Source organism: Pseudomonas sp. PDM05 (assembly GCF_014851685.1).
Taxonomy (GTDB): domain Bacteria; phylum Pseudomonadota; class Gammaproteobacteria; order Pseudomonadales; family Pseudomonadaceae; genus Aquipseudomonas.
This window is the reverse complement of sequence record NZ_JACVAC010000018.1, coordinates 1-57,671: the sequence shown is the minus strand read 5'-3', so window position 1 is coordinate 57,671 and position 57,671 is coordinate 1. Positions and strand designations below refer to the sequence as shown.

The 57,671-nt window shown below is 62.3% G+C and carries 47 protein-coding genes and 1 pseudogene (1 of these 48 running past the window's edge); 20 read left to right on the top strand and 28 right to left on the bottom strand.

Going from position 1 to position 57,671, the window contains the following annotated elements; all coding sequences use genetic code 11:
- The 7 genes in view from IB241_RS24970 to tssA are tightly spaced (at most 31 nt apart) and all read right to left on the bottom strand, a layout consistent with a single transcriptional unit that may run on beyond the window.
- Positions 1 to 728: the 5' end (the start) of an AAA family ATPase gene (locus IB241_RS24970; RefSeq protein ID WP_192300846.1), read on the bottom strand. Its footprint begins 1,696 nt before the window's first position; only the first 728 of its 2,424 coding nucleotides appear in the window; its start codon is at positions 726 to 728; the stop codon falls past the left edge of the window.
- Positions 729 to 740: 12 nt separating this feature from the next.
- Positions 741 to 1,748: a type VI secretion system baseplate subunit TssG gene (tssG, locus tag IB241_RS24965; RefSeq protein ID WP_192300845.1), complete on the bottom strand. Its 1,008-nt coding sequence runs from the start codon at positions 1,746 to 1,748 to the stop codon at positions 741 to 743.
- Positions 1,712 to 3,481, bottom strand: coding sequence for a type VI secretion system baseplate subunit TssF (tssF, locus tag IB241_RS24960; protein ID WP_192300844.1), 1,770 nt, complete (start codon positions 3,479 to 3,481; stop codon positions 1,712 to 1,714). Before tssF ends, tssG begins: the two co-directional genes overlap by 37 nt.
- Entirely contained in the window at positions 3,471 to 3,890 is a 420-nt protein-coding gene (tssE, locus tag IB241_RS24955) for a type VI secretion system baseplate subunit TssE (protein WP_225595715.1), read from the bottom strand. The genes tssF and tssE overlap by 11 nt, the downstream gene beginning before the upstream one ends.
- Entirely contained in the window at positions 3,887 to 5,362 is a 1,476-nt protein-coding gene (tssC, locus tag IB241_RS24950; protein ID WP_192300843.1) for a type VI secretion system contractile sheath large subunit, read from the bottom strand. Before tssC ends, tssE begins: the two co-directional genes overlap by 4 nt.
- Positions 5,363 to 5,387: 25 nt before the next feature.
- The gene (gene tssB, locus IB241_RS24945) at positions 5,388 to 5,885 is read right to left on the bottom strand and encodes a type VI secretion system contractile sheath small subunit (protein WP_192300842.1); all 498 of its coding nucleotides are present in this window, start codon (positions 5,883 to 5,885) and stop codon (positions 5,388 to 5,390) included.
- 31 nt (positions 5,886 to 5,916) lie between these two features.
- Entirely contained in the window at positions 5,917 to 7,470 is a 1,554-nt protein-coding gene (gene tssA / locus IB241_RS24940; protein WP_192300841.1) for a type VI secretion system protein TssA, read from the bottom strand.
- 468 nt (positions 7,471 to 7,938) lie between these two features.
- Between tssA and IB241_RS24935 the strand changes: the two genes are divergently transcribed.
- Positions 7,939 to 8,454, top strand: coding sequence for an Hcp family type VI secretion system effector (locus IB241_RS24935; protein WP_192300840.1), 516 nt, complete (start codon positions 7,939 to 7,941; stop codon positions 8,452 to 8,454).
- A gap of 37 nt (positions 8,455 to 8,491) precedes the next feature.
- Here IB241_RS24935 and IB241_RS24930 read toward each other — a convergent pair whose 3' ends face one another.
- Positions 8,492 to 9,313: an aldo/keto reductase gene (locus IB241_RS24930; protein WP_192300839.1), complete on the bottom strand. Its 822-nt coding sequence runs from the start codon at positions 9,311 to 9,313 to the stop codon at positions 8,492 to 8,494.
- A 106-nt stretch (positions 9,314 to 9,419) separates the two neighbouring features.
- On the opposite strand from IB241_RS24930, the gene IB241_RS24925 reads away from it, so the two are divergent.
- From IB241_RS24925 to IB241_RS24870, 12 genes are all read left to right on the top strand, one after another.
- On the top strand, positions 9,420 to 9,914 hold the full coding sequence (locus IB241_RS24925; RefSeq protein WP_192300838.1) for a DUF1543 domain-containing protein: 495 nt from the start codon (positions 9,420 to 9,422) through the stop codon (positions 9,912 to 9,914).
- Positions 9,915 to 10,135: 221 nt separating this feature from the next.
- A complete protein-coding gene (locus tag IB241_RS24920; RefSeq protein ID WP_010210937.1) occupies positions 10,136 to 10,417 on the top strand; it encodes a peptidylprolyl isomerase in 282 nt (93 codons plus the stop codon).
- Positions 10,418 to 10,547: 130 nt separating this feature from the next.
- A complete protein-coding gene (locus tag IB241_RS24915) occupies positions 10,548 to 12,395 on the top strand; it encodes an extracellular solute-binding protein (RefSeq protein WP_192300837.1) in 1,848 nt (615 codons plus the stop codon).
- Positions 12,395 to 13,456, top strand: coding sequence for a microcin C ABC transporter permease YejB (locus IB241_RS24910; protein ID WP_192300836.1), 1,062 nt, complete (start codon positions 12,395 to 12,397; stop codon positions 13,454 to 13,456). Before IB241_RS24915 ends, IB241_RS24910 begins: the two co-directional genes overlap by 1 nt.
- Positions 13,456 to 14,478, top strand: coding sequence for an ABC transporter permease (locus tag IB241_RS24905; RefSeq protein WP_192300835.1), 1,023 nt, complete (start codon positions 13,456 to 13,458; stop codon positions 14,476 to 14,478). The genes IB241_RS24910 and IB241_RS24905 overlap by 1 nt, the downstream gene beginning before the upstream one ends.
- Positions 14,479 to 14,488: 10 nt before the next feature.
- Positions 14,489 to 16,060, top strand: coding sequence for an ABC transporter ATP-binding protein (locus IB241_RS24900; RefSeq protein ID WP_192300834.1), 1,572 nt, complete (start codon positions 14,489 to 14,491; stop codon positions 16,058 to 16,060).
- Between the two features lie 80 nt (positions 16,061 to 16,140).
- Positions 16,141 to 17,538 carry a sigma-54 interaction domain-containing protein gene (locus IB241_RS24895; RefSeq protein WP_192300833.1) on the top strand — a complete coding sequence of 466 codons (1,398 nt, stop codon included), beginning with the start codon at positions 16,141 to 16,143 and terminating at the stop codon, positions 17,536 to 17,538.
- 296 nt (positions 17,539 to 17,834) lie between these two features.
- The gene (locus IB241_RS24890) at positions 17,835 to 19,226 is read left to right on the top strand and encodes a GntP family permease (protein ID WP_192300832.1); all 1,392 of its coding nucleotides are present in this window, start codon (positions 17,835 to 17,837) and stop codon (positions 19,224 to 19,226) included.
- Between the two features lie 7 nt (positions 19,227 to 19,233).
- A complete protein-coding gene (locus IB241_RS24885) occupies positions 19,234 to 20,007 on the top strand; it encodes a 3-hydroxybutyrate dehydrogenase (protein WP_192300831.1) in 774 nt (257 codons plus the stop codon).
- A 185-nt stretch (positions 20,008 to 20,192) separates the two neighbouring features.
- Positions 20,193 to 22,145: an acetoacetate--CoA ligase gene (locus IB241_RS24880; protein WP_192300830.1), complete on the top strand. Its 1,953-nt coding sequence runs from the start codon at positions 20,193 to 20,195 to the stop codon at positions 22,143 to 22,145.
- Between the two features lie 144 nt (positions 22,146 to 22,289).
- Positions 22,290 to 24,785: a PAS domain-containing sensor histidine kinase gene (locus IB241_RS24875; protein ID WP_192300829.1), complete on the top strand. Its 2,496-nt coding sequence runs from the start codon at positions 22,290 to 22,292 to the stop codon at positions 24,783 to 24,785.
- 45 nt (positions 24,786 to 24,830) lie between these two features.
- Entirely contained in the window at positions 24,831 to 25,106 is a 276-nt protein-coding gene (locus IB241_RS24870) for a peptidylprolyl isomerase (RefSeq protein ID WP_046383114.1), read from the top strand.
- 120 nt (positions 25,107 to 25,226) lie between these two features.
- Here IB241_RS24870 and IB241_RS24865 read toward each other — a convergent pair whose 3' ends face one another.
- The 8 genes from IB241_RS24865 to IB241_RS24830 form a co-directional block, all read right to left on the bottom strand.
- Positions 25,227 to 26,132, bottom strand: coding sequence for a sugar kinase (locus IB241_RS24865; RefSeq protein WP_192300828.1), 906 nt, complete (start codon positions 26,130 to 26,132; stop codon positions 25,227 to 25,229).
- Between the two features lie 132 nt (positions 26,133 to 26,264).
- Positions 26,265 to 27,473: an amino acid deaminase gene (locus IB241_RS24860; protein ID WP_192300827.1), complete on the bottom strand. Its 1,209-nt coding sequence runs from the start codon at positions 27,471 to 27,473 to the stop codon at positions 26,265 to 26,267.
- Positions 27,474 to 27,482: 9 nt separating this feature from the next.
- Complete coding sequence (locus IB241_RS24855; RefSeq protein WP_192300826.1) at positions 27,483 to 28,247, bottom strand: IclR family transcriptional regulator; 765 nt, start codon at positions 28,245 to 28,247, stop codon at positions 27,483 to 27,485.
- A gap of 168 nt (positions 28,248 to 28,415) precedes the next feature.
- The gene (locus tag IB241_RS24850) at positions 28,416 to 28,805 is read right to left on the bottom strand and encodes a RidA family protein (protein ID WP_078742925.1); all 390 of its coding nucleotides are present in this window, start codon (positions 28,803 to 28,805) and stop codon (positions 28,416 to 28,418) included.
- Positions 28,806 to 28,821: 16 nt separating this feature from the next.
- Positions 28,822 to 29,604, bottom strand: a complete 783-nt coding sequence (locus IB241_RS24845; RefSeq protein WP_192300825.1) for an amino acid ABC transporter ATP-binding protein — start codon at positions 29,602 to 29,604, stop codon at positions 28,822 to 28,824.
- Positions 29,601 to 30,263 (bottom strand): amino acid ABC transporter permease, encoded by a 663-nt coding sequence (locus IB241_RS24840; RefSeq protein ID WP_017737241.1) that lies wholly within the window; start codon positions 30,261 to 30,263, stop codon positions 29,601 to 29,603. Before IB241_RS24840 ends, IB241_RS24845 begins: the two co-directional genes overlap by 4 nt.
- An 11-nt stretch (positions 30,264 to 30,274) precedes the next feature.
- Positions 30,275 to 30,937: an amino acid ABC transporter permease gene (locus tag IB241_RS24835; protein WP_192300824.1), complete on the bottom strand. Its 663-nt coding sequence runs from the start codon at positions 30,935 to 30,937 to the stop codon at positions 30,275 to 30,277.
- 52 nt (positions 30,938 to 30,989) lie between these two features.
- On the bottom strand, positions 30,990 to 31,838 hold the full coding sequence (locus IB241_RS24830) for a transporter substrate-binding domain-containing protein (protein ID WP_192300823.1): 849 nt from the start codon (positions 31,836 to 31,838) through the stop codon (positions 30,990 to 30,992).
- Positions 31,839 to 32,171: 333 nt separating this feature from the next.
- On the opposite strand from IB241_RS24830, the gene IB241_RS24825 reads away from it, so the two are divergent.
- Together IB241_RS24825 and IB241_RS24820 are read left to right on the top strand one after the other, a co-directional pair.
- Positions 32,172 to 32,420 (top strand): hypothetical protein, encoded by a 249-nt coding sequence (locus IB241_RS24825; RefSeq protein ID WP_192300822.1) that lies wholly within the window; start codon positions 32,172 to 32,174, stop codon positions 32,418 to 32,420.
- A gap of 75 nt (positions 32,421 to 32,495) precedes the next feature.
- A complete protein-coding gene (locus tag IB241_RS24820; RefSeq protein WP_192300821.1) occupies positions 32,496 to 32,825 on the top strand; it encodes a thioredoxin family protein in 330 nt (109 codons plus the stop codon).
- A gap of 123 nt (positions 32,826 to 32,948) precedes the next feature.
- Here the strand turns inward: IB241_RS24820 and IB241_RS24815 are convergent, their stop codons facing one another.
- Both IB241_RS24815 and IB241_RS24810 read right to left on the bottom strand, forming a co-directional pair.
- On the bottom strand, positions 32,949 to 34,505 hold the full coding sequence (locus IB241_RS24815) for a TerC family protein (RefSeq protein WP_192300820.1): 1,557 nt from the start codon (positions 34,503 to 34,505) through the stop codon (positions 32,949 to 32,951).
- Positions 34,506 to 34,752: 247 nt separating this feature from the next.
- The gene (locus IB241_RS24810) at positions 34,753 to 35,628 is read right to left on the bottom strand and encodes a LysR family transcriptional regulator (RefSeq protein WP_192300819.1); all 876 of its coding nucleotides are present in this window, start codon (positions 35,626 to 35,628) and stop codon (positions 34,753 to 34,755) included.
- Positions 35,629 to 35,778: 150 nt separating this feature from the next.
- Between IB241_RS24810 and IB241_RS24805 the strand changes: the two genes are divergently transcribed.
- Positions 35,779 to 37,317: an MFS transporter gene (locus IB241_RS24805; protein ID WP_192300818.1), complete on the top strand. Its 1,539-nt coding sequence runs from the start codon at positions 35,779 to 35,781 to the stop codon at positions 37,315 to 37,317.
- 107 nt (positions 37,318 to 37,424) lie between these two features.
- Here IB241_RS24805 and sohB read toward each other — a convergent pair whose 3' ends face one another.
- On the bottom strand, positions 37,425 to 38,462 hold the full coding sequence (gene sohB, locus IB241_RS24800) for a protease SohB (protein WP_192300817.1): 1,038 nt from the start codon (positions 38,460 to 38,462) through the stop codon (positions 37,425 to 37,427).
- Positions 38,463 to 38,657: 195 nt separating this feature from the next.
- Here sohB and IB241_RS24795 point away from each other — a divergent pair, with 195 nt between their 5' ends.
- Entirely contained in the window at positions 38,658 to 39,368 is a 711-nt protein-coding gene (locus IB241_RS24795; RefSeq protein WP_192300816.1) for a histidine phosphatase family protein, read from the top strand.
- Positions 39,369 to 39,424: 56 nt separating this feature from the next.
- A complete protein-coding gene (locus IB241_RS24790; protein ID WP_192300815.1) occupies positions 39,425 to 39,739 on the top strand; it encodes an SCP2 sterol-binding domain-containing protein in 315 nt (104 codons plus the stop codon).
- Between the two features lie 146 nt (positions 39,740 to 39,885).
- Here the strand turns inward: IB241_RS24790 and IB241_RS24785 are convergent, their stop codons facing one another.
- Complete coding sequence (locus IB241_RS24785; protein ID WP_192300814.1) at positions 39,886 to 42,522, bottom strand: MGH1-like glycoside hydrolase domain-containing protein; 2,637 nt, start codon at positions 42,520 to 42,522, stop codon at positions 39,886 to 39,888.
- A 69-nt stretch (positions 42,523 to 42,591) separates the two neighbouring features.
- Positions 42,592 to 44,001, bottom strand: a complete 1,410-nt coding sequence (locus IB241_RS24780; protein ID WP_192300813.1) for an OprD family outer membrane porin — start codon at positions 43,999 to 44,001, stop codon at positions 42,592 to 42,594.
- Positions 44,002 to 44,290: 289 nt separating this feature from the next.
- Here IB241_RS24780 and IB241_RS24775 point away from each other — a divergent pair, with 289 nt between their 5' ends.
- Complete coding sequence (locus tag IB241_RS24775) at positions 44,291 to 45,667, top strand: VOC family protein (protein ID WP_192300812.1); 1,377 nt, start codon at positions 44,291 to 44,293, stop codon at positions 45,665 to 45,667.
- A 166-nt stretch (positions 45,668 to 45,833) separates the two neighbouring features.
- Here IB241_RS24775 and IB241_RS24770 read toward each other — a convergent pair whose 3' ends face one another.
- From IB241_RS24770 to lexA, 7 genes are all read right to left on the bottom strand, one after another.
- On the bottom strand, positions 45,834 to 46,058 hold the full coding sequence (locus IB241_RS24770) for a DUF465 domain-containing protein (RefSeq protein ID WP_192300811.1): 225 nt from the start codon (positions 46,056 to 46,058) through the stop codon (positions 45,834 to 45,836).
- Between the two features lie 143 nt (positions 46,059 to 46,201).
- Positions 46,202 to 48,709: an excinuclease ABC subunit UvrA gene (gene uvrA / locus IB241_RS24765; protein ID WP_192300810.1), complete on the bottom strand. Its 2,508-nt coding sequence runs from the start codon at positions 48,707 to 48,709 to the stop codon at positions 46,202 to 46,204.
- Positions 48,710 to 48,717: 8 nt separating this feature from the next.
- Complete coding sequence (locus IB241_RS24760; protein ID WP_192300809.1) at positions 48,718 to 50,418, bottom strand: ATP-binding protein; 1,701 nt, start codon at positions 50,416 to 50,418, stop codon at positions 48,718 to 48,720.
- A gap of 109 nt (positions 50,419 to 50,527) precedes the next feature.
- Positions 50,528 to 53,599 carry an error-prone DNA polymerase gene (locus IB241_RS24755; protein ID WP_192300808.1) on the bottom strand — a complete coding sequence of 1,024 codons (3,072 nt, stop codon included), beginning with the start codon at positions 53,597 to 53,599 and terminating at the stop codon, positions 50,528 to 50,530.
- Complete coding sequence (locus tag IB241_RS24750) at positions 53,596 to 55,011, bottom strand: Y-family DNA polymerase (RefSeq protein ID WP_192300807.1); 1,416 nt, start codon at positions 55,009 to 55,011, stop codon at positions 53,596 to 53,598. The genes IB241_RS24755 and IB241_RS24750 overlap by 4 nt, the downstream gene beginning before the upstream one ends.
- Before the next feature lie 7 nt (positions 55,012 to 55,018).
- Positions 55,019 to 55,633 carry a translesion DNA synthesis-associated protein ImuA gene (gene imuA, locus IB241_RS24745; RefSeq protein WP_192300806.1) on the bottom strand — a complete coding sequence of 205 codons (615 nt, stop codon included), beginning with the start codon at positions 55,631 to 55,633 and terminating at the stop codon, positions 55,019 to 55,021.
- Entirely contained in the window at positions 55,633 to 56,250 is a 618-nt protein-coding gene (gene lexA, locus IB241_RS24740) for a transcriptional repressor LexA (RefSeq protein ID WP_192300805.1), read from the bottom strand. The genes imuA and lexA overlap by 1 nt, the downstream gene beginning before the upstream one ends.
- A gap of 202 nt (positions 56,251 to 56,452) precedes the next feature.
- Between lexA and IB241_RS24735 the strand changes: the two are divergent.
- Positions 56,453 to 57,671: pseudogene (locus IB241_RS24735) on the top strand (type IV secretion protein Rhs); the annotation flags it as partial.

The following is a 57,671-nucleotide window of genomic DNA, read 5'->3' as shown; positions in this document are numbered from 1 at the left end:
ATGTCCAGGCTCAGCAGGCGCACGTCCTTGAGCGGCTCCGGCACCTGCGTCGCGACCACGCGCAGGGCCAGCCCTTCCACCACGGCGGTTTTACCGACGCCAGCCTCGCCCACCAGGATCGGGTTGTTTTTGCGCCGACGCATCAGGATGTCGATCAACTGGCGGATTTCAACATCGCGACACAGCACCGGGTCGATTTGCCCTTCACGGGCCTGCTGCGTCAGGTCATGGGTAAACCGTTGCAACATCGACTCCGCCACCGGCTGCCCGGCTGGGCTGCTGTGGCTCAGAACAAAATCGCGCACACGCTCGGCGTCCAAACCTGCCAACACCCGCTGATAGCCGTTGCCCGCGTGCTCCAGCGGATGACGCAGCAGCGCCAGCAACAGTGCGCCGTGATCCACCTCGTGCTGACCGAGCTCCACATGCGCAAGCATTGACGCCTGTTGCAACCAGCGCACCAACGGTGGGGCAAAGACCGGATTGCGCGTGGCATGTTGTTCGCTCTTGGGTTGCAGCAGCGCATGCAGTTCGCTCACTGCCACACCGGCGTCCGCCAGGGCCTTGCCGACTAGCCCGTCGGCATGCTCCAGCAGCACCAGCAGCAGGTCTTCCACCAGCACTTCGCGGCCACCGCGGTTGACACAACGCTCGGCGGCACGCTCCAGGTCGCCACGCGTGCGGGCGGTCAACGTCTGGATAAGTTGTTGCAAGTCGATATTCATCATCACCCTTGATCCTTAATGAAGGTTGCCGGCCAGCGTGACCACGCCGTCGGCGCGCTCGTGCCCCAGCCAAGTGGTCCAGCCCAGACGACACACATTGCGTTCGCCGATATGCAACGCGCGGATTTCGCCCTCGGCCAGCCCCAGCCTCAGGTCGTAGGCCAACGGGTCGCGCACGGTCAGCCGCACCAGCGCACACAGCGGCTGGTAGCCCGCACCGAACGGCAGGAACTCATGGAAGCGCTGCCAATCGAGCCCGACGATATGCACCCTGAACTTGCCGCTACGGTCGGCAACCCGTTCGCCCAATACCGAGTCCAGGCCAAGTCCATGATTGGCCTGGCCCAACCGGGTGAGCTGACACGGCGCGATCAGCACGCTGCGCGCCACCCACTGCTCGATAAACAAGCGCTGGTGCTTGAAGTAGTACCGCAGCACGGTCTCGATCAACGCCGCCGAATGCGCGCGCAGGCTCAACAGCCCGAGATACGGCAGCAATCGCTTGCAATCGAGTGGCGCGGCTTCGCGGATCGCCGGACCGCCCAAGCCCACCAACGCAAACATCTGCTCGGAGAAGGCATCACCGGCGCCACTGCGAAACCGAGCCTGGTAGCGATACTTGCGCCAGATCGGCAGCAACAGCCGGTGCAGGCGATGTTGAAACAGGTTGAGAAAATCCCGCGTGGTGTTGCCTCCCGACTGCTCGGCGTAGGCCTGATCGCCGTAGAACGCCGGCAGTGGCGAGCCCGCACCAAACAGCCCGAGCACATTCAGGCGCAGACGTGCGCGCAACTGGCCGTGCTCGGTGAAAAACTCCACGCGGTCAATGTCGTGCCCGGCAAACCCCAGGCCCGGGTTGGCGACAAATTCCAACTGGTCGTACAGCGCGTCCTCATCCAGCAAAGGATGGGCTTCACGCAAATGCTCAATCACCTGCAACACCGCCTGGTACAGCGAGTACTCGCGGATGCAGCGCGACAGCGGGGTTAAAGCACGGGCTGCTGGCCCATCCTGGGTGGCCATAGGTACACATCTCCTTGTGTGCTGATGACGCGAAGTTCGTGGTACGAATTGAGGCTGGCGTACAACGCGAAAAACTCATTGAGGACCGAGGCGAATACAAACACTTCGCCTTGGCCGAGAAAGCCCTGGGGGTCGATGCCCAGGTCGACGCGCAGACCGCGAACGGGCAAGCCGCGATGCAAGCGGTCGACGGCGGAGTGACTGATGGAGCGCAAGGCGTCCAGGCGTCGACGGCTGACCTTCTGTGCCTGGCGGTCGTGGTAACGCGGCAGGTCGTAGGTTTCGAGGATGACCTTCAGTGCGTTGATGTCAGTCAGCGACAGGTAGTTGAGCGACATGTGGCTGATCAGCTTCCACAGGAAGTCCTGGTCCAGGGGCGGAGCAAAGCTCTGGGTCGGTACGCTGATATTGCGGAACGCGATAAATTCCGGAGTTTGTTCGCAGGCCCTGTTGATCTCGCCGATTTGCAGTTGCCGCGGCAGGTTGTGGTTGGTGCACGTCAGCTCAACCGACAGGGTTTCCTGCTCATGCCCACGCCCACTCCTCACCACCAGCCAGGTATCCAACCCGCCATGCTGCGCCGAGGACCGTTGGCGCACGGTGTAACTTGCTGGTTTTGCGCAGTCATCAGCGTCATGTTCAAACGATTCGAACGGCACGTAGGCCTGGTAACCCAAGCCGCCTGGCCGCCACCCGGTGACGCTGTCCACGGAAAACACACTGGCGGTACCCTGGGTGAACTCACCCGGCAACAACAGGTATTCATCCCTCTTTGCGTCCAGTCGAACCGGCACCGCGTCGTGCTGGAACAGGTTGACGATGGGCGTGCAGTACAGCTTCACATTGTCCAGCGTCGGCGCTTGCAGCACCGCCCCGCGCGCCCGCAGGTCAAAGCGCAACACCAGACTGCGAGCCTGTTTCAGCACTGCGGCGGGCAGCGTGTGTAGCGCCTCCAGCCCCTCGATGTCGACAAACAGGTACTTCTCGGGAAATGCGAAGTACTCCTGCAAATGGCGATAGCCACGGAAGGTATTCTGCGGATAAGGGATCAGCGCCTGGTCCTCGGCAAACCCTACGGGGCGCACATGGTCCGGGCGCAGCCTCAACACGGCCGCGTCCGTGACCGGGCTGCCATGTTGATCCAGCAGCACCAGCTCGATGCCATCCAGGTGCCGCAGCAGGCTGAGATACAAGCCCTGACTAATGTAGCGATCACCGGCCAGGTGCAGACGCAGGGCGTCGAATACCAGCTCGCTGAAATTGCCCTGGGCGCACATGTCCAGGCGCAGGCTCATCAGCCCGCGTTCGCCTCTGGCAACGTAATCCAGCGCACCGAGTTGCAGCGGCATGATCCGCGTGGCGTAGCAGGTGCGAAAACGACAACGCTGCCCATTCACCCCCACACTCTCCACGGCAGTGTCCCGGGCCACCTGAACGGCGTGCCCGGCACGCTTGAGCGGGTCGAACTGCAAGATGCTGAACGCCGGTAACGGACGCATGTAGTTAGGCCACAACAAATGCATCAACGAGTGAGTCAGCTCGGGCAACTCGTCATCCAGCTTCTGGCGCAAGCGCCCGGTGAGAAACGCGAAGCCTTCGAGCAATCGCTCCACATCCGGGTCCTGCCCGGCATCTGCCAGAAACGGCGCCAGGGCCGGGTTGCGCTCGGAGAAACGTCGGCCAAGCTGGCGCAAGGCGCTGAGTTCGCTTTGGTAGTAACGGTTAAATGCCATCGGGCAGCACCTCGACATGGCCACCGTCACTCAGCCGCGCGCAGAAGGCGACGGGTTGGGTGATGCCATCGACGGTCAGCAAGGCTTCAATCGCGAATGCCAGGGCCAGGGGGTTGCGATCACGGGACAACAACCGGACGTGGACATTGGCCAGGCGAGGCTCGTAGGCCTGGATAAAACCCTCGATTTGCAGGCGCGACTGGCTCAATGACTCATGCAAACTGAGACGCATGTCATTGAAGTCGGGCAAGCCGTAGTCCGGCAGCGTCTGCACGCTGCCAGCACGGGTGCTGAGCATTTTCCCCAGGTGGGCGGCGACGCAGGTCACCCGTGATGCACCGGTGGGCGTCGGCTGCTCGAGACGCTCGAACAGACTGCGGTGATCGTTCACCCCTTGGCCGGCACTCATGCTTTGTCGAGCTTGCCGACCAGGGACAGAGTGAAGTCCGCCCCCATGTACTTGAAGTGCGGGCGCACGCTGAGGTTGACGCGATACCAGCCGGGTTCGCCCTCGACATCACTGACCACAATCCGCGCAGCCCGCAACGGCCGCCGGCCACGCACTTCAGCGCTGGGGTTCTCCTGGTCGGCGACGTATTGGCGAATCCACTTGTTGAGCTCCAACTCCAGGTCCGTGCGCTCCTTCCAGGAGCCCAGCTGTTCGCGCTGCAAGACCTTGAGGTAATGGGCCAGGCGGTTGACCACCATCATGTAGGGCAACTGCGTACCCAGGCGGTAGTTCAACTCCGCCTCCTTGCCTTCGGCGCTGATGCCGAAGTGCTTGGGTTTTTGCACCGAGCTGGCGGAAAAGAACGCTGCGTTGTCACTGCCCTTGCGCATGGTCAGGGCGATGAACCCCTCCTCGGCCAGCTCGTATTCGCGACGGTCGGACACCAATACTTCAGTGGGAATCTTGGTTTCGATTTCGCCCATGCTGTGGAAATGATGCAGCGGCAGGTCCTCCACCGCCCCGCCGCTTTGCGGGCCGATGATGTTCGGGCACCAGCGAAAGCGCGCGAAACTGTCGGTCAGGCGCGTGGCAAAGGCGTAGGCGGTATTGCACCACAGGTAGTGCTCATGGCTGTTGACCACGTTTTCTTGATAGGCAAAGGTCTTGACCGGGTTTTCCAGCGGATCGTATGGCGTGCGCAGCAGGAATCGCGGCACGGTGAGGCCTATGTAGCGCGCGTCCTCGCTCTGGCGAAAGCTCTGCCATTTGGCAAACTGCGGGCCTTCGAAATGATCCTTGAGGTCCTTCAGGTCCGGCAGCCCGGTAAAGCTTTCCAGGCCAAAGAAACCCGGCCCCGCCGAAGCGATAAAGGGCGCGTGGGCCATGCAGGCGACGCTGGCGGCGTACTGCATGAGCTTGACGTCCGGAGCGCTGGGTGACAGGTAGTAATTGGCAATGATCGCGCCCACGGGCTGGCCGCCAAACTGGCCGTATTCGGCGCTGTAGATATGTTTGTAAAGGCCGGACTGGGTGATTTCCGGCGAGTCCTCGAAGTCGTCGAGCAGATCCTGGCGGGCGACATTCAACAGCTCGATCTTGATGTTTTCGCGAAAATCGGTGCGCTCGACCAACAGCTGCAAGCCCTTCCACGCCGATTCCAGTGCCTGGAATTCGGGGTGATGCAGGATCTCATCGATTTGCTGGCTGAGCTTGGTATCGATCTCGGTGATCATCCGGTCGACCAGGCGTTTTTTCACCGGCTCGCCGCTGTTGTGCGGCTTGACCAGTTCTTCGATAAACGCCGCGACACCGCGCTTGGCAATGCCATAGGCCTCGTCATCGGCGCTCAGCAGTGTCTGCGCGATGATGTGATCGAGAATGCTGGCGTCGCTGCTCAGAGGCTGGGGTTGGAGGTGTGTTTGGGTGGTCATGCATCAGTGTCCTTTTACTGAAGAGTCACGGGTGGGCGCTGTTCAATCCCAGCTCTGCCAATACCCGAGCGCGGGAATCATCGTCAGCCAGAGCCTGCTCAATGGCTTTGCGGAAACTGGGGGTGTTGCCCAACGGGCCCTTGAGCGCCATCAACGCTTCGCGCAGGACCATCAGTTTGCGCAGTTCGGGCACCTGCTCGACCAGGTTGGCGGGGTTGAAGTCTTTCATCGCATTGATGCGCAACTGGATCGCCAGTTCATCGACGTCGGCGTCGTCTTGCAGGCGATTGGGCACGCTGAGGGTGAGGCTCAAGGCCTGTTTGGCGAGCACCTCGTCGAGGGTGTTCTTGTCGATGCCGATGGGTTTGCGGTCTTCCAGCTTGCGCAGGTCCTCGCGTCGGGTGAAATCCCCCAGCACCAGCAACTTCAACGGCAGTTCAACCTCTTCCTGGGCGCCGCCAACCGCCGGTTTGAACGTGATATTGATGCGTTCCTTGGGTGCAACCGAACCTTCTTTGGCCATGGTGTTTCTCCTTTTCCTGTGGCTTGAAAGCCTATTCAAGTACCGCTTCGAGATCGAAACGGCACAGCCTGCGATGGCTGTCTTCCTTGCATTCGCGCACGGCCTGGTTTTGTGGCAACAGGTCGCAACAGCGGTACAACAATTGCGCAACCTGCAGGGCCAACGCCGGTTCCCAGCGCTCCAGCCCGGCGTGTTGCAGTTCCTGATCGAGCTGTTCGAGCTGGATTTTTGCCAGCTCGTGCTTGCCCGCCAGCACACACAAGCGGGCCACGGCGAGGCGCCACTGGAAGCGTTCACGCTCGCTGGTGGCGGCTTGCATACCTTGGTTGAGTTGGCTGACGGCGGCCTTGAGCCCGTCCTTGCGCAGGATCGACATGACCTGCTGCAACGCGGCTTCCCACGGTTGCGCCGTGGCGTCGACGAGCACTTTGGGCGGCGCGGGCTGACGCAAGTGACGTTCGACATGCAGCGAGATCCAGTCGCGGGTGGCGCGGCTGGCAAAGGCTGTGCCGTCGTGAAAATGCAGTTGGGGCAGGTCCGGCAGGCGCTTGAGCAACTGGGCAAAGTCAACCTCCAGCTCGCTCATCGCCAGCTCGGCCTGCAACGCGGCGAGGCACTGCCAGGCCATGTGCAAGCCATCGAACCAGAACATCGCGGTGGCCAGGCTGGCTTCCAGCTCCAGCAACAAATCGGCGTAGTGCCCTTGGGCGAAGCGCTCCTGGTAGCGCTGGAGCTTGTCCGGCGCCGGGCCGCGCAGGCTAGTGATGCGCTCACTATTGGCGTCCGGGTAGCCGACCAGGGTCAGCCAGGCCATGGCTCGGCTCAGGCGCAGGGCGCGCAAGTCGGTGGCGTCCTGGCGCAACCACCAGGCGCAAAGGGGTCGGGCCTGATCCTGTAACGTGCGCAGGCGCTTGTGTGCGTCTTTTTCACTGTCGATGGTGGATTCGGGGGCGAGCAATTGGGTGGTGGCCTGTTTGAGCTGGGCGATCACCCCCGCCACCGCGCCGGGTGCCGGTGCGCCTTGTGTGGCGTGCTCCAGGTGCTCCGACAGTTGCCGCCGCAACGGCAGCAACATCGGTGCGTCATCCCCCAAGTGCCCGGCCCAGAGTTCATCGAGTCGCGTCAGGTGTTCGAGGATCGCTTGAAACAGCGGGCGTTGCTGGGCCAGTGGCAGGTTTTGCAGACACAGCGGCTCAAGACGCAATACCAACCAGGCAAAGGCGGCGGCACGCGTACGTGGCTTGGCGGGAAACACCTCGACCCAATGCTGCTCGCAGAGATAGCGCAGCAGCCCAAGGCCGGCGAGCAACCCCGGGAAGGATTCGCACTCATGCAGCGCCCAGGTCAGCCACACCGCGACGCGCACATCCTTTGAATGCTCGCGCAACAGGCACTCACTGATCTCGCGGACTTTCTGCCAGTCCGGCTGGCGGGTGCCGTGCATCGACTGCAACTTGGCCAGTTCTGACTCCAGCGCTTCATATTCGCTTGAATAACGCATATCACTGCCGGCAAAACTCGTTTGCGAGCAAGGTGAACGTGCAAGTTCAAGGTAATAGTCGAGGCACTTATCGGAATAGTTCATGGGCCGCCATACATGACCGTCAGAAGCAGGGCTGGCAAACTAATTGCACTTATCGCACAAAGTAGCACGCCACATTAACTTCGCTCGATCGCCGCGAAGTCAGCAAACCTTAGCCATGCATAAAACGTTCAGCAAGCAACCAATCAAGAGTTAAGGAATATCCTACACACCGCAAAAATCAAGGCCTGCGCAGCAATTTGCGCAGCACAAACGTGTAAGCCTGGCGTTATTCATGCGCACTTCAAGCAAATCCAAGAGACGCCAACATGAGCAATTAATTGCGCACTTACGCGCAACTAATCCGACTTAAATTTCGCATACTGACTAAAAGAAAACCCGCAACTTACCGCTCCAGCCATATTTCATTGGCTCACACACTTTCAGGCACGTTTCTTGTTATAGAGCCCTGCCCACCCGGCACCGTCTGTCGGGTGGAACTACCTCAACCATCAGGCAAGGAAACCCGTCATGCCAACACCCGCGTATCTCTCCATCACCGGTGTCAAACAAGGTTTGATTACGGCAGGCACGTTTACCCAGGACTCGGTAGGTAACATTTACCAGGAAGGTCATGAAGATCAGATCCTGGTCCAGGCGTTCGCCCATCAGGTGATCATTCCCCGTGATCCACAGTCCGGCCAGCCGACCGGCCAGCGCGTGCACAAACCGCTGATGATCAGCAAGATCTTCGACAAGTCGTCACCGCTGCTCTTCAGTGCGCTCACTGGCGGCGAAGAGGTCAAATGTCGCCTGGAGTGGTTCCGCACCTCGTCGGCCGGCACCCAGGAGCACTACTTCACCATCGAGCTGGAAGGCGCGACCATCGTCGACATCCAGTCGCGCATGCCGAACTGCCAGGACCCGGCCAATGCGCACTTCACCCATCTGGAGGACGTGTATTTCACCTATCGCAAGATCGTCTGGACCCACGAAGTGGCCGGCACCTCTGGCTCGGATGACTGGCGCACACCAGTCTCCGGCTGACGTCGCGGGTCGCGGCCGCCAGGGACGGCAGCCGTGACTAGACCATCGCCAGCGGGTGCTTGCGCTGGGGTGCGCAAAACACCCGGTCGATTGCGTCCAGGTCATGCTCATCCAGCACCAGTTGCGCGGCGCCGGCGTTGAGCCGCACGTGCTCGGGAGTAACGGCCTTGGGGATCGCGATGACACCGTTTTGGCGTAGCACCCAGGCCAGGCACACCTGGGCTGGGGTGACGTCATGGCGTCGGGCGATCTGCTTGAGTGTGCTGCTGTCCAGCAATGCGCCGCCCTGGGCAATCGGGCAATAAGCCATTAGCGGCAGATGGTGTTGTTGCCACCAGGGCAACAGGTCGAATTCGATGCCGCGCTCTTCGATGTTGTAGAGCACCTGGTTGGTGGCGCATGCCGGGGCGGCGAGCTCCTGGAGGTCTGCCACATCGAAGTTGGACACGCCCCAGCGGCCGATCTTGCCAGCTTCGCGCAGGCGCTCGAAGGCTTCGACAGTTTCTTCAAGGGGATACTGGCCACGCCAGTGCAGCAAGTACAGATCGATGTAGTCCGTGCCCATGCGTTGCAGGCTGGCGTCGCAGGCGCGCGGCACGCCTTTGTGGCTGGCGTTGTGCGGATACACCTTGCTGACCAGGAACACCCGGTCACGCCTGCCGCGAATGGCTTCGCCGACGACTGCTTCGGCGCCGCCTTCGCCATACATTTCAGCGGTATCGATCAGGGTCATGCCCTCGTCGATCCCCAGTTGCAGCGCGGCGACTTCAGCGCGGCGCTGCCCGGGGTCTTCGCCCATGCGCCAGGTGCCCTGGCCGATAACAGGGACCGGAACACCGGCCAGATCAATGGTACGCATGACAACCTCCTGATGAGTTCGCGGATAAACAGTGTGGCATTGGCCGGACAAAAGGGTTCAATCGCAGTATGGTTGGCGCCTGCCAAGTCGCCAGGAAGTACCTGCAATGCTGTTTGTCGTCATGCTCGGGGGCAAGCACCCACGGGCCCGGATTGAAGTGCACGATGTGGTGTTCGCCGTGGCGGATACACTGCAAGCCACCTACCCGCAACTGCGCGACGCCTGGTTTGGCAGCGCCAAGGGCGTGCACATCGATTCGTGGATGGCGGTAGACGGTGTGGATGGCTGGAAGGTCCAACTCAGTCACCTCGCCCCCCAGGCCGATGCCACGCGCCTGTATTTCATCAACCTCGGTGGTTATGCAGCCAACGTGTTTGGCGAGGCGCATCAGTACGTGCTGGTTGTGGCACGCACTGCGCGGGAGGCGAAAGCGTTGGGCAAGCAGCAGATGCTGCGTCACTGGGCCCAGGCGCATACCGATGCCGTGATGGATATAGACGACTGCCTGCCGATCGATCTGGTGGATGGGCGCTATGTTCACCTTGAACAAGCCCCACACCGGCCGATCGTGCAGCACAACGACTACATCGTGCTGCCCTGACACATCAAGCGGTCCGCTGCGGTGGGTCAGGAAGATTGAGGTGTCTGGATTTGGGGCGGCTTCGCCACCCAGCGCGGGCAAGCCCGCTCACTACATGGTGCGGTCGCGGTTGGGTGGCATGGGGCGTTGGTCAGGCGTGTCGGAACACCAGCGGAACTTTGCCGGGAAATAACCGCCTGAATCCGGTAGGCTCACCCTTTTTATTCAAGGAGTTAATCCCCATGGCCAAAGCCACCGCCCGCCACATCCTCGTTTCCACTGAAGACAAGTGCAACGAACTCAAGGCCCAAATCGAAGGCGGCGCTGATTTCGCAGAAATCGCCAAAGCCAATTCCAGCTGCCCATCCAGCCGCGACGGCGGCAATCTGGGTTCGTTCGGCCCAGGCCAGATGGTCAAGGAATTCGACACCGTCGTCTTCAGCGCCCCGGTCAACACCGTGCAAGGCCCGGTGAAGACCCAGTTCGGCTACCACCTGCTGGAAGTCACCAGCCGCCAGGACTGATCCGGTCTGCGCTGATGCCCTACACAACGGCCCGCCTTTTGGTGGGCCGTTGTGCATGTGATGACTGGCGACGCTGCCGCCGTTAGCGTACAAATCCCTATTCTTCTATACGCGGCGTTCAAGGCTGATAATGCGACTGGCTTTTTCTACCCTGCTTAGCTCTACCCTGGCCCTGCTGCTGGCCAGCAGCGCCGTGATCGCGGCACCGCTGCCGTACCTTACGGTCTATGGCGAGCCGGCCAAGTACCCCGCCGGCTTCCACCACTTTGACTACGTCAACCCCAATGCGCCCAAGGGCGGCAACCTACGGCGCTCGGCCATTGAGATCGGGCGCTTTGACCATGTGCTGCCCTACATCGACAAAGGCATCGGTGTGTCCCAGGTCGACGGCTGGCTCTATTCGCCCCTGGCCCAGCGCTCCCTGGATGAGCCTTACACGGTGTATGGCCTGGTTGCCGAGAAGATGGAGCGCGCCGAAGACGGCCTGTCGCTGCGCTTCTTCCTCAATCCCAAGGCGCGTTTCGCCGACGGCACGCCCATCACCGCCGAAGACGTGCGCTACACCTATAACCTGCTGATGACCCAAGGCCGCCTTGGCTTTCGCACGCTGTTCGCCGACGTCAAGCACGTCGAAGTCGAAGGTGAGCGCCAGGTACGCTTCGATTTCTCCAGCAATGAAAACCGCACCCTGCCCCTCGACCTCGCGACCCTGCCGGTGCTGCCCGAGCACTGGTGGAAAACCCGCGACTTCGCCAACGGCGGCGGCTACGAGGCACCACTGGGCAGCGGCCCGTATAAAGTCAGCAAGATCGATTCCGGCAGCACCATCACCTTTACCCGTGACCCCGACTGGTGGGGCAAGGACCTGCCCGTCAGCCGCGGCCTGTACAACTTCGATCACCTGAGCCTGGAATATTTCGGCGATACCGAAGTAGCGCGCCAGGTCTTGCGCGGCGGCGCCTATGACTTCAACCGCGAGTTTTCCGCCACCGGCTATTCCATCGGCTACAACGGCCCGGCCCTCGACGACGGTCGCCTGCAACGCGCGCATTTGGCCAAGGAGATGCCGCAACCGGCCCAGGGCTACGTGTTCAATGTGCAAAAACCGATGTTCAAGGACCGCCGCGTACGCCAGGCCCTGGCGATGCTGTGGGATTTCGAATGGGCCAACCGGCAGATGATGCGCAACATGTACATCCGCCAGCAGAGCTTCTTCTCCAACAGCCCGCTGGCCGCCAGCCAACCGCCGACCCCAGAGGAACTGGCGATCCTCGAACCCTTGCGCGGGCAAATTCCCGACGAAGTCTTTACGCAAGTGTTCAAGGCCCCGGTCACCGACGGCAGCGGCATGATCCGCGACAAACAACTGCAAGCCCTGGCCCTGCTGGAAGAAGCCGGCTGGAAACCCGACGGCGACCGCCTGGTCAACGCCGACGGCGAGCCGCTGGAGTTCACCTTCCTCAACACCCAGAACGGCCTTGAGCGTCTGCTGCTGCCGTACAAACGCAACCTCGCGCAAATCGGCATCACCTTGAATATCCGCCGTATCGACTCCTCGCAGTACGTCAACCGGATGATGGCGCGCGACTACGACATGATCGTGGTCGGCTTCCCGGTCACTACTTCGCCGGGGATGGAGTTGTACAACTACTTCGGCTCAGACGCCGCGTTCGATCCCGGCGCCAACAACTACATGGTCCTCAAGGACCCGGCGGTCGATACCTTGATCAAGGGTCTGGTCAAGGCCGACACCCAGGCGCAGATGCTCACCTACGCCCACGCCCTGGACCGGGTGCTGCAATGGAATTACCTGTGGATTCCCAACTACTACCCGCCCGGCACGTCCGCCGCATGGTGGAACCGCTTCGGCCGCCCTGCCGTCGAGGCGAAAAACGATGAAGCCCTGGAAAGCTGGTGGGAAATCAGCCCTACACCGCTGACAAACGAGCAGATGCAAAAACGCGGAGGCCGCCACTGATGCTTGCTTATATCGTACGGCGCCTGCTGCTGATCATCCCCACGCTGGTGATTATCCTGCTGGTCAACTTCGTCATCGTGCAGGCCGCCCCCGGCGGCCCGGTGGAGCAAGCCATCGCCCACCTGCAAGGCATCGGCGGCGGCGCGGTCGGCGGCTCGGGGGGTGACGGCATCAGCGGCGGCTCCCGGGCCAGTCGCGGCCTGGACCCGAAGCTGATCAAGGACATCGAAAAACAATACGGTTTCGACAAGCCCGCACCGGAACGCCTGTGGCTGATGCTGACGAGCTACGCCAAGCTGGATTTCGGCAACAGCTTCTTTCGCGGCAAAACAGTGATCGACCTGATCCTGGAGAAAATGCCCGTCACCATCTCCCTCGGCCTGTGGGCCACCCTGATCACCTACCTGGTGTCGATCCCCCTGGGGATTCGCAAGGCGGTGCGCCATGGCAGCAGCTTTGATGTGTGGAGCAGCACCGCCATCGTCATCGGCTACGCCATGCCAGCATTCCTGTTTGCGATGTTCTTGATCGTGGTCTTCGCCGGCGGCACCTCGCTGAACTGGTTCCCGGTGCGCGGGTTGGTCTCGGAAAACTTCGAGGAACTGAGCACCGTCGGCAAGATCGCCGACTACTTCTGGCACCTGGTGCTGCCGGTCACGTCGCTGGTGATCGGCGGTTTCGCCACCCTGACCATCCTCACCAAAAACTCGTTCCTCAATGAAATCACGCGCCAATACGTGGTCACCGCGCGCGCCAAGGGCTTGAGCGAACGGCGGGTGCTGTACGGCCATGTGTTCCGCAACGCCATGTTGCTGGTGATCTCGGGGATTCCCCAGGCGTTTATCAGCGTGTTCTTTGCCGGTTCGCTGCTGATCGAGGTGATTTTCTCCCTCGACGGCCTCGGGCGCATGAGTTACGAAGCGGCGGTGTCGCGGGATTATCCGGTGGTGTTCGGCTCGCTGTTTATCTTCACCTTGTTCGGCCTCTTGATAAAACTCATTGGTGACCTCTGCTACACCCTGGTCGACCCGCGTATCGACTTCGCCGCGAGGAACGCCTGATGTTCAACCTGTCTCCCGTGGCCCGTCGACGCTTCGAACGGTTCAAGAAAAACCGGCGTGGCTGGTGGTCGCTGTGGCTGTTTATCGGCCTGTTCATCCTGACCCTCGGCGGCGAGTTGATCGCCAATGACAAGCCCCTGGTGCTGAGCTTCAAGAACGAACTGTATTTCCCGGTGTTCAAGCGCTACACCGAGCAGCAGTTCGGCGGCCAGTTGCCGTTCCAGGCCGACTACCGCAGTGACTACGTGCAAAAGCTGATCAAACAGGATGGCGGCTGGATGCTGTTCCCGCCGATCCCATTCAGCGACGACACGCCCAACTACGAACTGACCCGCCCTGCCCCCAGCCCGCCTTCGGCCGTGAACTGGCTGGGCACCGATGACCAGTCGCGGGATGTGCTGGCGCGGGTGATCTTTGGCGCGCGGGTCTCGATCCTGTTTGCCCTGGCGCTCACCGCGATCAGTGCCGCCATCGGCATTGCCGCCGGTGCGTTGCAGGGTTACTACGGCGGCTGGGTCGACCTGATCGGCCAGCGGGTGCTGGAGGTGTGGTCGGGGCTGCCGGTGCTGTACCTGTTGATCATCCTGTCGGGCTTTGTCGAGCCTAATTTCTGGTGGTTGCTGGGGATCATGGCGCTGTTCTCCTGGCTGGCCCTGGTGGACGTGGTACGCGCCGAGTTCCTGCGCGGACGCAACCTGGAGTACGTCAAGGCCGCTCGCGCACTGGGCCTGAGCGACGCCAAGATCATCCGCCGACACATCCTGCCGAATGCCATGACCGCAACCTTGAGCTACCTGCCGTTTATTCTGACCGGTGCGATCTCCACCCTCAGCGCCCTGGACTTCCTCGGCTTCGGCATGCCCGCCGGCAGCGCCTCGCTGGGTGAATTGATCGCCCAGGGCAAGCAGAACCTGCAAGCGCCGTGGCTGGGCCTTACGGCGTTTTTCACCCTGGCACTGATCCTGTCGCTGCTGGTGTTTATCGGCGAGGCATTACGTGATGCCTTCGACCCCCGTTCATGAGTGACTGCAGATGAACCTGATCGAAATCCGCGACCTCAGCGTCGCCTTCAGCGGCCAGACCGTAGTGAACAAGCTGAGCCTGGACGTACGCCCCGGCGAGTGCCTGGCACTGGTGGGCGAATCGGGCTCGGGCAAGTCGGTCACGGCCCACTCGATCCTGCAATTGCTGCCCGAAGCCGGCACGCAAACCACAGGCTCCATCCAGTACCGCGGCCAGGAGCTGATTGGCGCGCCGGCCTCGACTCTGCAAAAGCTGCGCGGCAACCGCATTGCAATGATCTTCCAGGAGCCAATGACGTCCCTGAACCCACTGCACAGCATTGAAAAACAGATCGGCGAAACCCTGCTGTTGCACAAGGGCCTGGGCGGCAAGGCGGCGCAGGCGCGCATCCTCGAATTGCTCGATCTGGTGGGCATCCAGAATCCCCGGGAACGCCTCAAGGCCTACCCGCACCAACTCTCCGGCGGCCAGCGCCAACGGATCATCATTGCCATGGCCCTGGCCTGCGAGCCGGAACTGCTGATCGCCGACGAACCCACCACCGCGCTGGACGTGACGGTGCAGCGCAAGATCCTGCTGCTGCTCAAGTCACTGCAACAACGCCTGGGCATGTCGTTGCTGCTGATCAGCCACGACCTCAACCTGGTGCGCAGCATTGCCCAGCGCGTGTGCGTGATGCATGCCGGCGAGATCGTCGAGCAGGCCGATTGCCAGACCTTGTTCAACGCGCCGCAGCATCCTTACAGCCGTCTGCTGCTGGATGCCGAGCCGGCGGGTGACGCGCTGTGCAGCGAGGAGCGCGAGACCGTGTTACAGGTTGACGACCTGACCGTGCAATTCCCCCTCGGCGGCGGCCTGTTCCAGCGCAAAACCTACCTGCGCGCGGTGGACGGCATCAGCCTCAGTGTGCAGCGCGGCAAGACCCTGGGGATTGTCGGCGAATCGGGCTCGGGCAAATCCACCCTGGGCCAGGCGATCCTGCGCTTGCTCGACTCCACCGGCAGCATCCGCTTCCAGGGCGAAGCCCTCGACCCGCTCAATCATCAGCAGATGCGCCCGTGGCGCAAGCAGATGCAGGTGGTGTTCCAGGACCCTTACGGCAGCCTCAGCCCACGCATGACAGTGCAGCAGATCATCAGCGAAGGCCTCGAAGTGCATGCGCCGTGCAGCGTTGCAGACCGTGACGCGCAAGTGATCCAGGTGCTCAAGGACGTCGGCCTCGACCCTGCCAGCCGGCATCGTTACCCCCATGAATTCTCCGGCGGCCAACGTCAACGGATCGCCATCGCCCGCGCCCTGGTACTCAAGCCCGCATTGATGTTGCTGGATGAGCCGACCTCGGCCCTCGACCGCACGGTGCAGAAGCAGGTGGTGGCGCTGTTGCGTGAGTTACAGGAGAAGTACGGCCTGACCTACCTGTTTATCAGCCATGACCTGGCGGTGGTGCGGGCGATGGCCCATGACATGATCGTGATCAAGGACGGCAAGGTCGTGGAGCGCGGCGCAAGCCAGCAGGTATTCGAAGCGCCCCAGCACGCCTACACCCAGGAGCTGCTGGCCGCCGCGCACATCCCCCTGTAAACCCATCCCCCTGTGGGAGCTGGCTTGCCTGCTCCCACAGGACCGCACTCCTACTCCCATTTTGTGTTGGCGACATAAGCATGAACACCAACGAAAGCCTCAAGGATTACCAACAGGTGCGCGGCCTGGCCATCCAGTCGCTGTTCGAGATCATCGAGCAGTCCAGTGAAGGCACGGTGATTGTCGACCGCGACGCGAATATCGTCTGGATGAATGAGCGCTACGCCAAGCGTTTCGGCTTGAAAAGCGCCGACGAGGCCATCGGCCAGCCGTGCGAACAGGTGATCTCCAACAGCCTGCTACGCCAGGTGGTGCGCAATGACCAGCCGATCCTGCTGGATATACAGGACACGCCCAAAGGCCCGTTGGTGGTGATGCGCCTGCCGATCCACAACGATGCCGGCGCGGTCATTGGTGCGATTGGCTTTGCGCTGTTTGATGAGCTGCGCAACCTGTCGCCGCTGATCGAACGCTACCTGAGCATGCAGCAGGAACTGGCTTCGACCCGTTCGTTGCTGCGTTCGCGTCAGAGCAAATACAACTTCGCGCACTTTATCGGCACCAGCGCCGCCAGCCTTGAAGTCAAGCGCCGTGCGCGGCGCAGTGCCAGTGCCGAGTCGCCGGTGTTGCTGCTTGGCGAAACGGGCACCGGCAAGGAGCTGCTGGCCCAGGCGATTCACGGCGCATCGAAGCGGGCACACAAGGCGTTTGTCAGCGTCAACAGCGCGGCGATTCCGGCCGACCTGCTGGAGGCCGAGTTCTTCGGCACCGCGCCGGGCGCATTTACCGGCGCCGACCGCAAGGGCCGTCCCGGCAAGTTCCAGATTGCCCAGGGCGGCACCTTGTTCCTCGACGAAATCGGCGATATGCCCCTGCCCCTGCAAAGCAAATTGCTGCGGGTGTTGCAGGAAAAGGAGTTCGAGCCGGTAGGCTCCAACGAGATGCTGCACAGCGATGTGCGGGTGATTGCCGCCACGTCCATGGACCTGGAGGCGGCGATCAAGCGTGGCGAGTTTCGTGCGGACCTGTATTACCGCCTGAATGTATTGCCGATCCAGGTGCCGCCGTTGCGTGAACGATTGGAGGACATCCCAGCGTTGAGCGAAGCGATTCTGGAGGAGTTGCGCAGCCAGCACGAACTGGATCGCGAAGCCCTGGCGCTGCTGGCGCAACATGCGTGGCCGGGGAATATCCGCGAACTGCGCAATGTGCTGGAACGGGCGGCGTTGCTCAGTGATGACCTGGTGTTGAACGCCGAGGACGTTCGCGCAGCCATCGGCACCTTCACCCCGGTGCAACGCACTGCCGTGGCGACGGTAGCGGGCGAGAGCTTCAGCGCGGCGCGGGAGCGCTTTGACCGGCAGATCATTGCGGCGGCGTTGGCGGCCTGTGGCGGGAATGTGGTGGAGGCAGCCAAGCGGCTGGGGCTTGGCCGCTCGACGCTGTACAAAAAGATGCAGGCCCTCGGCATCGCCTAGTCTCCAAACAGAGACAACACTCTCCCTATCAAGACAGCCTCCTGTGGGAGCGGGCTTGCCCGCGAAGGCGGTGGTTCAGCCGACGTATCTTTGACTGATACTGCGCCTTCGCGGGCAAGCTCGCTCCCACATTTGTTTCGCGACCGTCTCAAATTCGAGACATTATTCGAAACCGCGAACAGAAATAAATAATTTATTCTTATATTTCAACAACTTAATATCTTGGCACGCATCTCGCTATAGCCTCTCCCCACCGCAACACCCACAAAAATAACAATTCGATCTGGAGACACTCCATGAGTGTAATCATCGCCCTGGCAGCCCTCGCGCTGCTGATGCTGGCTGCCTACCGTGGCTATAGCGTTATCCTGTTTGCCCCCATCGCCGCCCTCGGCGCCGTCCTGCTCACCGACCCGTCCGCCGTCGCGCCTGCCTTTACCGGGGTGTTCATGGAAAAGATGGTCGGCTTTATCAAACTGTATTTCCCGGTGTTCCTGCTCGGTGCGGTGTTCGGCAAGCTGATCGAGCTGTCGGGCTTTTCCCGTTCGATTGTCGCCGCCGCGATCCGCTTGCTCGGCACCCGCCAGGCAATGCTGGTGATCGTGCTGGTCTGCGCCCTGCTCACCTACGGCGGTGTGTCGCTGTTTGTGGTGGTGTTTGCGGTGTACCCATTTGCCGCGGAGATGTTCCGCCAAAGCAATATCCCCAAGCGCCTGATCCCGGCGACCATCGCCCTCGGCGCCTTTTCGTTCACCATGGACGCCCTGCCCGGCACGCCACAGATCCAGAACATCATCCCCAGCACCTTTTTCAACACCACCGCCTGGGCCGCACCGTGGCTGGGCCTGATCGGCACGGTCTTCGTGTTCTGCGCCGGCATGCTCTACCTGGCGCGCCAGCGCAACAAGGCGCAGCGCGCCGGTGAAGGGTATGGCACCGAGTTGCGCAATGAGCCGGAAACCGCCGAAAACCTGGCGCTGCCCAACCCGTGGATCGCGCTGTCGCCGCTGATCCTGGTGGGGGTGATGAACCTGCTGTTCACCCACTGGATCCCGCAGTGGTACGGCAAGACCCACAGCCTCGCGCTGCCGGGCATGAGCGCGCCGGTGACCACCGAGATCGCCAAGCTCACCGCGATCTGGGCGGTGCAGGCAGCGTTGTTGGTGGGGATTATCGTGGTGCTGGTGTTCGGCTTCTCCGCGATCAAAAGCAAGCTTGCCGAAGGCAGCAAAAGTGCGGTCAGCGGCGCGTTGCTGGCGGCGATGAACACCGCCTCGGAATACGGCTTCGGTGCGGTAATTGCCTCGCTGCCGGGCTTTTTGGTACTGGCAGACTGGCTCAAGGGCATTCCCAACCCGCTGGTCAACGAAGCGATCACCGTGACGCTGCTGGCCGGTATCACTGGGTCCGCGTCGGGTGGTATGAGCATTGCGCTGGCAGCCATGTCCGAGAGCTTTATTTCAGCGGCCCATGCGGCCAATATCCCCCTTGAAGTGCTGCACCGCGTCGCCGCCATGGCCAGCGGCGGCATGGACACCCTGCCCCACAACGGCGCGGTGATCACGCTGCTGGCGGTCACCGGCCTGACCCACCGCGAAGCCTACAAGGACATTTTCGGCATCACGATTATCAAGACCCTCGCGGTGTTCGTGGTGATCGGTACTTTCTACGCCACTGGCATTGTGTGAGGTTTCCATGACGACATTGAACGGCAAGACCGCCCTGGTCACCGGTTCCACCAGCGGCATAGGCCTGGGCATCGCATTGAGCCTGGCCAAAGCCGGCGCCAACCTGATCCTCAACGGCTTCGGCGACGCCAGCGCGGTGATCGCCCAGGTGCAGGCGTTCGGCGGCAAGGTCGGGCATCACCCGGCCGACGTCAGCGACCCGGCGCAGATCGCCGACATGCTCGCCTACGCCGAGCGCGAGTTCGGCGGCGTCGACATCCTGGTCAACAACGCCGGCATCCAGCATGTGGCGGCGGTGGAAGACTTCCCCACCGAGCGCTGGGATTCGATCATCGCCATCAACCTGTCGTCGGTGTTCCACAGCACCCGCTTGAGCCTGCCGGGCATGAAAGCCAAGGGCTGGGGGCGCATCGTCAACATCGCCTCGGTACACGGCCAGGTCGGTTCGGTGGGCAAGGCGGCCTATGTGGCGGCCAAGCACGGCGTGATCGGCCTGACCAAGGTGGTGGGCCTGGAAACCGCGACCAGTAACGTGACGTGCAATGCCATCTGCCCGGGCTGGGTATTGACGCCGCTGGTGCAGAAGCAGATTGATGATCGCATCGCCACGGGCGTGGACCCGCAGCAAGCGCAGCATGATTTGCTGGCGGAGAAGCAGCCGTCGCTGGAATTTGTGACGCCGCCGCAGTTGGGTGAGTTGGTGCTGTTCCTGTGCAGCGAAGCCGGCAGCCAAGTGCGTGGCGCGGCGTGGAACATCGATGGCGGCTGGTTGGCCCAATAAACGCAAACCTGGACAACACTGGAGATACAAATGTAGGCAAGGGCTTGTGTGGGAGCGGGCTTGCTCGCGAAGGCGGTGGTTCAGCCCAAGCATCTGTGACTGATACTCCGCCTTCGCGAGCAAGCCCGCTCCCACATTGGGCCTGTGTTGCCTGGCAGACTCAAACAAGAACAAGAGATCTCGCAATGTCCGACATCCTCTGGCAACCCTCCCCGGAACGCATCGCCAATACGCGCATGGACCAGTTCCGCCGCTACATCAACAGCCACTACAACGTGCAACTCAACGACTACCCCGCCCTGCACCAGTGGAGCATCGACCAGCGCCCCGACTTCTGGCAGGCCATCGTCAGCTTTTTCGACGTGCAGTTTCGCAGCCCGCCCAGTGCCGTACTGATTGAACAAAGCGCCATGCCCAGCGCCCAATGGTTCCCCGGCGCCACCCTGAATTTTGCCGAGCACCTGCTGCGCCGCCGCGACGATCACCCCGCCGTGGTCGCCATCAGCGAAGACGGCCAGCGCGAGCAGTTGACCTACGCCGAACTGGCCGCACACGTCGCGGGCCTGCAAACAAGCCTGCGGGCCATCGGCGTGACCCAGGGCGACCGCGTCGCCGCGTGCATGCCCAATACCTGGCAAACCCTGGTGGGCATGCTTGCCACCACCAGCCTTGGTGCGATCTGGTCATGCTCATCGCCGGATTTCGGCACCCAGGGCGTGATCGACCGTTTCGGCCAGATCGAACCCAAGGTGCTGATCACCTGCGCCGGTTATCGCTATGCGGGCAAAGATATCGATCAAAGCGCCAAGCTCAATGAAATCCTCGAACGCCTGCCGTCCCTGGAGCAACTGATCGTGGTGCCGTACGCCAAGCCCCAGGCGCGGGTCGAGGACTACCGGAGCGGGGCCAACGTGGCCCTGTGGGACGACTTCTACCGACCCGGCGGCGATCCGCAATTCGTCGCGGTGCCGTTCGATCATCCGCTGTACATCCTCTATTCCAGCGGCACCACCGGGGTGCCCAAGTGCATCATCCACGGCACCGGCGGCGTGCTGCTCACGCACCTCAAGGAACACGGCCTGCATGCCGATCTGTGCCGTGAGGATTGCCTGTTCTACTACACCACCTGCGGCTGGATGATGTGGAACTGGCTGGTGTCGGTACTGGCCATCGGCGCCACAGCGGTGCTGTATGACGGTTCGCCGTTCCACCCTGGGCCCGAGCGCTTGCTCGACTTGATCGATGCCGAAAAGATCAGCGTGTTCGGCACCAGCCCCAAGTTTCTCGCCACCCTGGAAAAGGCCGGTCTGCAACCGCGCTTGAGTCACGATTTGCGCAGCCTCAAAGGCTTGATCTCCACCGGCTCGCCCCTCTCGCCGCAGAGCTACGACTATGTGTACCGCGAGATCAAGGGCGAGCTGTGCCTGTCGTCCATGTCTGGCGGCACCGATATTGTGTCCTGCTTTGTGATCGGCAACCCGGTGCTGCCGGTGCGCCGTGGCGAGATGCAGTGCAAGAGCCTGGCGATGGCCATTGAAGTGTGGAACGACCGCGGCCAGCCGTTGATCGGTGAAAAAGGCGAGTTGGTCTGCACCCGGCACTTCCCGGCGATGCCCATCGGCTTGTGGAACGATCCGCACCAGACGAAGCTGCGCGCCTCGTATTTCAGCCAGTTCCCTGGCGTCTGGGCCCAGGGCGACTACGCCGAGCAACGCCCGAACGGCAGCCTGCTGATCCACGGGCGCTCCGACGCCGTGCTCAACCCCGGCGGCGTGCGAATCGGCACGGCGGAGATCTATCGCCAGGTGGAAAAAGTCCCGCAAGTCATGGAAAGCCTGGCCATCGGCCAACGTTGGCAGGATGACGTACGGGTGGTGCTGTTTGTGCGCCTGGGCGACGGCATCGCCCTGGATGAGGCGCTGGAGCAGCAGATCCGCCACGTCATCCGCGCCAACACCACGCCACGCCATGTACCGGCAAAGATCCTCGCCGTCACCGACATCCCGCGCACCATCAGCGGCAAGATCGTCGAATTGGCAGTGCGCAATGTGGTACACGGCGAGCCGGTGAAAAACACCGATGCGCTGGCCAATCCCGAGGCCTTGGAGCAGTTTCGCGACCGGCCTGAGCTGGCTTGAAAGATGAAAGGTTTCAGCCCTGACCCACTCATTTGAAGACAACCCCCCAATGCATGCTATTTTTCGAGGGGTAGTCAGCCGTTCCCTTGTCACGGGATAATCGGCGTTTGTCATATTTCAAAGCGTTACGCTCAGGGCTTTTTCATGAATGGAACATCCACCGTCAGCGAAGCCGGCGCATTGATCGCACGGCTGGACTGGGCGCAAAGCCCTCTCGGTGAAGCCAAAAACTGGCCGCAAAGCCTGCGTACGGCGGTGGATATTGTCGTCCACTCGCCGATGCCGATGCTCCTGCTGTGGGGCAGCCAACTGACCCAACTGTACAACGACGGCTTCGCCGCCCTGGCAGGCAACAAGCACCCACAGGCGCTCGGCCAGCCGGCGCACCAGACCTGGCCGGAATTGCACAGCTTTACCGCACCGATCTACGACGCGGTGCTCAGCGGCCAGGTGCGCACGTTCAGCGAGCAGCCCTTCGTCCTGCAACGCAACAACCGCGACATGGAAATCTGGCTGGACCTGACCTACAGCCCGATCCGCGATGAAAGTGGCAGCGTGGCCGGCATCCTGGTCACCGCCATCGAAACCAACGAGCGCCGCAAGGCCCAGCACAACACCGAGCAACGCCTGCAACTGGCGCTGGCAGCGACGGACGCCGTCGGCACCTGGGATTGGGACATCGCCGAAGACCGCTTTATTGCCGACGCCCACTTCGCCTACCTGCACGGCGTCGACCCGGATACAGCCGAGCTGCTGCCGATCAGCGACTACCTGCACGGCGTGCATCCCGAAGACCGTGGCATGGTGACGCGCAGCATCAAGCACTGCATCACCTTCGGCACCGAGTACGCCGAGGAATACCGCCTGCAACAAGCCGACGGCACCGTGCGCTGGGTGTTCGCCCGCGGGCGTTGCTACAAGGACCATCAGGGCCGCCCGGCGCGCTTTCTCGGCGCCGCCCTGGACCTCACCGAACGCAAGCACACCGAACAGGCCCTGCGCCAAAGCCAGACCGAGCTGCAGTTGATCATCAACGCCATGCCGGTGCTGATCGGCTATGTCGACCACGAGCAACGCTTTCGCCTGAACAACAGCGCGTACCTGGACTGGTACGGCATGACGCCCCAGGAGCTGTACGGCAAGACCATCCGCGAAGTGCTCGGCGACGAGGTGTATGCCGGGCGCCAGGACCAGATCAACGCCGCGCTCAACGGCAAGGCATGCAGTTTCCTGACCATCACTCCACACCGCGACGGGCGCCCGCGCCATGCGCTGATGAAGTACCTGCCGCGCTTCAGCAACGACGGCTCGGTGAACGGCTTCTACATCTTTGTGATCGACGAGACCGAACGCAAACTCACCGAGGAAGCCCTGCGCCACCTCAACGAAAACCTCGAAGAGCGCGTGGCCCAGCGCACCCAGGCATTGGCCGAGGCCAACCAGCGCCTGCAAAACGAAATGTTCGAACGCGAGCGCGCCGAAGATGCGCTGCGCCATGCGCAAAAGATGGAAGCGGTCGGCCAGCTCACGGGCGGCATTGCCCACGATTTCAACAATATGCTCACCGGCATCATCGGCAGCCTGGACCTGATGCAGCGTTACATCGCCGCCGGGCGCAGTGAAGACATCGGCCGTTTTACCGATGCCGCCGTGTCCTCCGCCCATCGCGCCGCCGCCCTCACCCACCGTTTGCTGGCCTTCTCACGGCGCCAATCCCTGGACCGCCGTCCGCTCGACCCGAACCAGTTGGTGGCGTCACTCGAAGAGTTGTTCCGCCGCACCAAGGGCGCCCATATCAACCTCAAGGTGCAATTGGGCCACGACATCTGGCCGGTGAACACCGACGCCAGCCAGCTGGAAAACGCTCTGCTCAACCTGGTGATCAACGCCCGCGACGCCATGCCCGACGGCGGTGAACTGCTGATCGAAACCGCCAACAGCTACCTCGACGGCACCGACATCACCACCCTGGAACCAGTCAAAGCCGGTGACTACGTGATGCTCGGCGTATGCGACAACGGCTCCGGCATGGCGCCGAAAATCCTCGCCAAGGCGTTCGACCCGTTCTTCACCACCAAACCCATCGGCCAGGGCACCGGCCTTGGGCTGTCGATGATCTACGGCTTTGCCCAGCAGTCCGGCGGGCACGTGACCATCCACAGTGAACCGGGCCAGGGCACCTGCGTGCGTCTGTACCTGCCGCGCCTGCATGGCACCGCGCTGGAAAGCAGCCTGCCGGCCAGCGTCGGTGAAGCGCCGGTGGCCCTGGCGGGTGAAGCCGTGGTGGTGGTCGAAGATGACGCGGCGGTGCGCATGCTGGTGGTCAATGTGCTCGGCGAATTGGGCTACACCGCGCATCAGGCGGCGGATGCACGCACCGCCTTGCCGCTGCTGGAATCGGATCTGCGCGTGGACCTGCTGGTCACCGACGTCGGCCTGCCGGGCATGAACGGCCGGCAACTGGCCGAGATCGCCCGCCAGCACCGCCCGGGCCTGCGCGTGTTGTTCATGACCGGTTACGCGGAAAAGGCCGCCGAGCGCCAAGGCTTCCTGGAGGACGGCATGGACATGGTGGCCAAGCCGTTTTCCATCGACCTGCTGGCCACGAAAATCCGCAGCATGATCAGCGTCGTCGAGTGAGTTCAGGCATAATCGCGCGCCGTTGCACGTACCTGGTAGAGATCAATGAAAGCCCAAGCCCGTCATATCCTGGTGAAAACCAGCGAAGAAGCCGAACAACTCAAACAGCGCATTGCCAAGGGCGAAGCCTTTGACGTGCTGGCCAAGAAGTACTCCACCTGCCCATCGGGCAAGCGCGGTGGGGATTTGGGCGAGATCCGGCCGGGGCAGATGGTCGGGGCGATTGATGCGGTGATCTTCAAGAAGCCGCTGCGGGTGGTGCATGGGCCGGTCAAGAGCAAGTTTGGGTATCACCTGGTGCAGGTGTTTTACCGGGATTGAGGGTTGGCTTGAGGCCGCTATCGCAGGCAAGCCAGCTCCCACAGGCGGCCGCGTTTTGTTTGAAGGAATGCGCTCGAATGTGGGAGCCGGGCTTGCCCGCGATCCGCCGCAGGCGGCCATTCACCGAGGGATCAACGCCCCCGGCACCTGAATCACCCGACTCGCCAACCCATGCCCCGCCACCGCCGCTTGCTCCGGCGAACCGCCCTTCAAGCGACTGGCCAGATACGCCGCACTGAACGAATCCCCTGCCGCCGTCGTATCCACCACCTTCCCGACCTCCACAGCCGGCACGGCAAAGTGCTCGCCCTTGAAACGGATCAGGCATTCCTGCGCGCCACGCTTGAGCACCACTTCGTCAATCCCCGGATACGCCGCGAACACCTGCTCACTGCTGGCATAACCAAACAACCCGCGCTCGTCATCTTCGGTCAGCAAGGCCATATCCACCTCGGCCAATACCTTGTGATAGGCCACACGCGCCGCTTCGACGCCGGCCCACAAACGCGGCCGGTAGTTGTTGTCAAACACCACCTTGCCCCCGCGCCGGCGGGTTTCGACCAGGGCTTGCAGCAAGCGCTCGCGGCCGACTTCGCCGAGCACCGCCAGGGTAATGCCGCTGAAATACACCACGTCGTAGCCCGGCAAGGCCGCCAGGATCGGCGCGGCGGCAGGCGTGGTGAAGCAGTCGCGCACGGCGGCTTCGTTGCGCCAGTAAAGAAATTTGCGCTCGCCGCTGGCGTCGGTCTGGATGCAGTACAACCCCGGCAAACGTCCCGGCAGGCGCTGGACCATGTCCAGGCCGAGGCCTTCGTCGCGCCATTGCTGGCACATGGCGTCGCTGAAGCTGTCATCGCCCAGGGCGGTGACGTAATCGACGCGGCCCAGGCTGCCCAGCTCGCGGCGCAGGTACACCGCCGTGTTGAGGGTGTCGCCGCCGAAGCTCTGGTGCAGGCTGCCATCGGCGCGGTGTTGCAGTTCGATCATGCATTCGCCGATGAGGGCGATGTGGGGGTGAGCAGTCATGATGGGGTCTCGGGTGTGGCTGATGGCCTCTTCGCCAGCAAGCCCACACACATTGGATTGGGTTCACAGATTTCTATTTGTGAATACCGTCAACTGTGGGAGCGGGCTTGCTCGCGAAGGGAACGACTCGGTCTAGAAACAGGTATGCAAGCTCTCGACCACCTGCAACTGCTCATCCACCAGGCAACCCACCTGCCACTTGTCAAACGTCAGGCACGGGTGCGAAGTACCGAACGAAATAATGTCACCAATACGCAACTCAACCCCCGGCGCCACGCTCATGAACGCATGCTGGTCCATCACCGCCGTGACCTTGCACCCGCTCACATCCTCGCCTTCGGCGGGCACGATCCCGGCCTTGTAGCGCTTGAGCGGCACCGGCAACCCGGCGTCGTAGGCCACGTCGCGCTTGCCCAGGGCAACCACCGCGAAGCCCGGCTCGGGCAGCGATTGCACGTGGGCCCAGACTTCCAGCGCCGGGCGCAGGCCTTCGTTGAGGTCGCTGCGACGCTCGAGTACGCAGCATTGCGCGTCTTTGTAGATACCGTGGTCGTGGGCCACATAACTGCCGGGACGCAGCACGCTGAGGAAGCGGCCGGCGGCGTTTTGTGTTTCGAACGACTCGGCGATCAGGTCGTACCAGGCCGACCCCGATGCGCTGATGATCGGCTTGGCCAGGTCGAAAGAACCGTTGTTCTGCAAATCCACCGCCAGGCGCACCAGGCTCGCGGCAAAGTCGCGGATACCGCTGATAGCGTGCTCGCCGTGGATCACCCCTTCATAACCTTCGATACCGGTCAGCGCCAGGGCCGGCTGGGCCTGGATCGCCTTGGCCAGGTCGCGCACTTGCTGCTCACTGCGGCAGCCGCAACGGCCGCCGACCACGCCGTATTCGATCATCACATTGAGGCGCAGGCCACGGGCGGCAAAGAACAGCCCGAGGTCGGCGACGTTGTCTGGATGATCGACCATGCAGTGGAAATCGAAATCCTTGTCCGCCAACAGGTCGGCGATCAACGCCATGTTCGGCGCCCCCACCAGTTGGTTGGCCATCAATACGCGGCGAACGCCACCGGCGTAGGCGGCACGGGTCTGCACAGCGTTGGCCAGGGTAATGCCCCAGGCACCGGCGGCGATCTGGCGCTGGAACAGCGCCGGCATCATGCTGGTCTTGCCATGGGGCGCCAGCTCGGCGCCACTGTTGCTGACGAACGTTTGCATCCAGCGGATGTTGTGTTCCAGGGCGTCGCGGTGCAGCACCAGGGCCGGCAGGCTGACGTCACGGACCAGATGGGCACCGACGGCGGCGGCGCCTTTTTCAACGGCATTGATGGCAGACATGAAATGCTCCTATTCGTTGATGCGACGGGCCAGGCTGTTGGCGCTGTCGATCAACACCCGGCGATAGTCGTTGTAGTTTTTCTGCGCATCGGCCCGTGGGGCGACGATGCACAGGGTCGCAATGCTGATGCCTTGCGCGTCCCGCACCGGGGCGGCAAAACAGTGGGTAAAGGTGTCGGCCACGCTGTCGAAGGAAAAGAAGCCATCGAGGGTGGCCTGGCGGATCTGTGCCAGGAAGGTCTCCAGCGGCAAGCGCTCACCGTCCGGCAGGATGAAATCGTCCTGGTCGATCAGGTCGATGATCTGCTGGTCGCTCAGGTGCCCCAGCAGCAGGCGCCCGGAGGCCGTCCAGGGGATCGGCGCGTTTTCGCCGATGTCCGAAGAAATACGGAAATGCCGCTCGCCCTCGCGCATCAGCGCCACCGTGTATTTGCGCCCGTTGAGCAGGCACATCTGCGCGGTTTCGTGGGTCTGGCTGACGATGTCCTGCAAGGCGTGGTCGGCCTCGCGGGTCAGGTCGAAGTGGCGCAGGTGCGCCTGGCCGAGAAAATACAGCTGGCGACCAAGGTAGACGTGACCGTCTTTGCCTACCGTCTCCAGAATGCGTCGTTCCAGCAGCGAGGCGACCAGTTCGTAGACCGTGGACTTGGGGCTGCCGATGCCGCTGGCAATATCATTCGGGCGCAGGGGCTGGCCGATTTCCTTGAGGAAATCGAGAATATCGAACGCCCGGTCCAGGCCTTTGGCGCGGCGTTTGATGGTGTCTTCGGTCATGGCAGTTTTCGGTCCGGTCATAGTAGTAATGCTGCACAGTGAACCCCTGTGGGAGCGGGCTTGCCCGCGAAAGCGGTGGGTCAGTCAGGCATGGGTTGCCTGACACTCCGTCATCTCAGGCAAGCCAGCTCCCACATTGGCGCTGCGGGGGTCTTCAGATCGCTGCATTTAGCCTTTTTTCTTGTAGGCCACGCAATCGATCTCCACCTTGCAATCGACCATCATATTGGCCTGCACACAGGCGCGCGCCGGTGCGTGTTCCGGGGTGAAGTATTCGCCGAACACCTTGTTGAAACTCCAGAAGTCCCGTGGGTCTTCCAGCCATACGCCAACGCGGACCACGTCTTTGAGTTCGTAACCGGCTTCTTCGAGGATCGCCACCACATTGCGCATGGTCTGCCGGGTTTGCTCGACGATGCCACCGTTGATGATTTCACCGTCCACCGCTGGCACTTGGCCCGAGACGTAGAGCCAGCCGTCCGCTTCCACCGCACGGGCGAAAGGACGTGGCTGGCCGCCGCCGGCAGTGCTGCCGGTGCCGTAACGAGTAATGCTCATAAAAATAGCCTCCTGATTAAAAACGAATGTTCTTGAGAAATTCCGCCAGGCGCGACGATTGCGGGCGCTCGAAGATGTCCTTCGACGAGCCCTGCTCTTCAATGCGGCCCTGGTTCATGAAAACGATCTTGTCGGACACTTCATAGGCGAAGCGCATTTCGTGGGTGACCAGCAACATGGTCATGCCCTCTTCCGCCAGGCCCTTGATCACGCTGAGCACTTCGCCCACCAGTTCCGGGTCGAGGGCCGAGGTGACTTCATCGAACAGCATCAGGCTGGGGTTCATCGCAATCGCCCGGGCAATCGCCACGCGCTGTTGCTGGCCGCCGGAAAGCTGGCCGGGGAAATGGTTGCGCCGCTCCAACAAGCCTACGCGGTCGAGCCATTTTTCCGCCAATGCCACGGCTTCGTCCTTGCCCATCTTCTTGACCTTGAGCAGGCCGAGGGTGACGTTTTGCAACGCGGTCAAATGGGGGAACAGGTTGAACTGCTGGAACGCCATGCCGGTCATTGCGCGGTGCTGGGAGATCACGCGTTCAGGGTGACGCACGCGCTTGCCGGCGATTTCGCTGTAGCCGATGGACTCGCCGTCAAGCGTGATCTGCCCGCCCTGGAACTCTTCCAGCAGGTTGACACAGCGCAGCAGCGTGGTCTTGCCCGAGCCGCTGGAGCCGATCAACGTGACCACGTTGCCGCGCTGCATGCTCAGGTCGACGCCCTTGAGTACTTCCACGTCGCCGTACTGTTTACGCAGGCCGCGAATGTTGAGCAGTGCTTGCTCTGTTTGAGGTTGGTTCATGGCAAGGCCACCCGCTTTTCAATGTAGCGCCCGAATAACTCGATGGCGTAGTTGATGACAAAAAACAGAAACCCGGCGAACAGATAGAACTCCAGGGTCATGAAGGTACGCGCGATGACTTGCTGGGTACTCAACAGCAGCTCGGCCACGCCGATGACCGAAAGCAGAGTCGAGGCCTTGACGATTTCCGTGGAGGAATTGACCCAGGTCGGCAGGATCTGCCGCAGTGCCTGTGGCAGCAGCACGTAGGCCAGGGACTGTTGGAATGTCAGACCAATCGCCTTGCCCGCCTCCAGTTGCCCACGGGGGATGGCTTGCAGCGCGCCGCGCACGATCTCCGAGACGTGAGAACCGCAAAACAGTGTCAACCCGACCGCACCGGCCTGGAACGCGCTGATTTGCCAACCGAGCGCCGGCAGCATGTAGAAACACGCGAGCACCAGCACAAACACCGGCGTGCCACGGATCAGATCCACATACAGGCGAAACGGCGCCCGCATCCAGAACTTGCCGTAGGTCAGGATCAACCCGGCGACGATGCCGATCAGGGTGCCGAAGATAATCGCCAGCGCCGACACATACACGCTGGCTTGAAAGCCCGCCCACAGGGTATCCCGGGCGATCCACAACTCATGCAACCAGCTGGGGGACTCGTACATGGGAACCCTCCTTAACGACGGATCGCCAAACGCTGTTCCAAGTAACGGAGCAGCATGGCAATGAGGTAACAGGCAGCCACGTAGAGCGCCGTCGTGACCAGCCAGGTTTCAATCACCCGGTAGCTTTCGACGTTGATCTTGCGGGCGTAATAGGTCAGCTCCGGCACCGCAATGGCAGCGGCCAGCGAGGTGTCCTTGAACAGCGAAATAAAGTTGTTCGACAGCGCCGGCAGCACGTTGCGCAGCATCACTGGCACGGTGATGTAGGCCCGGATGCGCCATTCGCCCAGGCCAATGGCCAGGCCGGCTTCACGCAACCCCTTGGGAATATTCAACAGCCCGGCACGGAATACTTCGGTCAGGTAGGCACCGGCGTACAACGACAGCGTGATGATGAAGGACGGGATTTTATCGAGGCGGATGCCCAACGATGGCAGCGCAAAGTAGATCAACAGGATCAGCACCAGGATCGGCGTGTTGCGCACCACCGTCACGTACACCGAGGCGAAGATTCGCAACGCGCGGTGCTTGGACAGCATGGCAAACGCCATCAGCAGGCCGATCACGCAACCGATGGCGATCGACAGCAGCGCCAGCTCCAGGCCCAGGCCGAGCCCCGCCAGCAAAGTGTCGAAATCGCGCCACACGGCGGCAAAGTTCAACTGATAGTTCATGGTCGGCAATACCTAATAGGGGCGCCGTTCGCGGCGCCCCGGTTGTCACGAATCACTTGAACTCGACAGGAAAACCAATCGCCGGCGATGGCAGATCGACGCCGAACCACTGCTTGAACGAGGCTTGGTAGGTGGGGAACTCGACACCGGTCATGGCTTCATGCAGGGCGGTGTTGACGAAGTTCAGCCAGTCCTGGTCGCCACGCTTGACCGCGCACGCGTAGGTCTGCGGGCTCCAGGCGTAGGTCGGGCTGCGATAGCGGCCAGGGTTCTGCACCATCAGGTATTTGACCGAGGACTGGTCGGTGGCGGCGGCATCGGCGCGGCCGGAGTTCACGGCCTGGTACATCAGGTCGACGCTGTCGTATTGGTCGACCTTGGCTTTTGGCAGGGCCTGATGCACCAACTCTTCGGCGTAGACGTTTTGCAGCACCGCCACGGTGACGCCGTCGCCAGCGGCTTGCAGGTCTTCAATCTCTTTGTACTTGCTGTTGTTCGGCAATAGCAGGCCGACGCCTTCGCGGTAGTACGGCAGGGTAAACGCGACCTGCTGAGCGCGGCTGGCGGTGACGGTGATGAACTGGCAACTCATGTCGACCTTGTTGGTCAGCAGGTTGGGAATTCGTGCGTCGGACGACTGCACCACAAATTCGACTTTGCTCGGGTCGTTGAACAACCCCTTGGCCACGATGCGGCCGATGTCGATATCAAACCCCTGCAACTTGCCATCCGCTCCCTGGAAGTGCCACGGCGCATTGGTACTGCCTGTACCCACGATCAAGTGCCCACGCTTGAGCACATCATCGAGCTTGCTGTCCGCCGCCTGCACTTGGCTTGCGAGGGACGCCGAGGCGGCGAAGAGAAAAACACACGCTTTGAATACGGAAGGTCGGTGATGCATGACAAGCACTCCAGGAGTTGTGTATTCCGCTATACCGGAACTTGGTATGTAACAACGGAATAGACAGCAGAAAGTGTGCCACACGCTGAAATAGAAAAATATGCGGGGAATAAATTCTTTATAAATCAGCCAGATAAATCGTCGCGGGCAATACGGCGATACGCCAGCATCTGCGCCCACCGTGCTACCCCAGGCCACACACTGCGGTGACAGGCCCCAGTCGGGCGCGCCAAAACAGCGTTACCACGCACCGTTGCGGTGCGCGCGCACCGTGGAAAAATCCCCATGCTCGGCTAGCCTTTGCACATGCCCGCCTATAAGGACCGTGCCCTGATGAAGTTTCGTCTTACGCTGGTTTTGCTTTCCTTGCTGGTGGCCGGCAGCGCCTGCGCCAGCAACGATCGCCGCGACTGCAAGGAAGAACTGCGCAAGCTCAAGGACACCTTGAGCACCAACTACACCAGCCAGAACCACCACGGCTATCGCCAGGCCAAGGCCTCGCGGGACAACCTGGAATACAAGAAATGCGCGAGCCAGGCGCGCAAGGCCCGCGAACGCTTGGAGCGTGAGCGGGACCTGTGAAGGTTGACAGTAGACGCTGTTCAATCCTCGATTTAGCGTTGGCGACAACTACCGCTGCGCAAGAGGAAGACTGTCATGGGACTTGCCACCGCGACGATTGCCAATGCCGAGGACTACCAACAGGTACTGAGCAGCTCACGCCCAGTATTTTTGCTGTTTGTTTCAGTCCGCTGCCCCGCTTGTTCTCAGGCCGTGCCGCTGTTTGAAAGGATTGCCGCCAACTACCCCGAGATCGTGAGCATGGTGCTTGACTGTGAAAACACTCCTCGCCACCCGGAGGTAAAGGGCACCCCGACCTGGTTGATCTACCTCAATGGAGAGTTGAAAGAGGCATTCAAGGGTTTAGGCGCCCCAGAAGATCAAGACCAATTCGTTGAAGACACGTTCGCCCGCTACGCCCGCTAGTCCTTGCACGCCCCGACGGCAGTCTCCGCCGAATCCGGGTAGAGGATGGCGACATCCTCAACCCGGTGCCGTTCAGGGCCGACCGGGCGCTGTATGTGTCAAAACACGCAGGCAAGGGCTGCTTTACGGTTCACGCACCATCGTCACCTGAGTGACCCGTCGCTCTTCGACCGCGGCCACGGTCAGGCGCCAGCCTTCGTACGCCAGGCTGTCGCCGACCATTGGCAAGCGGTCCAGCAGGCTCATCACCAGGCCGGCGAGGGTCTGGTAATCCTCGGTCGCCACCGCCTGAAAGCCGGTGCGCTGGCGCAGTTGGTTCAGGTTCATTGCGCCATTGGCACGGAACCCGGCGCCCTCCTCGACAATATCCGGCCCTTCGATTTCGCTGGCATCCGGCAATTCACCGGCGATGGATTCAAGGATGTCGGTCATGCTCAACACGCCCATGAAGTCACCGAACTCGTTGATCACGAAGGCGATGTGGGTGGACTCCTGGCGCATCTGCTCCAGGGCATTGAGGATCGAAAAGCTCTCCAGCAGGTTGATCGCCCGGCGTGCCAGGTGTTCCAGGTTCGGCTGGTTGCCGGCCAGGTATTCTTTGAGCAGTTCCTTCTTGTGCACAAAACCCAGCGGTTCATCCACCGCGCCGTTGCGGATCAATGGCAGACGCGAGTAGGACGAATGCATCAGTTTCAGGCGAATCGTCTCTGCATCGTCCGCCAGATCGATGTAATCAACCTTGGCGCGCGGCGTCATCAGCGTACGAATCGGCCGCTCGGCCAATTGCAGCACACCGCTGATCATCACGCGCTCGCGGCGATCAAACAGCGGGCCCTGGGCGGTATCGGGCTCACCAAGCAAGTCGGCCACCTCTTCACCGACCTCTTCCACCGCCAGGCTGCGACCGCCCAGCAAACGCATTACCGCATGGGCGGTGCGCTCACGCACCGGCAGCACACCTTGCGCCGACTTCTTGCGGCGGGCACGGGCAATCTGGTTGAACACTTCGATCAGGATCGAAAAACCGATGGCCGCATACAAGTAGCCCTTGGGAATATGGAAGCCCAGGCCTTCGGCGGTCAGGGCGAAACCGATCATCATCAAGAAGCCCAGGCAGAGCATGATCACCGTCGGGTGCGCGTTGACGAAGCGGGTCAACGGCTTGCTCGCGACGATCATCAGGCCGATGGAAATGATCACCGCGATCATCATCACCGCCAACTCATCGACCATGCCCACGGCGGTGATCACCGCATCGAGGGAGAACACCGCGTCGAGCACCACGATCTGCGCCACGATCGGCCAGAACATCGCGTAGGCCACATTGCCCGTACGCTGGGCCACATGGCCTTCGAGGCGCTCATGCAATTCCATGGTGGCCTTGAACAACAGGAACACACCACCAAACAGCATGATCAGGTCGCGACCGGAGAAGCTCTTGTCGAACACTTCGAACAACGGCTGGGTAAGCGTCACCAACCACGAAATACTCGCCAGCAAGCCCAGGCGCATCAGCAACGCCAGAGACAAACCGATCAACCGCGCACGATCACGCTGCTCCGGCGGCAGTTTGTCTGCCAGGATGGCGATAAACACCAGGTTGTCGATACCCAGCACCAGTTCCAGCACAATCAAAGTCAACAGGCCGAGCCAGGCCGTTGGATCCGCTAACCATTCCATTTATAGAGTCTCTTTGTTCGATTATCAGAATGCCGGACACGGCAATGCGCGGTCAGTGGACCGGGACAAGACTAGCAGTCGAAATACGGGGTGCTTGAGCGGAAACGGCGGCAGCGGATGTCTTGGGGAAAGACGACTGGGGGGCTCCGAGAGGGTGTTCATGCAAGTCCTGCGACAAGAAAAGGACTTGAATCGTACAACCGCAAAGCAAATTTCCTACAGCGCAAAACTATTACAAGATCTGTAATCATGTCCGGCCGGCCGCCTTGGCCAACTGGATAAACCGCGCCACGGCGGGAGCCTTTTCGAAGCGCCGGTGGATCAGCGACAACCACGACGACGCCTCACTGCCTTGAATCGGCCGGTAGACCACGTTCGGCAAGGCCACATGCCCCACCACCGACGACGGCACCACCGCCACCCCTTGGCCCAGAGAAACCAGCGCCAACACCGCGACCAAACCACCTGGCTGCGGGCCCAGGCGTGGCGCAAAACCGCCCTGGGTCGCGACATGCAGCGTGCCGCTGATCTGCTCGGGCAAGATGAAGGTTTCATTTTGCAGGTGTTCACAACCGATGGCCTTCAGGCCCAGTAGCCAGGAATCCTGGGGCAGCGCGAGGACAAAACCTTCACTGTCCAGGCGCACCGCTTCTACGCCATCGGGCAGGGTCATGGGCGAACGAACGTAGCCGATGTCATAGCGCCCATCCGCCACCGCACCCGGCAACGTAGCCATGGCGCACTCGCGCACATTCACACTGACATCGGCAAATGCCTGGCCGAACGCCTGCATCTGCCGTTGCAACAGCCCGCTATACACCGCGGACGCCACATAGCCCAACTCGATATGGCCGATTTCACCACGCCCGGCTCGCTGGGCCTTACGCTGAGCGAGCTCGAATTGGCGCACGGTAGCCTCGGCTTCCGGCATCAGGGCCGTGCCCGCTTCGGTCAGGCTGACCTCACGCTGTTGACGGATAAACAAGCGCGTACCCAGAGCGGTTTCCATGTCCTGGATCTGCCGACTCAAGGTCGGCGGCGCGATCCCCAGTTGCTCGGCGGCGCGGGTGAAGTTGCAGTGCCGGGCAACGGCCAGGAAATAGCGGAAATGGCGGATGTCCATCGCAGGGTTAGCTCAAAGGTAATGAAGTTGTACCTGGCGCCTAACAAAGGCGCCAAGTGCTGGCGATAAGCTGGGACCATCCTAACAGCACAGAGCCTTTGCGATGCATATCCACTTCAAACCACTCATTGCCTGCAAGGTAATCGGATCATGAACCCGGTCAGCCCGCGCCTGACCCTGTTGACCGCTTCCGGCGTCTGCTCGCTGATTGTGCTCGACACCAATATCGTCGCCGTGAGCCTGCCGAGTATCGCCCGCGACCTTGGGGCCAACTTCGCCGACATCGAATGGGTGGTCAGCGCCTACATGCTCGCCTTTGCCGCGCTGCTGTTGCCGGCCGGCAGCCTTGCCGACCGTTTCGGGCGCAAACGCTCGCTGGTCTGGGGCCTGGGTATTTTTATCCTCGCCTCCCTAGGCTGTGGCGCCGCCCCGACCGCGTTGCTGCTGGATGTCGCACGTGCAGTCAAAGGCGTCGGCGCCGCGCTGTTGCTGACCGCGGCCCTGGCGTCCATCGGCCATACCTTCCACGATGAAGTGGAGCGCGCCAAGGCCTGGGCGTTCTGGGGGGCGTGCATGGGAGTGGCGATGACCGCCGCGCCGACCCTGGGCGGCTTGATCACCGAGTACCTGGGCTGGCGCTGGATTTTCTACCTCAACCTGCCCGTGGGCCTGGCGCTGATGGCTCTGGTGCTGCGCGCGATCCCGGAATCCCGCGATACTCAATCCGCCCGGCTCGATCCGTGGGGCAGCCTGGCCTTCAGTGCCAGCCTGTTGTGCCTGATCTGGGGACTGATCGAAGCGAACCGCATAGGTTGGGACAGCCCGCTGACCTATGCACGCCTGCTGGGTGGTGCAGTGCTGTTGGGCGTGTTTGTGCTGGTCGAACGCTTGCAACAGCGACCGATGGTGGACTTGCAACTGTTTCGCCATCCGCGCTTTATCGGCGCGTTGCTGGGGATGTTTGCCTACGCCGGTTGTGCCCAGGTGATGATGACATTACTGCCGTTCTACCTGCAGAACGGCTTGGGTTTCTCCGCAATCACTTCGGGCCTGGGCATGCTGCCATTTGCCCTGACTATGCTGGTGTGCCCACGCATCGGCGCACGCCTGGCCGGACGCTTTGCGCCTGCGACCATGATGGCAATCGGTTTGACCCTGGTGGGCTGCGGCAACCTGCTCAGCGCCTGGGCAGTGAATGTGGGGGGCTACCTGCCCTTCGCCCTGGCGATTGCCATCACTGGCGCCGGCGCGGGTTTGCTCAATGGCGACACCCAGAAAAACATCATGGCCTGCGTGCCGCGCGACCGCGCCGGGATGGCCTCGGGGATGAGTACCACCATGCGTTTCAGCGCGATCATGCTGGCCATTGGGGTATATGGCGCGCTGCTCAATAGTCAGAGCGAGCAGTTGTTGAGCGCGAGCATCGGTGGCCAGTGGCAGGCGCAGGTGGCCGGCATAGCGTCGCGAGTGGTGGCGGGCGATATGCCGGCGGCGATGGCGCTGTTACCGGAGCCAGCACGCGCCAGTGTGCAACCGTTGGCCCGGCAGGCGTTTGTCGGTGGGTTCGGCGGGGTGTTGGGGGTCGCAGGATTATTGGGGTTGCTAGGGGCGCTGGTGGTGGGCATGTTGATGCGACACCCGATCAATATGGGAGCGGGTGTGTGTGGGAGCGGGCTTGCTCGCGAATGAGGAGTGTCAGTCGCTAAATCCGGTGACTGGTACACCGCCTTCGCGAGCAAGCCCGCTCCCACACAAGCCCGCTCCCACAAGGGATCACCTGGATCCGAGGGATCGGGTTACCAGAACCGCTGCTGGGTCAGACGGCTCCACCAGGTCAGCAGCACCCGGTCCACGGAACCGCTGGCCGCCAGGCCGACACGCTCCTGCAAACTCTTGCGCTCGGCATAGTGCAGGTGGAACACCTCGTCGGTCTTGGCCTTGGTCGCCAGGTATTCGTCGCTGGTTTGCAGCTCATCGACCAGTTGCTTGTCCAGCGCTGCAACACCCAGCCACACCTCTCCGGTCGCAACTTCATCAATCGCCAACTGTGGGCGATAGCGCGACACGAAGTTCTTGAACAATTGATGGGTGATGTCCAGGTCTTCCTGGAACTTCTCGCGGCCCTTCTCGGTGTTTTCGCCAAACACCGTGAGGGTGCGCTTGTACTCGCCGGCGGTCAGCACTTCAAAGTCGATGTCGTGTTTTTTCAGCAGGCGGTTGACGTTGGGCAACTGCGCCACCACGCCAATCGAACCGAGAATGGCAAACGGGGCGCTGATAATTTTCTCGCCGATGCACGCCATCATGTAGCCGCCGCTGGCCGCAACCTTGTCGATGCACACGGTCAACGGCACGCCCGCCTGGCGGATCCGCGCCAGTTGCGACGAGGCCAGGCCGTAGCTGTGCACCATGCCGCCGCCGCTTTCCAGGCGCAGGACCACTTCGTCCTTAGGCGTGGCGAGGCTGAGCAACGCGGTGATTTCATGGCGCAGGCTCTCGGTGGCCGAGGCCTTGATGTCGCCGTCGAAATCCAGCACGAACACCCGTGGCTTGGCCTCGGGCTTTTTCTTGCTGTTCTTCTTTTCGGCTTTGCTTTCGGCTTTGCTTTCGGACTTGCGCAGGGCCTTGAGCTGGTCCTTGTCGAGCAGGGTTGATTCCAGGCGCTCACGCAGGCCCTTGTAGAAATCATTGAGTTTGCTGACCTGCAATTGGCCGGCGGACTTGCGACGACCTTTGCTGCGCAATGCCGCGAAGCTGATCAGTACCACCAGAATAGCGACCACCAGGGTGACGGTCTTCGCCAGAAAGCTCGCGTATTCGGCCAGGAAATCCATGTTTCTCCTTACAAGTGCAGTGCGCCAGGCGCGGATTGCCCAAGCATACCGGCGGCACCGCGTTCGAGCCAGTGATCAAACCGCCAGCAACGGAGCGTTCCAACGAGCTTTTAAAACAAGCGTATGTTTTTCCATTGACAGCTCGCAGGCATCCCCATAACCTCGCCAGACTTTCAACGTACCGGGAAAACGGACGTGGGCAGCATCTATCTGATTCGACATGGCCAAGCCTCCTTCGGTGCAGACGACTATGACGTCCTGTCGCCCGTTGGCGTGGAACAAGCGCAAGTGCTCGGGCGCCACCTGGCCGAACTGGGCCTGACGTTCGACCGCTGCATCGCCGGCGACCTGCGTCGCCAGCAGCACACCGCCAGCGCCGCGTTCGATCAATACAGCGCCCTCGGCCTGCCGGTGCCGGCCTTGGAGGTAGACAGCGCCTTCAACGAGTTCGACGCCGATGCGATCATCCGCGCCCTGCTCCCCGACCTGCTCACTACCGAACCCGAAGCCCTGGAAATCCTGCGCAATGCCGCGCAGAACCGCAGCGAATTCCAGCGCATCTTCGCCCTGATCATCGAGCGCTGGCTGGCCGGCACCTATGATCCGCCGGGCCTGGAAAGCTGGCTGGGGTTTGTCGAGCGGGTCCAGGCGGGCCTGCAACGCATTCTTGAAGCGGCGGACAACGCGCAGAAAATCGCCGTGTTCACCTCCGGCGGCACCATCACCGCCCTGCTCCACCTGATTACCCGGATGCCCGCTGCCCAGGCCTTCGAACTGAACTGGCAAATTGTTAACACCTCGCTCAACCAGCTGAAATTCCGCGGTCGCGAGGTGGCCCTGGCTTCCTTCAACAGCCACTCCCACTTGCAACTGTTGAAGGCGCCGCAACTCATCACCTTCCGATGAGCTGCGGCCAACCGTGACCCCAAGGTCACTGGACTCACCATAAAAGGATCGAAACCATGACTGACGTAGCCAAAGCTGTAGAAGCAATGAAAGCCAAATTCAACCCAAGCGCCGCTGACGGCCTGGACCTGGTATTCGGTTTCCGCATCGACGACACCAAGAACTTCTCGCTGATCGTCAAAGACAAGACCTGCGAACTGCAGGAAGGCGAAAACCCAGACGCACAAGTAACGCTGGTCATGGACAGCGAAACCCTGGAAGGCATCGTTGACGGTTCCACCGACGGCATGCAGGCCTTCATGGGTGGCAAGCTGCGCACCGAAGGCGACATGATGCTGGCAATGAAGTTGAGCGAGCTGTTCCCTTCCTGATTCACGGGCAACCCTGAATCCCTGTGGGGGCTGGCTTGTGTGGGAGCGGGCTTGCTCGCGAATGCGGTGTATCAGTCACAGATCGATCAACTGATAGTCCGCATTCGCGAGCAAGCCCGCTCCCACATTTTGCTCCACCACAGACCTTAGGCTTTCGGTTGCAGCAACAACGCCACCAACGCACTCCACCCCGTCTGATGCGATGCCCCCAGGCCGCGCCCTGTCTCTCCATGGAAATACTCATGGAACAACACCAGGTCACAACTCGCCGGGTCCGCCTGCAACTGCGCATACCCCGCCATCGATGGCCGCAGGCCATTTTCATCGCGTAGAAACAACCCCGTCAGCCGCTCACTGAGCCCGTCAGCCACGTCCTCAAGCGACGCCAGATAACCACTGCCCGTGGGGTACTCCACGGAGAAGTTGTCGGCGTAGTAGCGATGAAATTCCCGCAGCGATTCGATCAGCATGTAATTCACCGGCATCCACAACGGCCCGCGCCAGTTGGAATTTCCGCCGTACAACCGCGAATCGGATTCACCAGGCTGGTAGCTGGCACACAGGGTGTTGCCATTCATCTTCAGGGCCAGCGGTTGCTCGGCGAACGCCTTGGACAGGGAGCGCACACCAAACGCCGACAAAAACTCACGTTCATCCAGCATGCGCCGCAGCAGATCCTTGGTGCGCTCGCCGCGCAGCAATGCCAGCAACAGGCGATTGCCCTGCCCCGGCTCGTTCCAGCGCGAGACCAATTTGGCCAGGTCCGGGCGGTGCTTCATAAAGCCCAACAAACGCTCGCGCAACCCTTCCAGACCTTCATGCTCGCGCTGCTCCAGCACCAGCACCGCAAACAGCGGCATCAGCCCGACTATCGAACGCAGGCGCACCGGTTCATTGTTGCCATCTGGGCGGCGCAGCACATCGTAGAAGAACAGGTCCTGCTCATCCCACAGACCTTCGGCGCTTTCATCCACGCGATTGATGGCGCCAGCGATATACAGGAAGTGCTCGAAAAACTTCACCGCGATGTCGACGTACACCACATTTCGCCTGGCCAGCTCCAGAGCCATGCGCATCAAGTCCAGGGCATACGCCGCGACCCACGCCGTGCCATCCGCCTGATCCAGCTGATACCCCGGCGGCAGCGCGGCCGAGCGGTCGAACAAGGCAATGTTGTCCAAGCCGAGGAAACCGCCCTGGAACAGGTTGCGCCCCTCGGCATCCTTGCGATTGACCCACCAGGAAAAATTCAACAGCAGCTTGTGGAAGATCCGCTCCAGGAAGTCCATGTCGCCTACGCCGGTCAGCGCCTTATCCTGCTGATACACGCGCCAACTGGCCCAGGCATGTACCGGCGGGTTGGCGTCGTCGAAGCGCCACTCATACGCCGGCAACTGACCATTGGGGTGCATGAAGCGGTCTTTGACCAGCAGCAACAATTGTCTCTTGGCGTAGACCGGATCAATCAGCGCAATCGCCACCGCCTGGAAGCCCTGGTCCCAGGAGGCATACCAGGGGTACTCCCAGGTGTCGGGCATGGACAGGATGTCGAAGTTGGACAGGTGCCGCCAATGGCTGTTGCGGATATGCAACCGCTCGGCCGGCGGCGCGGGCTGGGCGGGGTCGCCGTCGAGCCATTGGTTGACGTCGAAATAATACAGCTGCTTGGACCACAACAAACCGGCCAGTGCCTGACGCTGTACGTTGCGTGCATCCTCAGACGCGATGCCCTGTTGCAAGGCTGCGTAGAAATCGTCGGCCTCCTGGCGCCTCAGCTCAAACAGCTTGCGCGCATTGACCTCAGGCGCGGCCACCGGCGCAAAACGCAGGTAGAGGGTTGTGCTTTGCAAGCCTGCCAATTCGAGGACGAACCGCGCAGCGACCTTGGTGCCGCTGTCCCGCCGGATCGCCGATTGGACGCCGCCCACCACATAATCGTTGATCCCGTCCTTGAACGGCCCCGGCGCCGGTAGCCCATCCAAACGAGGGTGGTTGCTCTCGTTCTCACAGAACAACCACTCCACCCCATCCTGGCCCCAGGCACTGAGGTAACGATCCGGCAGCTCATGATGACGCGCCAGCACCTGTTCGCCGTCGAGCACCAGGCGCGGCACTGGCGCATCAAAGGTCCAGCTCCAGTCGTTGCGCGCCCACACCTGGGGCAATACCTGCAAGCGTGTCGGCTGATCCGAACGGTTGTGCACGGTGACGCGCATGATAATATCGTCGGGCTGATGCTTGGCGTATTCGACGCTGACATCGCAGTAACGGTTGTCTTCAAACACCCCGGTGTCGAGGATTTCGTATTCGGCATCGCCCAGCCCACGGCGGGCGTTCTCGGCGATCAAGTCGGCGTAGGGAAAGGCCGCGTGCGGGTATTTATACAGCATGCGCATGTAGGCATGGCTCGGCACGCCATCGACGAAAAAGTACAGTTCCTTGACGTCTTCGCCGTGGTTGCCCTCGGCGTTGTTCAGGCCGAACAGACGTTCCTTGATGATCGCGTCGTGCTCGTTCCACAGCGCCAGGCCCAGGCACCAGCGTTGCGCGTTGTCGCTGAAACCGGCCAGGCCATCCTCGCCCCAACGGTAGGCACGGCTGCGCGCATGTTCGTGTGGGAAATACGCCCAGGCGTCGCCGTCGACGCTGTAGTCCTCGCGTACCGTGCCCCACTGGCGCTCGCTTAAATACGGGCCCCACTCGCGCCAGCGCTCGGCGTCCTGAGTCGCCAGGCGCTGGCCTTCGGTGGTGTCGGTTATTCGGGTTACGGGCGTGGCCGTCATGCAGTCCTCCGGCGCCTACAAGGTAGGGAGCAGTGTAGGACCCATCCACACCCGTATGCACATGAAGGTTTAGAAGATCGCGTAGGTGTAGTTGAAGATCAGGCGGGTTTGATCCTGATCGGCAGTGCCTGTGTTCTTGCCGTGGTAGGTGCCGGTCCGCAAAGTCGTCCCGAAACCTTTCAGAGGACCGGCCTGCACAACGTAGTCCAGACGGAAGTCGGCTTCGTTTTCTTTCTGGTCAGGACCACCAGCCACCTTGGACTTGATGTCCCGGCCATCCAGGTAAGCCACGGAAGCCTTCAGGCCGGGCACGTAGGCCTTGAAGTCATACGAGTACTGGCCAAAGTTGACCTGCTCGCCCGCACGGGAGAACTGGCCGACCACGGCGTCGGTGAACAGGTAGAAATCGCTGCCGCCAGCACCCTGCGCATGCGGGTCGGCCAGGCTGCCCTGGTTCACCCACACAAAGCCGCCGTCGTCGCCCACGCCAATATGGCCAAGCATCAGGCTGCTGCCGCCCAGTTGGTAGGTGAAGGCCGCACTGTAGGTTTTGTTGTCCACTTCGTTGGCGTGCTTGGCGTAACCACCGTTGTTGTTGAACTGGTAGCCACTCTGGCCGTTCTTGCCGTCACTGCTGCTGTCGAAGTAGCGCAGGTCGGTCTTGAACGATTGGTCATTGCCCAGCGGCAATACGTGGACCAGGCCGAAGTAGTTCTGTTTGTAGAAGTCTTGGAGTTGGGCGTAGTAGTACTGCAACGTCAGGTTTTTCGCGATGACGTTGTCGGAGGAACCAAACGGCTTGTAGTCCACCCCACCGAACTTGAAGCTGTCGCTGTCGCGCTGGCCACCCGCCACGCTCAAACCTGTGGAATTGCTCGAGGCACGGCCTTCGACGCGGTTCAGTTCACCGCCGGTGAAGGTGACGTTGGGAATATCGCTGGAGGTGAGGATGCCGCCGTCAAAGGTTTGCGGGGCCACACGGCTATCGTTGGACACCAGGATCGGCAACACCGGCGCCAGGCCGCCACCGACATGCAACTCGGTCTGGGAAATGCGGAACTTCACATTGCCTGCCGCGCGTCCAAACGCATCGGCGGGTTCGGTGCCGTTGTTTTTGGTCGGGAAGAAACTGTTGCCATTGCCCGCCAGGCCTGCGCCCGCCGTATGGCCATCGCCACCGTCCAGGCGCAGGGCGCCAAAGGCCATCACGTCGAAACCGACACCCACAGTGCCCTGGGTGAAACCGGACTTGTAGTCAAAGCGCAGCGCGGTGGCGGCTTCGCGCAGATCGTTGTTGGTCCCCGAACGGTTATCGGCGCTGTAGTACATGGTCCGCGAACTCACGGACGCATGGCTGTCCTCAAGGAAACCGCTGTGTCCGTTGCCGGTGCCCAGCGAACCGAGCCCGAAATCATCTGCGCAAGCCTGTTGTGCAAGAACGGCGGCGGTGATGGATAACGCCAGTGTAGAAATTTTCATTAATGACGGCCCCTGAACATTTTTTTATGTGTGTGATGTGCGAAACGGCGTTTTCATCCCTGCGAACGTGACGATTCTTTCATGCCGGATGGGGCCGACTCCGTGAAGAATTAGTTAGGAAAACCGTCGGAAAATGAAATTCTTCGTTGGCGGTTTTTTGTCATATTCACGTCATCTCATTCATTTGCAGAATGAAGTCCTGAAGATTCTTCGTTTGCGCACACACCCCCTGCCCAACAAAATCCTGGCATCGGCTACGTCCACCACCATCGTCATCAGGAATTTTTCTATGCCCAGCACCGCACATGTCAGCCCCGACGAGATCCGCAAGGGCTTTTCCAAGGCCATGTCCGACATGTACCGAGATGAAGTTCCGCTGTATGGCGCACTGATGGCGCTGGTGGCCGAGACCAACACCCGCGTGCTCGAGGCCCAGCCGGACCTGGCGCAACAACTGCAACGCACCGGCGAAATCCAGCGCCTGGACATGGAACGTCACGGCGCCATCCGCCTGGGCACCGCCTTCGAACTGGCAACCATCGGCCGTCTGTTTGCAGTGATGGGCATGCAACCAGTGGGCTACTACGACCTGACCCCAGCCGGCGTGCCGGTGCATTCCACCGCGTTCCGCGCCGTGCATGAGCAGGCGCTGCAAACCAGCCCGTTCCGTGTGTTCACCTCGCTGCTGCGCCTGGAACTGATCGAAAACCCCGAGCTGCGCGCCTTCGCCGAAACCGCCCTGGCCAAGCGCTCAATCTTCACCCCTGGCGCCCTGGCGCTGATCGAACAAGCGGAAAAGGCTGGCGGCCTCAACGCCGTGGATGCCGAGGAATTTATCCTCCAGGCCCTGGAAACCTTCCGCTGGCATCACACCGCCACTGTCACCCGCGCTCAGTACCAGCAACTCAGCGACCAGCACCGCCTGATCGCCGACGTGGTGGCGTTCAAGGGCCCGCACATCAACCACCTGACCCCGCGCACCCTGGACATCGACCAAGTCCAGGCCGCCATGCCCGGCAAGGGCATCACGCCCAAGGCTGTGATCGAAGGCCCGCCGCGCCGCCAGTGCCCGATCCTGCTGCGCCAGACCAGCTTCAAGGCCCTCGACGAAGCCATCGCCTTCACCGACGCCAGAGGCAGCCACAGCGCCCGCTTCGGCGAAATCGAACAACGCGGCGTAGCCCTGACCCCCAAAGGCCGCGCGCTGTATGACCAGTTATTGAATGCCGCACGCGATGAGCTGGGCGCGTTCCCCAACGAGGGCAACGCCGCACGCTACATGCAACTGATGGAACAGCACTTCCAGGCCTTCCCCGACAACCACGCACACATGCGTGAACAGGGTCTCGCCTACTTTCGCTACTTCGCCACCGATGCCGGCCTGGCGGCCCGTGGCCAAGCCGATCAACCACGCACACTGGAGGCACTGATCGCGGCAGGTCATGTGACAGTGGAACCGTTGGTGTACGAAGACTTCCTGCCGGTGAGCGCGGCGGGGATTTTTCAGTCGAACCTTGGGGATGCCGCGCAGAGTCATTACGCGGCCAATTCAAACAAGGCTGAGTTCGAGAAGGCGTTGGGGCGCCGGACGATTGACGAGTTGGAGCTGTATGGCGAGACGCAGCAGCGCTCGATTGAGGAATGCACTCAGGCGCTGCTCGCCTGAAACAAGATACCCGCCCGGCTCACCAGCGTAATCCTTACGCCGTATTCGCCCCCAGAGCCCCAAGAGCCGGGTGGGTGACGGGCATCATAGGCAGCGACAGGGTCGCTGTCCGTAAGATTAATCTGAACAAATATGTCCGCCCCTTCTGTAGGGCGTGAGGCTTCATTCAGCCCAACTGCTCCACAATCCTATCCTTGACCAACAACCGTTTCTTCTTCAGCTTCTCCACATCCTCATCGCTGGCACTGGCCGCTTCCGCCTTCAGAACCTCTTTGTCGGCATCGTCGTATTGAGTGAGCAGCGCATCCAGACGCTTGTCGCCCGCCCTGCGTTCATGAACGGCTTCCTTGCTCCAACCCAAGTCCTGATACAGGTCGTGTTTCACTGGCATGACGTACCTCCGCATGTTGATCAATGGCTTACGCCCTTGAAGCTAGACCATTGCAAGGGGGGTGTCATGTTTGCGGTCACGACACTGTTCAAAATTCTGGGGCGGGCTTTTGGGGGAGCGGGCTTGCTCGCGAAGGCTGATGCTCAGGCCAGCTCCCGGGTCAAGAACGGCGCGGTGCGGCTGGTCTTGCTTCTGGCCACTTGCTGCGGCGTGCCACACGCCACCACATTCCCCCCCAGATCTCCCGCCCCCGGCCCGATGTCGATCACCCAGTCACTTTGCGCCACCACACGCATCTCATGTTCCACCACCACGACGCTGTGCCCCGCGTCCACCAGCTGATTGAGTTGGCTGAGCAGGCGGTCCACGTCCCGCGGATGCAGGCCGGTGGTGGGTTCGTCCAGGACGTACAGGGTCGCGCCCCGGGCATTGCGTTGCAGTTCGGTGGCCAACTTGATGCGTTGCGCCTCGCCGCCGGACAGTTCAGTCGCCGGCTGTCCCAGGCGCAGGTAACCCAGGCCGATGTCACGCAAAACCTGCAACGACCGCAGTACCCCCGGTTGCTCGGCAAATACGTCAACGGCCTGTTCCACCGTCAACCCCAGCACCTGGGCGATATTCAGGCCTTGCCATTGGATGGCCAGCGTCTCGGGGTTGTAGCGCGCGCCATGGCAGGTCGGGCACGGTGCGTAGACGCTGGGCATGAACAGCAATTCCACGCTGACAAACCCTTCTCCCTCGCAGTTCGGGCAACGGCCCTTGGCGACGTTAAAGGAGAATTGCCCGGCATCGTAATCACGTTTTTTCGCCGCCGGTGTCGCGGCAAACAGTTTGCGCACCTGATCGAACAAGCCGGTGTAGGTCGCAAGGTTGGAACGCGGGGTGCGGCCGATGGGTTTCTGGTCCACCTGCACCAGGCGACGGATCTGCTCCAGCCCGGCGCTGATGCGCCCACCGCTGGTTTGCGGGGCGGCGTCTTCCAGGCTCTGTTCTTCATCACTTTCCACGCTGCGCCCTAGGCCACTGCCCACCAGATCCAGCAGGGCCTGGCTGACCAGGCTGGACTTGCCCGACCCGGAAATCCCGGTAACCGCGGTAAAGCAGCCCAGCGGGAAGTCCACGCTCAGCGCGCGGAGATTGTTGCGCGTCACGCCTTCCAGTTTCAGCCAGCCGCCGGGCTCGCGACGCACCCGTGGCAAGGCGCTTTTTTCCGCGAACAGGTATTCCCGGGTCTGTGACGCTTCAACCTGCGCCAGGCCGGCCGGTGGCCCGCTGTACAGGACTTGCCCGCCATGCTCGCCCGCCGCCGGGCCCACATCGATCAGCCAGTCGGCGCGGCGCATGGTTTCCAGGTCATGCTCGACCACAAACAACGAGTTGCCCGCCGCCTTCAAGCGTGCGAGCGCGGTGAACAATGCCTCGCCATCCGCCGGGTGCAGCCCCGCCGACGGCTCGTCGAGCACATAGATCACGCCAAACAGCTGCGAGCCCAATTGCGTCGCCAGCCGCAAGCGCTGCAACTCGCCGGACGACAACGTCGGCGTGCTGCGCTCCAGGGACAAATAGCCCAAACCCAGCTCGATCAAGGTGCTGACCCGCTCCAGCAGGTCCTGGGCGATGCGTTGGGCGGCCAGGCGCTTTTCCACCGACAGTTGCATGCTGTCCTGCCCCGCCGCCACCGGCCGCAACAGCTCGGCCAGCTGGGTCAAGGACAGTTGCGACAACTCGCCAATGTCCACCCCGGCAAACTTTACCGACAGCGCCGCCTTTGTCAGCCGCTTGCCCTCGCATAAGGGGCAGGCGCTGCCCTGCATGAACTGCGACACACGCTTTTTCATCAGCGCGCTTTGGCTGTGGGTGAAGGTGTGCAGCACGTAACGCCGCGCTCCGCTGAAGGTGCCCTGGTAACTCGGCTCCAGCTTGCGCTGCAACGCCTCGCGGGTCTGCTCCGGGGTGAGCCCTGCATACACCGGCACGGTGGGGGTTTCTTCGGTGAACAGGATCCAGTCGCGCTGCTTTTTCGGCAGCTCACGCCACGGGATGTCCACGTCATACCCCAGGGTCACGAGGATGTCGCGCTGGTTCTGGCCTTGCCACGCCAACGGCCAGGACGCCACCGCGCGCTGGCGGATGGTCAGCGACGGATCGGGCACCATCAGCGCCTCGGTCACTTCATACACACGTCCCAGGCCGTGGCATTGCGGGCAGGCGCCTTGGGGCAGGTTCGGCGAAAAATCCTCGGCATACAGCATCGCCTGCCCCGGCGGATAACTACCGGCGCGGGAGTAGAGCATGCGGATCAGGCTCGACAAGGTGGTGACGCTGCCCACCGACGAGCGCGCGCTTGGCGTACCGCGCTGTTGTTGCAGGGCTACGGCGGGCGGCAGGCCTTCGATGGAGTCCACATCCGGCACGCCGACCTGGTCGATCAGCCGCCGCGCATACGGCGCCACCGATTCGAAATAGCGCCGCTGCGCCTCGGCATACACCGTGGAAAACGCCAGGGACGACTTGCCCGAGCCCGACACCCCGGTGAACACCACCAGTGCATCCCGCGGGATGTCCACGTCGACGTTGCGCAGGTTGTGTTCGCGGGCGCCACGCACCCGCACGAAACCGTGGAATTGAGGGGTGTTGCGCTGTGAAGTCATGGTCAACCTTATCTCGCGGTGAGCACGCTGCGCACCCGTTGCGTCAGGGCTTCGGGGCTGTAGGGCTTACTCAGCAGGTGAATGTCGGGGCTCAGCAAGTGATTGCTGGAAAGAATGTCGCGAGTGTGGCCGGAGGTGAACAGTACCGCCACGCTGGGTTGTTGTGCACGGGCCCAGGCGGCCAGGTCGGTGCTTTTGACGCGGCCAGGCATGACCACGTCGGTAAAAATCAGGTCTGGCAGCAAACCGCCTTGCAAGGCCTGCATGGCGTGGTCGCCGTCTTCGGCAGTGAGTACGGTGTAGCCCGATTGCTGCAGCAATTCGACCACGGTCAGGCGCACGCCTTCGTTGTCCTCCACCACCAGGATGGTTTCCTGCCCGCCGGTGTGGGGCAGTTGATCGATGTGCACGTCCAGGCTTTCCGGCTCCAGGCTGTGGGGGAAATACATCTGCACCACCGAGCCCTTGCCCTCCTCGCTCCACATCTCCACGTGCCCGCCACTCTGGCGCACAAACCCGAACACCATGCTCAGGCCCAGGCCGGTGCCGTGGCCTTCACGCTTGGTGGTGAAGAACGGCTCGAACGCGCGCTTGAGGGTCAGCGCCGACATGCCCACCCCGGTGTCGGTGACCGCCAGGCGCACATACTCCCCAGGTTTGATGCTTTTGCCCGCACAATCGCCGGGGTTGAGGATGATGTTTTCACCTGTGATGCGGATCACACCCTCGCCTTTCATCGCGTCGCGGGCATTGATCGCCAGGTTGAGCAGCGCGTTCTCCAACTGGTTGCGATCGACGTTGATAAGCCAGGCATCCTCGGGCATTTGCACGTCGATATGAATGGTTTCCCCCAGCGCCCGTTGCAGCAACTCACCCAGGCCCGCATAAATGCGTTGCGGGTTGTGCACCGCTGGCGACAGCGGTTGACGCCGGGCAAACGCGAGCAGTTGCGCCGACAGCTTGGCGCCGCGTTCCACCGCCGCAATCGCCGCCGCCACACGGCGCTGCACCTGGGCATTGTCTGGTTCATGGCGGGCCAGCAGGTGCAGGTTGCCGGCGATCACTTGCAACAGGTTGTTGAAGTCATGGGCCACGCCACCCGTAAGGCCGCCAATGGCTTCCAGCTTCTGCGACTGGCGCAGTTGCTCCTCGGCGGCGGAGCGCGCCTGTACTTCGGCGGCCACGCGCTGTTCGAGGTTGTGGGTGAGTTCCTGGCGCACCCGCTCGGACTGCACCAGTTCGGTGGTCTCCACCACAATCGCCAATACGCCCGCCGGTTGCTGGTTGTCGCCGGCGACCGGGCTGTAATAGAGGTCCAGCCACACGGTTTCCGGCAAACCGTTGCGCAGCAGCACCAGGTCCTTGTTGTTGAACGACAAGGTGCCGCCCGCCAGGCAGGTGTCCACCACGTGCCGGTTGAAGTCGGCGACTTCCGGCCAGCCCAGCTCCACCGGCGTGCCCAGCAGGTACGGGTGGCGACCGCCGGCGAACCGCGAATAGCTGTCGTTGTAGATCATGTAACCCAGGCGCCCCCACAGCATCACCATCGGCACGGGGGACGCCAACATCATCTGTACGTTGCAGGCCAGGCTGGTGGACCAGCGGTCGATGGGGCCCAGGTCGGTGGCCGACCAATCGAAGGCACGGATCCGCTGGGCCATTTCACCGGCCCAGCCTTCACAGCCATGGGGGTTGGATAAAAACTGCATCGGTTGGCTCAGTACGCAAAGAAGACATCGGCAAGTTTTGGAGCGCAGCAAACTTAGATGGTTTCAACCTATGTACGTTAGGCGTTAAACAACGCACCTACCACTCGTCTCAGTGAAAATCCCGACTGCGCACATGAATCCCTTCCAGCAGCGGTGTCAGGTCGGTCAACCGCCCGGCAATCAAGTGCCGCACCTCGCCCACCGCTTCCCAGCGTCCGTCCACTTTCAGCAGCCGCGACCCCACCAGTGCCTGGCGTTGGCGCTCGGCCAGGTCGCGCCAGACCACCACATTGAGGTTGCCAAACTCGTCCTCCAGGGTGACGAAGGTCACCCCGCTCGCGGTGCCTGGACGTTGACGGCCGGTCACCAGACCCGCGACGCTGACATTGCGCCCATGCTCCACCGCCATCAGCTCCCTGGAGCTGCGGCAGCGCCGTCTGCGCAATTCATCACGCAGCAACGCCAGCGGATGCGGGCCAAGGGTAGTGCCGACGGTGGCGTAGTCGGCCTGCAAGTCTTCCCCCACCGTGGGCGCGGGCAGTTCCACCACGTCTTCATCCGGGCTGGGCAAGCCGGCAAACAACCCGAGTTGCTTGTGCAACCCGGCCACCGCCCAGCGCGCCGTGTGCCGGTTGCCCGCCAAGGCGCGCAAGGCACCGGCATCCGCCAGCAACGCCTGAGCGCGGGCGTCCAGGCCTGCGCGCTCGTCCAGGTCGGCAATATCGTTGAACGGGCGACGTTGACGCGCCGCTTCGATGCGCCGCCCCTCCTCTTCGCGAAACCCCGCGATCATGCGCAAGCCCATGCGAATCGCCGGCTGCGCGCCCTCGATAGGTTCCAGGCTGCAATCCCAGTCACTGGCCTGCACATCCACCGGACGGATCTGCAACCGATGTCGCCGCGCATCCTGCAGGATCTGGTCCGGACTGTAGAACCCCATGGGCCAGCTGTTGATCAGCGCACAGGCAAAGGCCGCCGGTTCATGGCACTTGAGCCAGCAACTGGCATAGGTCAGCAAGGCGAAACTGGCCGCGTGGGACTCCGGAAAGCCATAGCTGCCAAAGCCCTTGATCTGCTCGAATATCTGCGCGGCGAACGCCTCGCTGTAGCCGTTTTTCAGCATGCCGGTGCGCAGCCGTTCCTGGTGCGGCTCCAGGCCGCCGTGGCGTTTCCAGGCGGCCATGGAACGGCGCAACTGGTCCGCCTCGCCGGGGCCGTAATCGGCAGCGACCATGGCGATCTGCATGACTTGCTCCTGAAACAGCGGGATGCCCAGGGTCCGCTCCAGCACCGCTTTCAATTGCGGCGAGGGATAGGTGGTCTCTTCCTCCCTGTTCCGCCGCCGCAGGTATGGATGCACCATGCCACCCTGGATCGGCCCCGGCCGCACGATCGCCACCTCGATCACCAGGTCATAAAAAGTCTTGGGCTTGAGCCTGGGCAACATCGACATCTGCGCCCGCGACTCGATCTGGAACACGCCGATGGTGTCGGCCTTGCTGATCATCGCGTAGGTCGCCGGGTCTTCCTTGGGAATGGTCGCCAAGGCCAGGTCGAGGTGACGATGGCGGCGCAGCAGATCGAAGCAGCGGCGGATCGCGCTGAGCATGCCGAGGGCGAGAATATCCACCTTGAGCAGGCCTACCGCGTCGAGGTCGTCCTTGTCCCATTGAATGATGGTGCGCTCGGCCATCGCCGCGTTTTCCACCGGCACCAGGGTGTCCAGCGGGTATTCGGAAATCACAAAACCGCCAGGGTGCTGGGACAGGTGCCGGGGGAAGCCGATCAGTTGCTGGGTCAGTGTGAGTACCCGACGCAGCAGCGGGCTGTCGGGGTCGAAGCCGCCTTCACGCAGGCGCTCAAGTGGCGGCGCAGCGTCGCTCCAGCGTCCGCAGCAGTCAGCCAGGGCGTTGATCTGATCCGGCGGCAAACCCAGGGCCTTGGCCACGTCACGCACCGCGCCGGCGGCATGGTAGCTGCTGACCACCGCCGTCAGCGCCGCGCGGGTACGGCCATAGCGCTGGAACACGTACTGCAGCACTTCTTCGCGGCGCTCGTGTTCGAAGTCCACGTCGATGTCCGGCGGCTCATTGCGCTCTCTGGACAGAAAGCGTTCGAACAGCATGTTCATCAGGCTCGGGTTGATCTCGGTGATCCCCAGGGCGAAACACACCGCCGAGTTGGCCGCCGAGCCCCGGCCCTGGCACAGGATCGAACGGCTGCGGGCAAAACGTACGATGTCGTGCACGGTGAGGAAGTAGCTTTCGTAGCCCAGCTCGCTGATCAGCTCCAGCTCGTTGTTGATCTGCTGCAAGGTCTTCGCATCCACGCCCTCTGGCCAGCGCCGGGCGATGCCCTCTTCGGTCACGGCGCGCAGCCAGGAGCGGGCGTCATGGCCTGCGGGCACCAATTCGCGCGGGTAGTGGTAGCGCAACTGGCTGAGGTCGAAGGTACAGCGCCGGGCGATGGTTGCGGTTTCGTCGAGCAAGGCTTGCGGGTACAACGCGGCCAGGGCGTCGAGGCTGCGCAGATGCCGTTCGCCATTGGGATGCAGGCGCGTGCCGGCTTCGGCCACCGGCACGTGATGGCGGATCGCGGTCATGGTGTCTTGCAGGGCGCGGCGGCCACGGGCATGCATGTGCACATCGCCACAGGCCACGGCAGGCAGTTGCAGGCTGGCGGCCAGTTGCAGGCGCTGTTCCAGCAGGCGTGCATCGTCCTGGCCGCAATGCAGCTGCACCGCCAGCCACAGGCGTTCGGCGAAGGTGCGGCGCAGCCATTGGATCTCGGCCTGGGTGGTGCGATCTTCGGCGATCCACAGTGCCAGCAGGCCGGGCAGCGGCTGGTCGAAATCCTCTTGCAGCAGGCGGTAGCGGCCCTTCTCGGCACGCCGGCGGGCCACCGTGATCAAGCGGCACAGCTGCTGGTAACCGCTGAGGTTTTCCACCAACAGCACCAGTTTCGGGCCGTTCTCGATGCGCATCTCGCTGCCGATAATCAGCGGCAACTGTACCGCTTTGGCCGCCTGCCAGGCGCGCACAATGCCCGCCAGGGTGCATTCATCGGTGATCGCCAGGGCGCTGTAGCCTTGGCGTTTGGCGCGTTCGAACAACTCCAGCGCCGTAGACGCGCCGCGCTGGAAACTGAAATTGGACAGACAATGCAGCTCGGCGTAACTCATGCAAACCAGCCTTGCAGCCACAGCCCATCGCGCTGGCCCACGGTGCGGTAGGCCCAGCCTTGTTGACCGGCACGGGTCTGGATCAGGTAGTAGTCGCGGCGGATGTCGGCGCCGTCCCACCAGCCGGATTCGATGCGCTCCGGGCCCATGAGGATCTGGATGCCCGGCTCGGCCAGCAGGGTCGGTTCGCTCAGCAACCAGCCGGGGCGCCGGACGTTGTTCAGGGGTGGGCTGGGGCGACTGTCGGCCGCCGCTTGCCAGGCGCATTCGGGGCGATGGTCGGCGTGAAAGCGCAGGCCCTGCACCGCGTCATCCCCCAGCCGGGCGCGCAGGCGTTCGCGCAGTTGCTCCCACGGCAGGGTCTGTTGCGGGCGGTCGTCGAACAGGTCCTGGCGCTGTGGCACGAACACCGGCAGGTCCTGGGCCACCAGGCGAAAGCCGCGCACCGGGGATGTCACCTGCACTTGCTCCAGGCGGCCGCGCGCCAGTTCGAACAGCATCGCCGGTTCACGTTCGGCACTGAGCAGGCCGACCTTGATCACGCTGTCGGGGGCCTGGGCATGCTCCAGGTGCAGGTCGAAACGCTGCACGCCACTGTCGCGCCCACAGAGGAAGGCGGACAGATCGCCGGTCAAGCGCCGCAACGGGAACAGCAGCGCCTGGTGGGATTGCACGTCGAAATTCAACTCGATGCGCACATCGAACTGATCCGGCGGTTGATAGAACGCCAGGGCCAGCGGGCGCTGCCCGGTCAAGGCATCGAGGTGTTTGAGCAGGCTGGCATCAAACCGCCGCGCCAAGGTGTGCCGGGGCAACGCCTGCACCTGGGCCAGGGTGCGCAGGCCCATGCGCGACAAGGCCGTGGCCGCTTGCGGGTCGAGGCCGGCGCGGTCAATCGGCAGCGGCGCCAGGGCTTGCATCAAGGCGCGGTCATCGGCCACCGCCAGGCCATCGTAGAGATTGGCCAGCACCCGCGCCGCTGCCGGGTTGGGCGCGGCGACGATGCGGTGACGAAAACCCAGCTCGGTCAGTTCCTGGCGCAAGCGCGCTTCGAACTGCGGCCACGGACCGAACAAGCCCAGGCTCGACTCGATTTCAAACAACAAGGCCCGCGGGTAATACAGGCTGACCTGGGAGCTGAACCGATAGGCCCAGGCTGCCAGGAATTGCTGCCAGCGTTCGATCTCGGCGGGGTCGTATTCGGCGCTGGCAAACGTCTGGACCAGGGCATGGGCGGCGGTCAGGGATTGTCCAGGACGCAGCCCCAACGCTCGGGCCGCATCATTGACGGTTTGCAACACGCGCCGCTGCGGCGTGCCGGCCAACAGGGCCAGGGGTTGGTCCGGCTCGGGGTGCGCACGCTGCACCCCGTCCAGCGCCAATTGCGGAAAGACAATACACACCCAGCGCATGCCAACCTCAGTGCCCGGCCAGGGCAATCGGCGCCGGGTGGGCCAGGCCGCCGCGGCACTTGAGCACCCGCACTTGCGCGGGCTTCGCTTCAACCGCCAGGCGCAACGCGGCGGGCGATGAGTTGATCGCCTCGTTCAAGGAGCGCCAGGCGAACGCCAGGGTCTGCCCGGTTTCCGCCGCCACCTGCAAGCGCCGCAGCGCACGGTCATCGGCCTTGCGCGGCCAGCACAACACCGCGCCGCAACTGCCGGAACGCAAACACTGCTCCACCGCCCACAGCGCATCGCGCTCCTCGGCCTGGATCACCGAGAGCAAACGCAGATCCACCCCGGCGTTCTGCCAGGCATGGGGATACGGCGTGTAGGGCGGCGCCACCAACACAATGCGCTCGCCGGCCTTTGACAAGCGTGCCAGGGTCGGCAGCACCAACTGCAACTCGCCGACGCCCTCCTTGGCCATGAGGATTTCACTCAACGCCGCCTCCGGCCAACCGCCGCTGGGCAACACCGCGTCCAACCCCGCCAGCCCGGTGGGATGCACGCTGGACGGTGGCGCGGCGGGCCGGCCTTTCCACACGCGGCCGCCATTGAACAGCGTGTCCAGCGCAACGACGGCACCCATCAGCCTTGCCTCACCAGGCCGCAGAACACCCCTTCGATGGCCAGGTCGCGGTCGGGCCCTACCACGATCGGTTGATACGCGGGGTTGCGCGGCAACAGGCGCACGCTGTCGCCGCTGCGTTCGAAACGCTTGATGGTCACTTCGCCGTCCAGGCGCGCCACCACAATCTGCCCGTTCAAGGCCTCGGCACTGCGGCGTACGCCGACCAGATCGCCGTCGAGGATGCCGTCTTCGATCATCGAGTCGCCCTGCACCCGCAGCAGGTAATCCGGGGTTTTGCTGAAGGTGGCTGGGTCCAGTTGCAGGCGGCTGTGCACTTCGGCATCGGCGCCGATGGGCAAGCCTGCGGCCACCCGGCCGAGCACCGGCACATCCAGCCACTCCGGGCGCGCCGGTTGGTTGAGCAAGCGAATACCACGCGCCTGGTTCGGGTTGACCTCGATAAAACCGGCCTCGGTCAACGCCAGCACATGCTTGCGCGCCACGCTGCGCGAGGCAAAACCGAAGGCCTCGGCGATCTCGGCGAGGCTGGGGGGCTGGCCTTGTTGCGCGATACGGTCGCGGATAAAGGTCAGGATGGCGGTGCGGCGGGGAGTCAGAGTCGTCATGGAGTACATTTGTACTCCTGTGGGAAATTTCTGACAATAGCCGCCAGTCGAGTGGCATCAGACCTGCCCTGTCGAAACCTCCCACACAACCGCCGGATTAGCTCTACTCCCCTGCTTTGAGAACCTCTGCAAAGTCCTTCGCCTGATTTTCACCATGCGAGGGATTGCAGATGGATGTTGTTTTGGATGCCCTGATCAAGGGGGCCGTGTCGTGATTTCCGCTACCAGCCAGGCGATTGGCTACCTGGTGCTGGCGGCCATGGATGCCAAATCGCGGGACGTCGACGCGGTTATCAGCGATTTCAACCGCTGCCTCAATACCTATGACGCCTGGACGCAAAGCGCCTTCAGTGTTTCGGCGTTGGAGGTTGAACAGGTATTTAAAGTCGGCAACGAGGTGGCACTCGTCGAACCCGCCAGCCGCTCCAATCTCCCCAGCAGCACCACCGCAACCTGCCCGGCCAATGGCACGTTGACCCTGGTGCACATGTTCCAGACTGCGCGATTCGTGCCCATCGGCAACACGCCGGTGAAGGTGCAGCGGATCGATTCAGATGGCCGCCCGCTAGGTGACCCCCTCCATAAAACCATCGGCCCGAGTGGCATCCTCGAAATCAGCGAATGCGAGCGCAACCAGCGCTACAAGGTCAGCTTCTATCCCAACCTCTCCACGGCACACTTCAAGGCGCTGTACGCCTCGTATCAGGCAGTGATCGCGCCGCTGGAAGACTGGCTGCGCAGCGAATGGAAGACCACCTTCAAACCGCTGTGGAAGGACTACTCCGAAGCCAACTTCCTCCAGCGCTACCTATCGCTGCACGAGGCCTATGCACGCGGGTTTGGCGAGGCACTGTATTCACTCTGGGACACCCTCAAGCAACTGTTCCAGTGGCTGGCAGACCCGCTGGCCCACGCCGAACAACTGTTGCATTACCTGACCGACCTCCAGTTCGAACAGCTGCTGAAAGCCGGCACCGACGCCATCGCCAAGGGTTTGCTGGTGTTGAGCGACGAGCCGCTGCTGTTTGTTTATCTGTCGGCGCTGGTCAGTTGGATGCGCCTGCTGCCCCCGCCGTATCTGAACGAGCTGCTGGGGGAGATCGGCGCCGAAGTGCTGATCAATCTGGTGCTGTGCCTTGCGACTGGCGGGATGGGCGTGGTGGTGCGCATGAGCGCGAAGGTGCTGGGCGGTATCAAGTCCCAGCGGGCGCGCAGGTGGCTGGAGCACATGGCTGGGCAGTTCGGTAAGTCTCGGCTGGCGGAGCATGTCGAGGCGGCCAAGCCGGTGTTGCTGGGCAGTCCGGCGACGCCGATTTCGGGGGTGCCGAGTGCGCAGTTGAAGGCCGGGACCGAGCTGGTTTCCAACCCGGTGACGGCGGTGCGGAGCAAGTCCAGGCAGCACACGACGTTGGTGCGACAGGAACCTGTCG

Excerpts from the sequence above, each read along its gene's own strand:
- IB241_RS24875 (WP_192300829.1), top strand. The coding sequence starts at position 22,290 with ATGAATGGAACATCCACCGTCAGCGAAGCCGGCGCATTGATCGCACGG.
- IB241_RS24920 (WP_010210937.1), top strand. The coding sequence starts at position 10,136 with ATGGCCAAAGCCACCGCCCGCCACATCCTCGTTTCCACTGAAGACAAG.
- IB241_RS24790 (WP_192300815.1), top strand. The coding sequence starts at position 39,425 with ATGACTGACGTAGCCAAAGCTGTAGAAGCAATGAAAGCCAAATTCAAC.
- tssA (WP_192300841.1), bottom strand. The coding sequence starts at position 7,470 with ATGAACTATTCCGATAAGTGCCTCGACTATTACCTTGAACTTGCACGT.
- IB241_RS24755 (WP_192300808.1), bottom strand. The coding sequence starts at position 53,599 with ATGAGTTACGCCGAGCTGCATTGTCTGTCCAATTTCAGTTTCCAGCGC.
- tssF (WP_192300844.1), bottom strand. The coding sequence starts at position 3,481 with ATGGCATTTAACCGTTACTACCAAAGCGAACTCAGCGCCTTGCGCCAG.
- IB241_RS24750 (WP_192300807.1), bottom strand. The coding sequence starts at position 55,011 with ATGCGCTGGGTGTGTATTGTCTTTCCGCAATTGGCGCTGGACGGGGTG.
- IB241_RS24805 (WP_192300818.1), top strand. The coding sequence starts at position 35,779 with ATGAACCCGGTCAGCCCGCGCCTGACCCTGTTGACCGCTTCCGGCGTC.
- IB241_RS24770 (WP_192300811.1), bottom strand. The coding sequence starts at position 46,058 with ATGCCAGTGAAACACGACCTGTATCAGGACTTGGGTTGGAGCAAGGAA.
- IB241_RS24825 (WP_192300822.1), top strand. The coding sequence starts at position 32,172 with ATGAAGTTTCGTCTTACGCTGGTTTTGCTTTCCTTGCTGGTGGCCGGC.
- IB241_RS24885 (WP_192300831.1), top strand. The coding sequence starts at position 19,234 with ATGACGACATTGAACGGCAAGACCGCCCTGGTCACCGGTTCCACCAGC.
- IB241_RS24780 (WP_192300813.1), bottom strand. The coding sequence starts at position 44,001 with ATGAAAATTTCTACACTGGCGTTATCCATCACCGCCGCCGTTCTTGCA.
- IB241_RS24845 (WP_192300825.1), bottom strand. The coding sequence starts at position 29,604 with ATGAACCAACCTCAAACAGAGCAAGCACTGCTCAACATTCGCGGCCTG.
- imuA (WP_192300806.1), bottom strand. The coding sequence starts at position 55,633 with ATGGGTGCCGTCGTTGCGCTGGACACGCTGTTCAATGGCGGCCGCGTG.
- uvrA (WP_192300810.1), bottom strand. The coding sequence starts at position 48,709 with ATGACTTCACAGCGCAACACCCCTCAATTCCACGGTTTCGTGCGGGTG.
- IB241_RS24810 (WP_192300819.1), bottom strand. The coding sequence starts at position 35,628 with ATGGACATCCGCCATTTCCGCTATTTCCTGGCCGTTGCCCGGCACTGC.
- IB241_RS24850 (WP_078742925.1), bottom strand. The coding sequence starts at position 28,805 with ATGAGCATTACTCGTTACGGCACCGGCAGCACTGCCGGCGGCGGCCAG.
- IB241_RS24775 (WP_192300812.1), top strand. The coding sequence starts at position 44,291 with ATGCCCAGCACCGCACATGTCAGCCCCGACGAGATCCGCAAGGGCTTT.
- IB241_RS24925 (WP_192300838.1), top strand. The coding sequence starts at position 9,420 with ATGCTGTTTGTCGTCATGCTCGGGGGCAAGCACCCACGGGCCCGGATT.
- IB241_RS24915 (WP_192300837.1), top strand. The coding sequence starts at position 10,548 with ATGCGACTGGCTTTTTCTACCCTGCTTAGCTCTACCCTGGCCCTGCTG.
- IB241_RS24930 (WP_192300839.1), bottom strand. The coding sequence starts at position 9,313 with ATGCGTACCATTGATCTGGCCGGTGTTCCGGTCCCTGTTATCGGCCAG.
- IB241_RS24815 (WP_192300820.1), bottom strand. The coding sequence starts at position 34,505 with ATGGAATGGTTAGCGGATCCAACGGCCTGGCTCGGCCTGTTGACTTTG.
- IB241_RS24935 (WP_192300840.1), top strand. The coding sequence starts at position 7,939 with ATGCCAACACCCGCGTATCTCTCCATCACCGGTGTCAAACAAGGTTTG.
- tssE (WP_225595715.1), bottom strand. The coding sequence starts at position 3,890 with ATGAGTGCCGGCCAAGGGGTGAACGATCACCGCAGTCTGTTCGAGCGT.
- tssB (WP_192300842.1), bottom strand. The coding sequence starts at position 5,885 with ATGGCCAAAGAAGGTTCGGTTGCACCCAAGGAACGCATCAATATCACG.
- tssC (WP_192300843.1), bottom strand. The coding sequence starts at position 5,362 with ATGACCACCCAAACACACCTCCAACCCCAGCCTCTGAGCAGCGACGCC.
- IB241_RS24860 (WP_192300827.1), bottom strand. The coding sequence starts at position 27,473 with ATGTCTGCCATCAATGCCGTTGAAAAAGGCGCCGCCGCCGTCGGTGCC.
- IB241_RS24830 (WP_192300823.1), bottom strand. The coding sequence starts at position 31,838 with ATGCATCACCGACCTTCCGTATTCAAAGCGTGTGTTTTTCTCTTCGCC.
- sohB (WP_192300817.1), bottom strand. The coding sequence starts at position 38,462 with ATGGATTTCCTGGCCGAATACGCGAGCTTTCTGGCGAAGACCGTCACC.
- IB241_RS24910 (WP_192300836.1), top strand. The coding sequence starts at position 12,395 with ATGCTTGCTTATATCGTACGGCGCCTGCTGCTGATCATCCCCACGCTG.
- IB241_RS24785 (WP_192300814.1), bottom strand. The coding sequence starts at position 42,522 with ATGACGGCCACGCCCGTAACCCGAATAACCGACACCACCGAAGGCCAG.
- IB241_RS24880 (WP_192300830.1), top strand. The coding sequence starts at position 20,193 with ATGTCCGACATCCTCTGGCAACCCTCCCCGGAACGCATCGCCAATACG.
- IB241_RS24870 (WP_046383114.1), top strand. The coding sequence starts at position 24,831 with ATGAAAGCCCAAGCCCGTCATATCCTGGTGAAAACCAGCGAAGAAGCC.
- IB241_RS24835 (WP_192300824.1), bottom strand. The coding sequence starts at position 30,937 with ATGAACTATCAGTTGAACTTTGCCGCCGTGTGGCGCGATTTCGACACT.
- IB241_RS24840 (WP_017737241.1), bottom strand. The coding sequence starts at position 30,263 with ATGTACGAGTCCCCCAGCTGGTTGCATGAGTTGTGGATCGCCCGGGAT.
- IB241_RS24760 (WP_192300809.1), bottom strand. The coding sequence starts at position 50,418 with ATGCAGTTTTTATCCAACCCCCATGGCTGTGAAGGCTGGGCCGGTGAA.
- IB241_RS24905 (WP_192300835.1), top strand. The coding sequence starts at position 13,456 with ATGTTCAACCTGTCTCCCGTGGCCCGTCGACGCTTCGAACGGTTCAAG.
- lexA (WP_192300805.1), bottom strand. The coding sequence starts at position 56,250 with ATGTACTCCATGACGACTCTGACTCCCCGCCGCACCGCCATCCTGACC.
- IB241_RS24895 (WP_192300833.1), top strand. The coding sequence starts at position 16,141 with ATGAACACCAACGAAAGCCTCAAGGATTACCAACAGGTGCGCGGCCTG.
- IB241_RS24865 (WP_192300828.1), bottom strand. The coding sequence starts at position 26,132 with ATGACTGCTCACCCCCACATCGCCCTCATCGGCGAATGCATGATCGAA.
- IB241_RS24890 (WP_192300832.1), top strand. The coding sequence starts at position 17,835 with ATGAGTGTAATCATCGCCCTGGCAGCCCTCGCGCTGCTGATGCTGGCT.
- IB241_RS24820 (WP_192300821.1), top strand. The coding sequence starts at position 32,496 with ATGGGACTTGCCACCGCGACGATTGCCAATGCCGAGGACTACCAACAG.
- IB241_RS24900 (WP_192300834.1), top strand. The coding sequence starts at position 14,489 with ATGAACCTGATCGAAATCCGCGACCTCAGCGTCGCCTTCAGCGGCCAG.
- IB241_RS24855 (WP_192300826.1), bottom strand. The coding sequence starts at position 28,247 with ATGACCGAAGACACCATCAAACGCCGCGCCAAAGGCCTGGACCGGGCG.
- tssG (WP_192300845.1), bottom strand. The coding sequence starts at position 1,748 with ATGGCCACCCAGGATGGGCCAGCAGCCCGTGCTTTAACCCCGCTGTCG.